Source organism: Amycolatopsis sp. cmx-8-4, assembly GCF_046548675.1.
Taxonomy (GTDB): Bacteria; Actinomycetota; Actinomycetes; order Mycobacteriales; family Pseudonocardiaceae; genus Amycolatopsis.
The window spans coordinates 1-57671 of sequence record NZ_JAEBDZ010000020.1 but is presented as its reverse complement, the minus strand read 5'-3'; the positions used below and the strand labels follow the sequence as shown (position 1 = coordinate 57671).

Sequence of the window (57671 nt, the reverse complement as noted above, 5' to 3'; positions counted from 1 at the left end):
GCCACGCCGAGCACCTCCGGGAGCACGGCATCGACGTCGTCGCGGACCTGCCGGTCGGCGACAACCTGCACGACCACATGTTCCACGCGCTGACCTTCCACGTGACGTCGAGCCGCAACTCCGGCACGCCGGCGTACTTCGCGCGCGGCCTGGTCAAGGAGCTGCTCCGGCCCGGGACGACCTTCCTCGCGAACTCGGTGTTCGAGGCGGTGGCGTTCCTCAAGACGTCCCAGGCCGACGCGGTTCCCGACCTCCAGCTGCACCTGCTGCCGTGGGCGTACGTCTCGCCCAACCAGGACGCGCCGATCCGGCACGACGTCGACAAGCGCACCGCGCTCACCGTGCTCACGACGCTGATCTACCCGAAGAGCCGCGGCACGCTGCGGCTGGCGTCGGCGGATCCCACCACGGCCCCGCTGATCGACCCCCAGTACCTCGCCGACCCGGCCGACCTCGAGGTGCTGGGCGAGGGTTCGGAGCTGGCGCGCGAGATCTTCGCGTCGAAGGCGTTCAACGGCGCGGTCAAGGAAGAGATCCACCCGGGCCCGGCGCTGAAGGGCCAGGCCCTGCGCGACGCCATCCTCAACCGCGCGACGTCGGTCTACCACGGCGTCGGCACCTGCCGGATGGGCGTCGACGAGCTCGCGGTCGTCGGCCCCGACCTCAAGGTCCGCGGCGTCGAGGCGCTGCGGGTCTGCGACGCCTCGATCATGCCGTCGATCACCGGCGGCAACACGAACGCCCCCAGCATCATGATCGGCGAGATGGGCGCGCACCTCGTCCTCTCCGGCAACGTCCTCTCCGGCAACTGACGGGAAGTGCGACCATGACCCTCACCCCGCTCGGGATCACCCGGCCGGCGTCGGCGACGGACGCGTTCCTGAAGGGGCTCGTGGCCCGCGTGCCGGGCACCTCCGGCGCGACCTGGAAACTCACCGAGGTCTACACCGGCGACACGCTCGTCGAGCTGCCGCAGTCGGCGCCGGCCGACATCGAGCGGGCGTTCGCCGTCGCGCGCGAGGCGCAGCGCGAGTGGGCCGCCACCCCGCTCAAGCAGCGGCTCGCGGTGTTCAAGCGGGCGCACACGCTCTTCGTCGACCAGGCGCGGATCGTCACCGACCTCATCCAGGCCGAGAGCGGCAAGAACCGCCGGATGGCGATCGAGGAGACCTGCGACCCGGCGATGGTGATGAGCCACTACCTCCGGCGGGCCGCCAAGCTGCTGGCGCCGACCAAGCGCGGCGGGCCGGTGCCGCTGCTGACGACGTCGACCGAGATCCGGCAGCCCAAGGGCGTCGTCGGCATCATCGCGCCGTGGAACTTCCCGTTCGCCACCGGCATTTCCGACGCCGTGCCGGCGTTGATGGCCGGCAACGCGGTCGTGCTGAAGCCCGACAACAAGACGGCCCTTTCGCCGCTCTACGGCATCCAGCTGCTGGAGGAGGCCGGCCTGCCGAAGGGGCTGTTCCAGGTGGTGTGCGGCGAGGGCCCGGACGTCGGCCCGACGCTCATCGACCACGCCGACTACGTGATGTTCACCGGCTCCACGGCCACCGGCCGGGTGATCGGCGAGCGGGCCGGGCGCAACCTCATCGGCTGCTGCCTCGAGCTCGGCGGCAAGAACCCGATGATCGTGCTCGACGACGCCGACCTCGCGGAAGCCGCGCAGGGCGCGATCTTCGGCGCGTTCGGCAACACCGGCCAGATCTGCATGCACATCGAGCGGATCTACCTGCCGGAGTCGCGCTACGCCGAGTTCACCAAGGCGTTCGTGGCCAAGACGCGCGTCCTGGATGTGCGCGCGGCCTACGACTTCGGCCCCGACATGGGCTCGCTGGTGTCCGTGGACCACATGCGCCGCGTCAAGGAGCACGTCGACGACGCCGTCGCGAAGGGCGCCACTGTGCTCTGCGGCGGCAAGCCGCGGCCCGACCTCGGCCCGGCGTTCTTCGAGCCGACGATCCTCGAAGGCGTCACGAAGGACATGCTCTGCGGCGTCACCGAAACCTTCGGACCCGTTGTGGCGCTGCACAAGTACGGCACGGTCGACGAGGCGGTGGCGCTCGCGAACGACACCGACTACGGCCTCAACGCCTCGGTCTGGGGCGGTGACCTCGACGCCGCCCGGGCCGTCGCCGCGCGCCTGGAATCGGGCAACGTCAACATCAACGACATCCTCGCCACCGCGTTCGCCGCCAAGGGAACGCCGTCCGGCGGGGTGAAGAACTCCGGCGTCGGCGCCCGCCACGGCGATCAGGGCCTGCTCAAGTACACCGACGTGCAGAACCTGGCCGTGCTCAAGAAGCAGGTCATGGGGCCGAAGCCGGGCCAGGATCACGAGAAGTACGTCGAGAGCATGCTTTCCGGGCTGAAGCTGATGCGCAAGCTGCGCATCAGGTAACTTCCGCGTTCTTGCGACGCCGGTAGTTCGCCGACTTCGTCTTGGTGCCACACGTCGTCATGCCGCACCAGCGGCGGCGGCCGGCGTGGGACGCGTCGAGGAACAGGCGGCTGCAGTCGGGGTGCGCGCATTCGCGGATCCGGTCGGCGTGCGGGCCGGCGAGCAGGTCGATGGCGTCGCGGGCGAGTGAGGACAACGCCTGGTCCAGGTCGCCGCGGTACTCGACCGCCGTGCCGGTCCACTGCGGTACCAGGGGCGGCCGGGCCGCGAAGTCGTTGAGCCGGGCGCGGTCATCCGCGCGATTCGCCGTGCGGCACAAGCGGTTGACGACCTCGCGGAGGTCGGCGGTCCGGCGCAGCCCGGCGTCGTCGACGGCGGCGGGGGAGTAGCCCGCCTCGGCCAGCCAGCGCGTGACGTCCCCGGGGGCCGTGAGCAGCTCGCGGGGGTGCTCGTGGTGACGGACCTGCAGGGTCGTCGTCAGGTCCAGGCAGGGCCGGCCGCTGAGGAAGGTGAACACATCACCATATTGACCGGTGACGCGCCTCTCTGACAAGGTGGCGTCACCAGTCAAGGGGGTGACGGGGGTGTGATGTCCGGCTTGACGCGCTACTTGACGGCGGCGGTGCTGGTCCGCGGGGCCGACAGCGGCGCCACGGTCGGGCTGGTCCTGCTCGCCGCCGACCAGCACCAGCCGGCGGCGGTGGGTGGCCTGCTCGTCGCCGCGCTCAACGCGCCGCACCTGCTGGGGCCGTGGCTGGCGGCCCGGCTGGACCGGACCCGCGAACCCCGGCGGCTGCTGGCGGCGTCCTACCTGGTTTACGGCGTGGCCCTGGCCGCCGGCGCGCTGGCGCTCGGCCGGACGTCGCTGGTCGTGACGGTGCTGGTGGTGGCCGTCGCCGGGTGTTGCGGGCCGCTGCTGACCGGCGGGCTGAGCAGCGTGCTCGACGACCTCGGCCCGAACCGGCGCCGGCAGGGCTGGGACGCGTTGTCCTACGGGATCGGCGGCACCCTCGGCCCCGCGGCGACGGCCGGGCTCGCCGGCGTGACCGGCCCGGTCGACGCGCTGCTCGGGCTGGCGACCGCGGCCCTGGTCGCCGCCGGCCTGGCACTGACGTTGCCACTCGGCACCGGACGGACGCCCCGCGAAGCCCTGGGCCTGCGCGCCGGGCTCGGGATCCTGGTGACGCGCCCGCCGCTGCGCCGCGTCACGGTGCTGACGCTGCTGGGCGCGGTCGAGCTGGGGGCGCTGCCGGTGGTCGCCGTCGCGTTCGGCCGGGACCTGCACGGCACGGCCACGGCGGGGGCCGCGCTGACCGTGGCCTACGGCGCGGGCAGCCTCCTGGGATCGGCGCTGGTGACGGTGTGGCCGTTGCGCGGGGAACCCGAGGTGCAGGCGGTCCGGCTGTTCGCCGCGATGGCCGTGGCGACGGCGGTGTGCGCGCTGGCCCCGGGCTACGGCCTCGCGGTCGCGGGATTCGCCGCGCTGGGCCTGGCGAACGCGACGTCCTTCACCGCGACGCTGGCCTCCCGCAGCGCCTACGCCCCGGCGGGCGCGCAGGCACAGGTGTTCGTGACGAGCGCCGGGCTGAAGGTCGCGATGGCGGCGGTGGGCGCCGCCCTCGCCGGCACCGCGAGCGGGCTCGGCGGCCGGGCCCTGCTGCTGGGCGCGGCGGCGATCACCGGCCTGGCCGTGCTCGCGGCCCTGGTGGACCGCAAGCTCACGGCCAGGCGGCTCGTCGTCACCGGTTCGACGGACTGACGGGGCCTGTCAGCCCTTGACGAGGGCCGCGACCGCGTCGGCCAGTGGCGTCGTCGGGCGGCCGATCAGGGTGCTCAAGTCGCCGCTGGTGGTGGTCAGTTCGCCGTCGCGGATGCCGCGGTCGGCGTCGGCCAGCATGTCGGCCACCGGGTCGGGCAGGCCCGCCGCGCCGAGGAGCTTCCGGTGCTCTTCCGACGGGACGTCCTGGTACGTCACGGGAGTTCCGGATGCTTCGGTGATCGCCGCGGCTAAGTCGGCGTAGCTCCACGCGTTGTCGCCCGCCAGCTCGTACGTCTTCCCGGTGTGGCCGTCCCCGGTCATGACGGCGACCGCCGCCTGCGCGTAGTCGAGCCGGGGGACGCCGCCGAGCCGGCCGTCGCCCGCGCTGCCGGCGAACGACCCGGTGGCGAGGGCCTGCTGAACCGTCGCCGCGTAGTTCTCGGTGTACCAGCCGTTGCGCAGGACGGTGAACGGGATGCCCGCCTCGTGGATCAGCCGCTCGGTAGCCTTGTGGTCGGGCGCGACGAAGATCTTCGTCGTGTCGGCGTACAGGACGCTCGTGTAGGCGAGGTGGCGCACGCCGGCCTCGCGGGCGGCGTCGATGACGGCCTGGTGCTGCGCGAGCCGCCGGCCGGGCGTGCTGCTGGAGATCAGCAGGACCTTCTCCGCACCCGCGAAGGCGGCCGCGAGGGTCTCGGGCCGGTCGTAGTCGGCCTCGCGGACCTGCACGCCGCGGGCGGCGAGGTCGTCGGCCTTCCGCGGGTCGCGCACGGCGGCGACGACCTGGCCGGGCGAGGTCTTCTCGAGCAGGCCGTCCACGACCAGGCGGCCGAGCTGTCCGGTGGCGCCGGTGACCACGATCATGCGTAACTCCTCAGGTCGGGTTGCTTACCTTGAGAGTGTACTAACTTTCAGGAAGTGCAAACCGATGGTGAGTACCGTCACTGGGGATTGTGCTGTCTGCCCGGTACCGTGGGGGCATGACGGAAGCGCCGGAGTGGGTGGACGAGCACGGGCAGGTGGTGTTCGACGTGTTCGCGCAGGCGTGCACGTCCCGGTCCACGCTCGAGCACATCACCGGGCGCTGGGGGATCCTCGCGATGGCCGCGCTCTACGACGGCACCTTCCGGTTCAACGCGCTGCGCCGCCGCGTCACCGGCGTCAGCGAGAAGATGCTGGCCCAGACCCTGCAGGCCCTGGAGCGCGACGGCTTCGTGCTGCGCGAGGCCCAGCCGACCATCCCGCCGAAGGTCGAGTACAGCCTCACCCCGCGCGGCCGGCGCACCGCGACGCTGCTGGTGAACCTGATCCACGACGTCGAAGGCCAGATGCCGGACGTGATGGCGGCGAACGAGGCCTACGACGCCCGCAAGGACGGCTGAGTCACTCGACCGGGTTTCTCCTCGCCCCGATCGGGTATGCCCCGCGGCGACGAGGCAGGAGATGATTACGTGCACGAGCGACGGAAACAACCCGAGGGTCCGACCGAGCTGTCGCGGCGGTCGTGGTGGGAGGTACTCAAACGCACCGTCAAGCAGTTCGGCCGGGACAACCTGACCGACTGGGCGGCCGCGCTGACCTACTACGGCGTGCTCTCGATCTTCCCCGGGCTGGTCGTCCTGACCTCGTTGCTGGGCCTGCTCGGCCCCGGCCCGACGCAGACCGTGATCGACAACATCAACCAGGTCGTGCCCGGCCAGGGGCGGGAAATCCTCGTCGGCGCGATCAAGGAGCTGTCCGGTTCGCGCGGCCTCGCCGGCCCGGTGGCGGTGCTCGGGCTGCTCGGCGCGCTGTGGTCGGCGTCCGGGTACGTCGGCGCGTTCATGCGGGCGGGCAACGCGATCTACGGCATGCCGGAGGGCCGTCCACTGTGGAAGGTCCTGCCGCTGCGGCTCGGGTTGACGATCGGCATCGTGGCACTGCTGGCCGCGTGCGCGCTGGGCGTCGTGGCGACGGGCACGATAGCGCGGCGGCTCGGCGACCTCGTCGGGCTCGGCCCGACCGGGGTGCAGGTGTGGGAGATCGCGAAGTGGCCGGTGATCGCGGTCCTGATCAGCCTGACGTTCGCGCTGCTGTACTGGGTGGGCCCCAACGTGCGGCAGCCGGGCTTCAAGTGGCTGACCCCGGGCGGGCTGCTGGCGGTCGTGCTGTGGGTGGCGGCGTCGGCGGGGTTCGCGTTGTACGTCGCGAACTTCGGTTCCTACAACAAGACCTACGGCTCGCTGGCCGGGATCATCGTGTTCCTGGTGTGGCTGTGGATCTCCAACCTCGCGGTGCTGCTCGGCGCCGAGCTGGACGCCGAGCTCGCCCGCGGCCGCGGCATCGAAGGCGGCCAGGAGAGCGAGGACGAGCCCTTCCTGCCGCCGCGCGACACGAAGGCGATGGACGCCGACGAGGTCGAGGACGTGACCGACGCCGAACGGGCGCGCTAGGGCTTGCGGCCCACGCCGGCGTAGACGTCGTCCGGTTCGGCGTCGCGGATGCCCGGTTCGGGGTGCCAGAGCGGGGCGCTCACCACACCCGGCTCGACCAGCTCCAGCCCGTCGAACAGGGCCGCGACCTCGCTGTAGGGGCGGAAGTACATCGGGTCCCGGCTGTGCCGCATCGCGTCCGCGACCGCCGCCATCTCGCGGGGCGCGTGGTCGGCGGTCAGGTGCGACAGCGCGACGAAGCTGCCCGTCGGCAGGGCCGCGCGGTAGTCGGCGACGATCTCGGCCGGGCGCAGGTCGTCCGGGACGAAGTGGAACACGGCCACCATGAGCAGCCCGATCGGCCGGTCGAAGTCCAGCAGCGCCCGCACGGCCGGGTCGGTCAGCACGGTCCGCGGGCGGCAGAGGTCGGCCTCGACGACGACGGCGTCGCGGTTGCCCTCGAGGATGAGCCGGCTGTGGGCGACGGCGACCTCGTCGTAGTCGACGTAGACCACCCGGCACGCGGGGTCCAGAGCCTGCGCGACCTCGTGCACGTTGCCGACCGTGGGGATGCCGGACCCCAGGTCGAGGAACTGCGTGACACCCCGGTCGATCATGTACCGCACGGCCCGGCGCAGGAAGGCCCGGTTGGACGCGGCCACCTGCCGGCCCGACGGCAGGACCGCCATCACCCGTTCGCCGACGACGCGGTCGGCGTCGAAGTTGTGGCTGCCGCCGAGCAGCCAGTCGTAGACCCGGGCCGCGCTGGGCAGCTTGATGTCGACACCCTCCGGGATCCGCTCGCCCACGGACACCGCGCACCTCGTTTCGCTCTCGTCCCCGGTGCGAAGGATACCCGGAAACCGGGCGGCCCCGGTGTCCGTCCACTGTGGACTCCACGTGCGCGGACGCCGAAATGTCCCTACCATCGGTGACAACGGAAGCGGGGGACGAAATGGACATCGGGGTCGGCACCTGGCTGGTCACCCTGGCCGTGATCCTCGGGCTGCTCGCGCTGGACCTGGTGCTCGCCGCGGTCCGGCCGCACAAGGTCGGGTTCCGCGAAGCAGTCGCGTGGTCGGTCGGCTACATCCTGGTCGCGGTGGTGTTCGGGGTGTGGCTGACGCTGGCCCACGGCGGTGAGTTCGGCACCGAGTACTTCGCCGGCTACATCGTCGAGAAGAGCCTGTCGGTCGACAACCTGTTCGTGTTCGTCATCATCATGACCACGTTCGCCGTCCCGGAGGAGCACCAGCACAAGGTGCTCACCTTCGGGATCGTGCTGGCCCTGGTCATGCGCGGGATCTTCATCGCCGTCGGCGCGACGCTGCTGTCGCTGTTCACCTTCATGTTCCTGCTGTTCGGCCTGCTGCTGATCTACACCGGCGTGCAGCTGTTCCGCCACCGCGACGAGGATCCCGACGTCGAGAACAACGTCGTGGTCCGCACCGCCCGCCGGGTGCTGCCGCTGTCGGACGACTACGACGGCGGCCGGCTGACGACCAGGGTGGCGGGCCGCCGGCTGGTGACCCCGCTCGTCGTGGTGCTCGTCGCCATCGGCGGCGTCGACCTGCTGTTCGCGCTGGACTCGATCCCGGCGGTCTTCGGCGTCACCGACGAGCCCTACATCGTGTTCGCCGCGAACGCCTTCGCGCTGCTGGGCCTGCGCGCGCTGTACTTCCTGGTCAAGGGCCTGCTCGACCGGCTCGTCTACCTCTCGACCGGGCTCTCGGTGATCCTCGCGTTCATCGGCGTGAAGCTGATCCTGCACTGGGCGCACGTCGACATCGACGAGGGTTTCCCGGAGATCCCCACCCCGCTCAGCCTCGGCGTGATCCTCGGCATCCTCGCCGTGGTCACGGTGGCGAGCCTGCTCAAGACCCGCCGGGACCCGGATGCGAAAGCGCACCCGGGTCCCGGCGGGGCTCGGATCCCGAACCCTGATCTTCAGCCGATCACGTGCGTGGTCCAGTTCTTCTCGTCCGGCCCGAGCAGGGTGACGCGGTCGAGCAGGCCCCGGGGGCCGCCGATCGCGTCCAGGCCCGCGGCCGCCGGGCGGTCGACCGTGACGCACGCCTTCAGGCCGTTCTTCGTGGTGCACACCGGGTTGCTCATCTTCGGCCCCGTCCCGCCCGGCGGTGCGACCTCGATCACCACGTCGGCGCCGTTGACCGAGTAGTAGAGCTGCAGCTTCCACGGCGTGCCGTCCTGGTCGGGCCGCCGCCAGAGCTGGCCGTCCGCGAGGTGGAAGCCCGCCGGCAGGCTGCTGATACGCAGGGGCAGCGGCACCGGCTTGTTCGCGAAGGTGACTTCGTCCGCGACGCGCACCAGCGACTGCCGCACGTCCGGGAAGTCGAGGTAGTACCCATGCAGCTCGGCCCAGCGGCCGTCCCCGGTCGGCCAGCGCAGGTAGGCGTCGCCGCCGTTGAGCGGGTCCTCGGCGGTGGTCGTGACCCAGTAGCCGGTCCGGTCGCCGATCCGGGCCGGGACGCTCACCGCGTGCCCGCCCATCCGGTTCAGCCGGTCGAGCGGCGGTTCCTTGTCGTAGACCGCCAGCCAGATCATCGGCGCCAGGTCGCCCCGGCCGATCGCCAGCGAGTAGTCGCCATGGGCGCCGACGCCGTATTCGACGCCGGTGAAGGCGCCGGGCAGCCAGCCGAAGCTCGCCCTGGCCACCAGGGGATCGTCGGTGGGAGCCGGCGCGACCGACACCACCGGCGGTGGCGGGGCGGCGACGGGTGCGTCCGGGGTAGGGGACCGGGTGAGCGTCACGGCGGTCAGGCCGCCGGCGAGCACGACCGCGGCGCACCCCGCGACCGCCGCGATCGTGCGGCGCCGTCGCCGGCGGGCGCCGTCCCGGCGGGCCCGGTCGAGGTCGAGCACCATCGGCGGGGCGGGCTCGTCGGTGAGTTCCTGCAGGCGCACGGCCAGTTCGTGGTCGGTCATGCGGTGACCTCCGGGAGGGTGAGGGACTCGGCGGGCAGCAGGCCGCGGAGCGCGTCCACGGCCCGGGCGGTCTGGCTCTTGACGGTGCCCGGGGAACAGCCGAGCGTCTTCGCGACGTCGCCCACCGGCAGGTCGCAGTAGTAGCGGAGCACGAGGGTCGCGCGCTGGCGCGGCGGCAGCCGGTCGATCGCGGCACGCAGGTCGAGCGCCGTCTCGACGTCGAAGCCGGCCGTGGGCGGCGGGTCGTGGTCGGCCGCGCGCAGGTCGACCAGCCGCCACCAGGACGTCCGCTGCTCGGCCAGGAAGGTGTTGACCAGCGTCCGGCGCGCGTAGCCGTCCAGGTTGCCGGCCCGGACGGCGCGAGGCCAGTGCGTGTACAGCTTGGTGACGGCGCTCTGGACCAGGTCGTCGGCCCGGTGCCAGTCCCCGCAGAGCAGGAAGGCGACTTTGCGCAGCCAGGGGGCCCGTGCCGTCACGTACTCGGTGAACCCGGCGTCTGCGGGCAAGGCGCCACCTCGTTTCGTCGTAGGGGGGGGCGGACACCTCTCTGATGCCGCCGGCCCGCCGAACGGTTGCACCGTGCGCGGATGTGGTGGCCGTCACGGGCGCTGCGCCGAACGGCCGCTACCCGCGGGCCGTCCGGCGGGGTTACAGTCCTCCGGCCGGTCATGGGGCTTTCTGGGGGGAATTCATGCGGGCTGCCGCGAGCACGTCACGTCCACTGTGGACATTCAGATCCCGCGTGGTGGCTTTGGCCGCCGGGATCTTCACGCTGGCCTCAACCGGCACCGGGGTCACCGCCGCCGCGGCGCCCGCTGCCCTCGACTCGCCGGCGTCGAGCTTTACCGCCGTGCAGCCGACCCGGTTCCTGGACACCGTGCGCGGTGTCGGCGTGCCGATCGGCACCGTCGGCCCGCACACGACGGTGACGGCGAGCGCGGGCACGCTGGCGCCCGCCGGCGCCACCGCGGTCGTGGTGAACCTGTGGGCGGAGAGCCCGACGGCCGACAGCGCGATCACGGTGTTCACCCACGGCCAGGCCCGGCCCGCACTGCCGAACCTGCTGGTCCAGGCGGGCAAGCGGCGCGCCAACCAGCTCACGGTCCAGGTCGGCGCCGACCGGATGCTGGACTTCTACAACGAGGCCGGCTCGACCCACCTGATCGCGAGCATCCTCGGCTACTACTCGACCACGGCGGAGTCGCGGTACACGCCGCTGAGCCCGTCGTGGCTGCCGCTGGGCACCCTCGGCGCCGGGGCGACGGCCAAGGTCGACCTGACCGGCAAGGTGCCCGCGACCGCCACCGCCGTGACCTTCGCCGTGAACCTGAGCACGCCGACCGCGGCCACCTACGTCAGCGCCTTCCCGCACAGCACGCCGCGCCCGACGATGGCCAGCGCGGCCGCCTACCCGGGCGGCACGGGGTCGAACCTGGTCACGGTCAAGATCGGCGCCGACCGCTCGATCGACCTGTACAACCTGGCCGGGACCGTGACGGTCGACGCGGTCGTGCTCGGCTTCTACGCCACCGATTTCGGCGCCCTGTTCACCCCGGTCGCCCCGGTCCGGATCCTGGACAGCCGCACCGGCCTGGGTCTCGAGAACGGCGTCGCGCGCAAGCTGGGCCCGAACAGCGATCTCGTGAACTGGTTGCAGCCGCCGATCCCGCCGGACGCGATCGCCGTCGCCATGAACCTGACCGGGTACGCGCCGACCGCGACGACGGCCATCACCGCGTGGGACTCCACCTCGACCGGCCAGCCGCAGCCGAGCGTGACCATTCCCGCCGGGCAGACGATCTCGGTGGCGACCGCGCCGGTCGTCTCCGCGCCGAGTTCGGCGCCGGCCTTCTCCCAGACCGACCGCTGGACCTACGTGCACAACCGCGCCGGCTCCCTCGACGTGTCGGCGGACCTGTTCGGCTACTTCACGGTGCCGCGGCCCGAGTGCACGTCCGGGTGCGTCTCGACGTGGGGCTACTACTCGTGGCGGCAGCACGAGGATCTCAGGATCCCGAGTCCGGTCAGCGGCCTGGACGGCGTCGTGGCCGTCGCCGGCCGGGCCGGCGCCGGGTACGCGCTGCGCGCCGACGGCACCGTCCGGGCCTGGGGCCCCAACCCGACGGGCGGGCTCGGCAACGGCTGGTGGGGCAGCGCCTCCTACGCCCCGGTCCCGGTGCTGGGCCTGACCTCCGTCACGGCCGTCGCGGCCGGCAACTTCAAGGGATACGCCTTGCGGGCCAACGGAACCGTGTGGCGCTGGGGGCAGGACGTCAACGCCCCGGTGGCGGTGTCCGGGCTGACCGGCGTCACCGCCATCGCCGCCACCGGCGACACCGCGTACGCCCTGAAGTCCGACGGCACGGTGTGGGCGTGGGGCAGCAACACCCGCGGCGAGCTGGGCAACGGTTCCACGGTGGCGAGTTCGGCCACCCCGGTGCGCGTGTCCGGCCTCACCGGCGTGACATCGCTCGGCGCGGGCGACGGCTACACCGGCTACGCCGTCAAGGCCGACGGCACCGTCTGGGCCTGGGGCGACAACACGAGCGGCCAGCTCGGCAACGGCGTCGCGTGCGCCGGGTGCCTCTCCCGCACCCCGGTTGCGGTGTCCGGGCTGACCGGCGTCAAGTCCGTGACCGGCGACTCGTCGGGAGCGATGGCCTTGCGCACCGACGGCACCGTCTTCTCCTGGGGTGGCAACGAACGCGGCCGGCTGGGCAACGGCGTCGACTGCCCGCCGGGCGGCACCGGTCCGAACTGCTCGGCGCCGGTGCCCGCCCCGGTCCACGACCTGACGGACGCCACGGCCATCGGGATGTTTTCCGGCGGTGGCTACGCCGTCCGCGCGGACGGCACGGTCTGGGGCTGGGGCAGCAACGAGTCCTCCGAGCTGGGCCTCAGCGTCGTGAGCTATCCCTTCTACACCACGGTTCCGGTCCAGGTGCCCGGCGTCGGCGGCGTCAAGGCCGTCGCCTCCGGGCTGGCCGTCGGCCGCTGACCCTGCTGGGAGTCGTCGTTGCCCTTACGGCGCCAGCCGCACCGTCACCGTCACGCCGCCTTTCGCGTCTTGGCGGGCGACCGCGTGGCCGGTGCGGCCGGTGCCGTCCAGCTCGACGGCGATCGGGCCGCCTTCGCCGGTGAAGTTGCGCCACCAGTTCTTCCTGCCCGGGATGCGGACGCCGATCTCGACCGCGTCGCCCGTGTGCCGGTAGCCCACCGGGATGGTGAACGTGCGGCCCGAGCGCCGTCCCGTGTACGTCACGATCGTCAGGTGCCGCCGCACCGCCGCGCCCCAGCGGCGTGACGAGCGCAGGGCCAGCACCCGGCGGTTGACCCCGCCGACCGCGCGTTCGACCAGCCGGCCGTTCGTCCTCATCGGACCTCCTCATTCCTTGTCCGCCACCGTAGCCGCGTAAGAGGAGAGACCTGTCCACTTGGCGTAAAGTGAGAAACATGAGTGCCGACCCTTCTCATCCGGCGCCGTTGCGGCGGGACGCCCGGCTCAACCGCGAGCGCATCGTCGAGGTGGCCCACGACCTCTTCGCGCGCCGGGGCCTCGACGTGCCGATGGCCGCCGTCGCCCGGCACGCCGGCGTCGGGATGGCCACGCTGTACCGCCGCTTCCCGACGAAGGAAGCACTGGTCGGCGAAGTGTTCTCGCACCAGTTCGACACGTGCGTCTCGGTCGTGGACGACGCGCTGGCCGACCCGGACCCGTGGCGGGGGTTCGTCACCCTCGTCGAGAAGGTGGGGGAGATGCAGGCGTGCGACCGCGGGTTCAGCGCGGCGGTCGCGACGGCGTTCCCGGCCGACGTCGCCGCGGAACGGGCGCTGGGCCGCGTCACCGAGCTGATCGACCGCGCGAAGGCGGCGGGCGAGCTGCGGGCCGACTTCGCGATCACCGATCTGGCGCTGGTGCTCATGGCCAACGACGGGGTGACGGCGGACTCCCCGGCGGCCACGCGCACGGCGTCGCGGCGGCTCGTCGCCTACCTGCTGAACTCGTTCCGGGCCGAGCACGCCGGGGTGCCGTTGCCGCCGCCGGCGCCCATGAGCGTCCTGCCGGTGTGAGCGTCGTCAGCGTCGTCAGGGCAGGTGGGCGGCGATGCCCGCGAGCACCCGCTCCAGGCCCGCCTCGAACCACCGGTCCCGGCGGTCGGCCGCGTGCGGCGTCTCGGCTTCGACCATCACCCGGGTGAACCGCGGGTACTGCCCGCCGTTCATGATCATCGGGCCGTACTCGCCTTCGCGTTCCATCCACTGCTCGTGGCTGAGCCCGGAGAGCCGCGCCGCCTCCTGGTCGCCCAGTTCGCTCAGCACGTGGCCCAGGACGAACGACGAGAGCGTGCCGAGGTTGGCGAGCAGCTCGTCGGTGTCGAGGTCGACGCCGTCGAACGCCGAGAACGTCAGCTCCGTCCACCACAGGCTGTGGGGGCCGTGGTTCGGCCGGCCCGAGGCCAGCGCGGGGTACCACGGGTGCCGCAGGGCCGTCGCGCGCATCGACCGGGCGATGGCGCGCAGGGCGTCCCGCCAGCCCCCAGGCAGCACGGTGCCGCGCAGCTCGCCGATCACCTCGTCGCCCATCAGCTGCAGGATGTCGTCCTTTTTGGACACGTACCGGTAGAGCGACGTGGTCCCGGTGCCCAGCTCGGCGGCGATCCGTCGCATCGAAACGGCGTCGAGTCCCTCGGCGTCGGCGATCCTGATGCCCGCGGCCGCGACGTCGCGGCGGGTGTGGGCCGGTTTCGGCCCGCGCGTCCCGTGTTCGGGGCGCAGCCAGAGCGGCGGGCGGTCGTTCGCCGGCAAGGAACCTCCTCGGATATTGCGAACACTGTACCCAGTTCGCTACGGTGGCGATACCGGGAACGATGTTGCCGGGTTCTCAAGGGGGAAAGATGGACTACGACGTGGTGGTCGCGGGCGCGGGCCCGGTCGGCCTGCTGCTGGCCTGCGAGCTGCGCCTGGGCGGCGCCCGGGTGCTGGTCGTCGAGCGCGAGACGGAGCCGCCGCGCTCGCGGTTCGGGTCGATGGGGGCCCGCGCGGTCAACGCGCCGTCGGTGCACGCGCTGCACCTGCGCGGCCTGCTGCCCGAAGTCGAACGCGCGGCCGCGATGTGGCTCGGCGGGGGCGCCGGGCTGCCCGAGTTCGAACCCGGGGACACGGGGGAGCGGCCGGACGTCTTCGTCGGCCACTTCGCCGGGATCGGCATCCGCATCGACCGGCTGCGCCCGCCCGGACCCGGCGAGGAGTTCCTCGGCGCCGGAGTGATCGCCCAGGGTGATCTGGAGGCGATCTTCGAGCGCCGGGCCGCGGAACTGGGCGTCGAGGTGCGGCGCGGGGTCTCGCTGACCGCGTTCGAGTCCGATGCGGACGGTGTGACCGTCCACATCGGACGTCCGATCCGGACCGGCTGGCTGGTCGGCGCCGACGGCGGCCGCAGCGCCGTGCGGCGGCTGGCCGGGATCGACTTCCCCGGCGTGGATCCGGTGTTCACCGGCCGTCAGGCCATCGTGGACCTGGACGACCCGGGCAAGCTGGTCGCGGACGGCTGGCAAGCGGGCGAGCACGGGTCCTATGTGGTCGGTGGCTGGGACGACGGCTCCGGCCCGCCGCGGGTGCACACCGTCGAGTACGAGGTCGTGCCCGACCGCGACGCGCCGGTGACGGCGGAAGAGATCCAGGCCAGCCTGCGGCGGGTGAGCGGCACCGACGTCCGGGTCACGCGGCTGCACGTCGCCACCCGCTACGCCGACACGACGCGTCAAGCTACGACGTACCGGAGTGGCCGGGTGCTGCTGTGCGGCGACGCGGCCCACGTGCACTCGCCGGCGGGCGGGCAGGGCATGAACCTGGGCCTCGGCGACGCGGTCAACCTGGGCTGGAAGCTCGCGCTCGTCGCGCGCGGCGTGGCCCCGGACGCGTTGCTGGACACCTACACCGCCGAGCGGCACCCGATCGGCGAGTGGGTGCAGCACTGGAGCATGGCGCAGACGGCGCTGAGCACCCAGCGCGGCCCGCGCGCGGACGCGTTGCGCGAGGTGCTGGCGGACCTGCTCGACACCCCGGACGGCGCCACGTACGTCGTCTCGAAGATCGGCGGCGGCTGGCAGCACTACGACCTGCCGGGCGACTTCCCGCTGATCGGCCACCGCGTGCCGGACCTGCCCCTGTCCGACGGAACGACGCTGGCACCCTGCTTCCGCTCCGGCCGCGCGGTCGTTCTGGACACCGGTACGGGCGCGGCAGAGGTGGCGGCGGAGTGGGAAAGCCGGGTCGAGCTGGTGACGGCGACCCCGCTGGCGTTCCCGGACCAGAAGCTGGCGGCCCTGATCCGCCCGGACGGCCACATGGCCTGGGCCGCCGTCGGCGCGGATCCGGAGGGACTCCGCGAAGCCCTGACAACGTGGCTGGGCCCACCCGCCTGACCACCCACCCGCCCCTCGGATCCCCGCCGCCGCAAGGAAGTCCGTGAATGGCACATCGAGGGACTCAGAGTCCCTCGATGTGCCATTCACGGACTTCGGCGACCCGGCCGGGAGGAGTCAGCGTCGCGGGGTGGCCAGCGTCGTCGGGCGGGAGCGGCCGCGCAGGGTGACCTCCTCGGTCGCCGACCACCGGCCCGCCTCGTCCTGCGTCGCCGACTCGACCGCCGTCCAGGACGCCACCAGGCGCCCCTCGACGTTCTTCGCCAGCTCCGTCAGCCGCGCCGCTTCGTTGATCGGGTCGCCGATCACCGTGTACTCGAAACGGCGTGGGTCCCCGACGTTCCCCGCGACCGCGTCGCCCGTGGCCACGCCGAGGCCCGCCGGGCAGTCCGGGACCTCCGTCGCCAGCCGGGCCGCGATCGCGCGGGCCGCCGCGAGTGCGCAGGTCGCGTGATCGGCCAGCGGCGTGGGCGCGCCGAAGATCGCCAGGACCGCGTCGCCGACGAACTTGTTCACCAGGCCGTGGTTGCGGTCCACCTCGTCGACCACCACGGCGAAGAACCGGTTGAGCAGGCCGACGACCTCCTCGGGCGGGCGGCTCGCGGCCAGCGCCGTCGAGCCCACCAGGTCGACGAACAGCACCGACACCGTGCGCACCGTCCCGCCCAGCTCCGTGGGCACCCGCATGGCCTCGACCGCGACCTCGTGCCCGACGTGCCGGCCGAACAGGTCCCGCATCCGCTCGCGTTCCCGCAGCCCGGCGGCCATCCCGTTGAACCCGGCCTGCAGCAGGCCCAGTTCGGTACCGTCGTAGACCGGGATCTCGCCGTCGAACTCGCCCGCCCGCACCCGGGCCAGCGCGTCCTGGACCGACCGGATCGGGTTCACCACCGCACGGGCGGTGAACACCGTGACCAGCAGGCCGAAGCACAGCACGACCAGCCCCAACGCGATCACCGACACGGCCAGCTTCGTGGTGGAGACGTCGCCGCGCACCCAGGCCAGCACCGCCGTGACCACCAGCCCGGCGACCGGTACTCCGGTGCCCAGGCACCAGAACAGCAGCATCCGCAGGTTGACGCCGCCGCTGACCGGCCGCGCCGGCGTCGTGCCCGCGAGCGCGCGGGCCGCGTACGGCCGCAGGGCGAACTCGCCGAACAGGTACGCGATCGCGCAGACCACCACACTCGCGAAGGCGACCACCAGGAACACGGTCAGCGCGACGTGCGGTTGCAGCAGCGCGGCCAGCCCGGCGAACACCACCGTCGCGACGCCCCACAGCACCGCCTGCATCATCGTGAGCCGCAGCGGGACGCGCAGGCTGGCGGCGCGCTCGGCGTCGGTCGGGCGACGGCCGTCGGCGGCCCAGCGCAGCGTCCGCAGCGCGCCCCGGGTGCCCCAGAGTGCGCCGACGACCACCGCGGACACGACGTAGGCGGGCACCGCGACCGCCGTCACCCGGACGAGGGCGCCGGACAGGCCCGGGGCGGGCATGAGCAGGGCCGCGAGGCCGACCACGACCAGCGCGCCGATGACGTTGGTGGCGATCAGCGTCCCGGTGAGCAGCAGCTGGACGCGCCGCCGCAACGTGGGGACGTCCTGGTCGAGGGGCCCGAGCAGCCCGGAGCCGAACGGCCCGGCTGGAGAGTCAGGGTGGAGAGTCACCGGTTCCTGCCGTTCGCCACACGATTGAGTGAACGACTGTACACCGGAATGTCATCGAGCCGGGCCAGGCGCGCCGGGCTCACACCAGGACGGTGACCAGCGCCGCCGCCAGCAGTCCGAGGTAGGCCACGGCGTGCGCGCGATCCGGGATGTCCGGGGACCACCGCCGCAGCAGCGTGATCGTCGGCAGGGACCCGGCCAGCAGGAGCGCCGCGGCGGCCGGGTCGATCGCCGCGGGCCCCGGCGCGGCCAGGTAGACGGCCGTCGCCGCGGCGGCCACCGGCAGGCTGAGCGGGTTGGCCAGCGCTGTCGCGTCGCTCATCGGCAGGCCGCGCCGGCGCAGCAGCGGCACCGTCAGAACGCTGCCGCCGACGCCCAGGAACCCCGCCACCGCCCCGATTCCGACGCCGCCGGCCGTGACGGTGGCCCGGCTCAACGCTGGGGCCGGCCGCCGCCGAGGAACCCGCGCCGCAGGACGCTGTCCAGGATGGTCAGGGCCAGGTACGCGGCGAACAGCGCGTGCAGCACGCCGTCCGGGACGCTCGTCGCGGCCAGCGCGCCGAGGCCCGCGCCGACGGCGATGAACGCGGCCAGCGGCCAGACGTACGCGCGCCGCAGCCGGCCGGCGCGCACGACCGTGATCGTCGCGCCGAGCGAGTTGACCAGCATCACCACCGCGGACGTCCCGACCGCGACGTGCATCGCGGCCGGGCCGGTCGCGGCCACGGCGTAGACCACCGGGACCGTCACGAACCCGCCGCCGAAACCGAAAAGCGCTGTGGTGACGCCGCTGAGGACGCCCAGTCCGAAGAGAAGCACGTACCGGAACGCTAGGCCGGACGCGGCTGGCGGTCATTCGATGATCGGCCATGTTCTTCCGAGTTCCGGCCACCTAGGCTCGACGGCGTGCGCAACACCCACATCGACACCGTGGACGACCTCGACCGCGACGTCGTCGCCATCGGCACCGACTACCCGCCCCGGCACGTGCTCCCCGAGCACCGCCACCGCCGGGCCCAGGTGCTCTACGGCGTCACCGGCTCGATGCGCGTCGAGACGGCCGACGGCGCGTGGACCGTCCCGCCGCACCGGGCCGTGCTGATCCCCGCCGGCACGCCGCACGCGGTCCGGATGACCGGCGTCAGCACACGCAGCCTGTACGTCGAACCCCGTGCGGTGCCGTGGTTCCCGGCCCGCTGCCGGGTCGTCGAGGTGACGCCGTTGCTGCGCGAGCTGCTGCGGGAGGCGGTCGACATCGAACCGCGCTACGCCGCCCGCGGGCGTGACGCCGTCCTGCTGCAGCTGGTCCTGCACGAACTGCGCCGGGCCGCGCCGCTGCCGCTCGACCTGCCGCTGCCGGCCGACCCGGAGCTGCGCCGGCTGTGCCAGGACTTCCTCGCCGCACCGCGCGTCGACGTCCGGCCGGCGGCCTGGGCGGCCCGGCTGCACGTCGCCGAGCGGACGCTGCACCGCCGGTTCCGCGCCGAGACCGGGCTCGGCCTCGCGCCGTGGCGGCGTCGTGCCTGCGTGCTGCACGCGTTGCCGCTGCTCGCGGCGGGTGCGCCGGTGGCCGAGGTGGCCACCGGCCTCGGCTACGCGGGCCCGGGCGCGTTCACCACGATGTTCCACCGCCTGCTCGGCGCGCCACCCAGCGAGTTCCGCGAACGCTGACTCCGAGGACGGGTGTGCACTGGAACATCTATGTGTTACGGTTGGTAACAGTAAACTGCGGTAACACCATGACGAGGAGGTCGGCATGACGAGCATCAGCGAACGCGAGCCGGAGATGTCGGACCGCGAGACCATCGCGCGCCGGCTGCTGGACTCGTCGGAGCAGCTCTCGTACGACCCCGTCAAGGAGGTCGACTGGGAGACGCCGCTCGACAGGGACTTCCACGGCGCCAGCCCCGAGTGGAGCACGCTCTACGGGACGTCGTACTGGGCCGAGATGACCCCGGCGCAGCAGCGTGAGCTGACCCGCCACGAGGCGGCGTCGGTGGCGAGCACCGGGATCTGGTTCGAGATGATCCTGCAGCAGATGATCCTGCGGGACTTCTACGCCAAGGACCCGACCGATCCCGCGTTCCAGTGGGCGCTGACCGAGATCGCCGACGAGTGCCGGCACTCGATCATGTTCGCCCGCGGCGCGGCGAAGCTGGGCGCGCCCGCTTACCGCCCGCGCCGGTTCGTCGTCGAGGCCGGCCGGATCTTCAAGGCCACCGCGACCGGCGAAGCCGCCTACGCGGCGATCCTCGTCGCCGAAGAGGTCCTCGACGTCATGCAGCGCGACTGGATGCGCGACGAGCGCGTCGTCCCGTTCGTCCGGACCATCAACAACATCCACGTCGTCGAAGAGTCGCGCCACATGAAGTTCGCGCGCGAGGAGACCCGTCAGCGGCTCGAGGGCGCCGGCTGGGTGCGGCGGCAGATCAACGCCCTGGTCGTCGCGATCGCGTCGTTCTTCATCGTCACCAGCATGGTGAACCACCAGGTGTACGAGAACGCCGGGCTCGACGGCGAGCGCGCCCGGCGCGAGGCGAAGGCCAACCAGCACCACAAGTCGATGCTGCGCTCGAGCTGCTCTGGGCTGATGGAGTTCCTCCACTCCGCCGGGCTGCTGACCAAGCCGGCGCTGTGGTTCTACAAGCGCGCGAACCTGATCTGACGGCCCCGGAGTCTACGAGATGGCCTTCGCGATCACGCAGACCTGCTGCGCCGACGCCTCCTGCGTGTCGGTCTGCCCGGTCAACTGCATCCACCCGACGCCGGACGAGCCGGACTTCGGCCGCACCGAGATGCTCTACGTCGACCCGGCCACCTGCATCGACTGCGGCGCCTGCGCCGACGCGTGCCCGGTCGACGCGATCTTCCCGGCCGGCGACCTCACCGGGCCGCTGCGGGCCTACGAGGAGATCAACGCCGAGTACTACGCGGGCCAGGACGTGCTGGCCGGGGCGAGCGCCGCGCCCAACTTCCACCGCTGGGCGCCCCCGGCGTTCACCCGGGTGCTCCCGAGCGACTTCGCGCCGCTGGACGTCGCGGTCGTCGGCAGTGGCCCGGCGGGTATGTACGCCGTCGAGGACCTGCTGCTGCACACCGACGCCCGGGTCACCCTGGTCGACCGCCTGCCGGTGGCCGGCGGCCTGATCCGCTTCGGCGTCGCGCCCGACCACCCGTCGACGAAGAAGATCGGCGAGACGTTCGCGCGGTTCCACGACCACCCGCGGCTGCGGCTGCGCCTCGGCACCGAAGTCGGCCGCGACGTCACCGCGGCGGAGCTGGCTTCGCGGCACGACGCGGTGGTCTACGCGGTCGGCGCCACAGCGGCCCGCCCCCTCGGCGTCCCAGGGGAGGAGCTGCCCGGCAGCCTGGCCGCGGCGACCGTCGTCGGCTGGTACAACGGCCACCCGGACATCGCGCCCGGCGCCGTCGACCTCTCGGCCGAGCGGGTGGCCGTCGTCGGCACCGGCAACGTCGCCCTCGACATCGCCCGCATCCTCACCGCCGACCCCGAGAGCCTGGTGGGCACGGAGATCGCCCCGGCCGCGCTGGCCCGGCTGCGGTCGAGCAAGGTGCGCGAGGTCGTGCTGCTCGCCCGCCACGGCCCGGTGACCGCCGCTTACACGCGGCCGGAGCTGCTGGCCCTCGCCGAACGCGCCGGCGTCGACCTCGTGGTCGATACGCACGACCCGCGCGTCGCGACGGCGATCGACCAAGGGGAAGGCAAGGCGGCGTTGCTGCGCGGCCTGCCGCGCGAGACCGTGGACTGGTCCACGCCGCCGCCGGACGACCGCCGCCGCGTCGTGCTGCGGTTCCACTCGGCGCCGCTCGCGTTCACCGGCGACACCGAGGTCCGGGGCGTGCGCGTCACCGGCGCCGGGGGTGACGTCGAGATCGGCGCGGGCCGGGTCGTCCGGGCCGCCGGGTTCCGCGGCACCGGCGTGCCGGGCCTGCCGTTCGACGAGGCGACGGGAACCGTGCCGAACGTCGAGGGCCGCGTCGAGGGCCACCCGGGCACCTACGTCGCGGGCTGGATCAAGCGGGGGCCGTCCGGCGGCATCGGGGCGAACCGGGCGTGCGCCCGCGAGACGGTCGGCGCCCTGCTCGAGGACGCCGTCGCCGGCCGGCTGCCGGTGCGCCGCCGCGTCCGGAAGCTCTTCAGCCGCGCCTGAGTGCCCGTTCGTCCACCACCCCGGTCGCCGCGGAGACCGGGGTGGTTTCGTCTTCGCGGCATCCCCCGGATGAGTGATGCGGTACCGCACCAAATCCGGTTCGGTACCGAAGAAATAAGAATGTCCACACCGGACAAGCCGCGTATTCGCGCACGGCTCCGGCGCGACTATTCCTCGCCGGTGGAATGAATCCGCGACTTTCGTAGGGGTTGCTCCCGCGCGCGCCGGGCGTTCGCGGGCAGACATTCGTGGCCGGAGGGGCAGCCACCCGGCGCCGCGGCCGGATTTCGGGGCCGTCTTGCTGGGTGGTGACCACGAATGTCCGGTTCTGCCCGACCGTTCGCGCCTGTGTGTCCTTAAGGGAACTGCGTCGCGCGCCCTTCGGAAATCATCCATACGATCATCGTGCTGTCTCCGTCAGGCTTTCACGTCTTCCGGCGTCGAGAGTGCCGGGCGGGGCGATGCCGGGGCCCGCGGAACTCCTTTGTGGACGGAGGCGGCCCGACCCCGTTGAGGCAGGGCAGAACAACGGATTCGAGGAGGCGAAAATGGCGGCTCAGAACGGCGCCAAGGTAGACACCGGGATCATGCGCCAAGGCGCTAGCACCATCACCGACACCGGCCAGGGCATCACGGGCGTGAACCGCCAGGTGGACTCCACGATGCAGGAGCTGCTGGGCACCTGGCGCTCGGACGCGGCCGTGGTCTTCCACGAGGCGATGGGCACGTTCGACCGCACCGTGCAGACGATCGTCGACCGGCTGAACACGCTTTCCCAGCACGTCACGACCGGCGCGAACGACTACGACCGCCAGGACGAGGACAACACCTCGAACGTGCGTCAGCAGGCGGCGACCATCGGCGGCCTCCCCGGCTTCTGACCGGACTCCCACATCGGAAAGGAAAACCCATGGCTCTGGGTCAGTTCACCATCAGCTTCGCGCAGATGGAAGCCACGGTCGGGCGCGCGCAGCAGCAGTCGCAGCAGATCACCGAGCTGCTCGACCAGATGAACCGCACCATCACCGCGCAGCGCGAGCACTGGCTCGGCAGCGCGGCCGACGAGTTCCAGTCGACCTACGAGTGGTGCCGCCAGCAGGCGCTGACGCTCCCGCAGTCGCTCGACGCCGCCGGCCGCACGCTGGCGACCGTCAACGAGGGCACGTCGAGCACCGAGAGCGCCAACGCGACGCGGTTCGCGCAGCGCTGAGGCTCCCGCGCTCCGGCCGGGGCCCGGCCAGTCAGCCGCCGCGCCCCGGCCGGTTCGTCCGAACGCGACAGACCGGAAAGGACTCCTCCCGCCATGGCTTTCGACCCGGTGGTCTTCGAAACCGCCCAGATCGCGAACCCGAACAACCAGCACAGCGACACCCCGCCGTCGACCGAGGGCGCGTTCAACAGCCCCGGCCATCAGGACCCGGGCGACCAGGGCAACGTCTACATCCCGGTCGGTGACGTCTCCACCGCGCCGCCGGTCCCGGGCGGCGCGGACCACCCCGGCAAGGGCGTCACCGCGGTGAACACCCAGGCGATGCACACGTTCGCGCAGAACCTGCGCACGCTCGCCGACGGCCCGCTGGCCAAGCTGCCGGGCCAGCTCGACACCGTGAACATCAAGCCGGGCGTGTTCGCCACCGCGCACGACAAGCTCATCCAGCCGATCGTCGGCGAGGGCGGCCTGCGCGACTCGACCCGCACCACCGTGCAGGACCTCATCACGGCGATGCACGACGCCGCGGACGCGGTCGACAAGGCGGCCAACGCCTACGACTCCGCCGACGAGGCCAACAAGATGACGACCGACGCCTACAACCAGTACTTCGGGCAGCTGAGCTCGGAGATCACCGGCGCGGGTTCCAAGCAACACTGATCGCGGGCGGGGTTCCGGCGGGCTGAGCCGAACCAGGGAACGGGCGAGCGAGGGACGATGGGCGACGACAACAACACCCACGGGTTCACCCAGGACGACAACGGCGTCTGGCCGGATTCCAGCAACACGCCGACGAACTCCACCGGCGACCCCGGCAAGGACTTCGACGGCCTGACCTGGAAGCAGATCGAAGCCGCCATCCTCGGCGGCGGATCGATGGCGCCCGGCCAGGACCAGGCCGACCAGGCCTACGGCAACGTCAACTGGCAGTCCCTGCAAGCCGCCGCCGGCGTGTTCCAGACGACGCAGATGAGCCTCGCCGTCGTAGCCGAGGCCATCCAGAAGCAGGTCGAGGCGCTCGCCGGCGAAGACGGCCCGTGGAAGGGCACCGCGGCGACGAACTTCAAGGGCATGATGAACGACATGGCCTCGAAGTTCCAAGGCCTCGTCCACCAGATCAGCGACGGCAGCAGCGGCGGCCGCAACATCCCGAACCAGCTGGCCAACTCGGCCGCGTACCTGCAGTGGGCGCAGAACACCTTGCGCTACATCGACTCCTACTACGCCCAGCAGGTCATCGCGCGCGGCAAGGTGCTCAACGACGGGCGCGCGTACATCTCGCAGTTCCCCGACGCCGTCGAGATGATGACGAACGACATGCGCCAGGTCGGCAACCAGCTGTCCGGCAAGTACCACTCGTTCTCCGTCGCCAGCTACACCGCGCCGCCGCCGGCGACCCCGCCGCCCGTGGACGTCCCGCCGCCGCCTCCGCCGCCCGAAGCCCCGCCGCCCCCGGACATCCCGCCTCCCGCGGACGCGCCGCCCCCGCCCGCCATCCCGCCGCCGCCCGGCGGTTCCGGTGGCGGCGGCGGTGGTGGCGACGTGCCGCCTCCCGAACTCCCGCCTCCGCCCGGCGACACGGGCGGTGGCGGTGGCGGCGGAAATCCGCCGCCGTTGTCCAGCGCCGAAATCCCGCCGCCACCCGGTGGGGACTCCGGCCTGGGCGGGGACGGCGGGGGCACACCCCCGCCGTTCCAGAACCTCGCCGTCGCGCCGCCGCCCGGCGCGGGCGGCACCGGTGGCCCCGGTGATCTCGGGGCCATCACCCCGCCTTCGCTCGACGGCCCGCCTGGGGACGCCGGCGCGGGCGGTGGCGCCCTGCCGCCGTTGACCTCGCCGAACCTGACCCCGCCGCCGTCCGGCGCGGGGGGCAAGGACGGCCCGAAGGCCGGCGGCCTCGGCGACATCAAGTCGCCCGCGCTCGACAGCCCGCCGGGCGACGTCGGCGCCGGTGGCCTGGGCGACATCAAGCCGCCGTCGTTCGACTCGGCACCGGGTGACGTCGGCGCCGGTGGTGGCGCGGGTGGTCTCAACGGCCTCGGCGACCTGAAGTCGCCGGCGCCGGGCAACCCGCCGGGTGCCGGCGGTCTCAACGGGCTGGGCGCGAACGCCCTCAACCCGGCCGACGTGCCGTCGTCCCTGCAGGATCCCAAGGCGGGTGGCGGTTTCACCTCGCCGATGGGTGGTGGCATGCCGATGATGCCGCCGGGTGGCATGGGCGGCGGGATGAACCCCGCCGGCGCGGAGCGCCCGGACTCGGCCGGCCTGCTCGGCGGCGTCGACAAGCCGTGGACCAGCAGCCTCCCGGACGGTCTCGGCGACCCCAGCGCACTGACCGACGCCCCGGCGTTGAAGTCGGCTTCGTGGTCGGCGCCTCCGGGTGACGTCGGCGGCGCGGGCGGCGTCGGCGATGTCGGCGGCGCGGGTGGCCTCGGCGACGTCGGTGCGAACGTTCCCGATCCGGGTGGCATCAAAGGTCTGGACCCGAGTCAGCTGCAGGCGCCCGGCGACCTTTCGTCGTCGAACGGTGGTCAGCAGCAGGGCATGCCGGGTGCGGGGATGCCGATGATGCCGCCGGGCGGCATGGGCGGCGGGATGAACCCCACCGGCGCGGAACGCCCCGATTCGGCGGGGCTGCTCGGCGGTGTCGACGCGCCTTGGGATTCGGCGCTGCCGGACGGCCTGGGCGACCCGAGTTCGTTCGGCGAGACCCCGGCGCTGCAGTCGGCTTCCTGGTCGGCGCCTCCGGGTGACGTCGGCGGCGCGGGCGGTGTCGGTGGCCTCGGCGACCTCGGTGCCGGCATTTCCGATCCGGGTGGCATCAAGGGCCTGGACCCCAGTCAGTTGCAGGCGCCGGGCGGTCTTTCGTCGTCGAATGGCGTTCAGCAGCAGGGAATGCCGGGTTCGGGGATGCCGATGATGCCGCCGGGTGGCACGGGTGGCGGCATGAACCCGACCGGCGCGGAGCGGCCGGATTCGGCCGGTCTGCTGGGTGGCGTGGACGCACCGTGGACGGCGGACGTGCCGGACGGTCTCGGCGACCCGAGTTCGTTCGGCGAGACTCCCGCGCTGCAGTCGGCTTCCTGGTCGGCGCCTCCGGGCGATGTCGGCGGTGCCGGTGACCTGGGCGGTGCCGGTGACCTCGGCGGGATCGGCGGCGCGGACGCGGTCGACCCGGGCGGCATCAAGGGCCTCGACGCGAGCCAGCTGCAGGCGCCGGGCGGCCTGTCGTCGGCGAATTCTCCGCAGCAGCAGGCATTCCCGGGTTCGGGCATGCCGATGATGCCGCCGGGCGGCATGGGCGGTGGCGCGAACCCGACGGGTGCCGAGCGCCCGGATTCGGCCGGTCTGCTCGGCGGTATCGACGCGCCGTGGACGCCGGACGCGCCCAGCGGCGTCGGCGACCCGACCTCCGTCGGCGAGACTCCGGCGTTGGGCGCGGCCTCGTGGTCGTCGCCGGTGACTCCGTCCGCCGGAACGCCGCTGACCCCGCCCGGAGGCGTGGGCGGCGGCGTCCCGGCCAGCGGCGAACGTCCCGATTCGGCGGGTCTGCTCGGCGGTGTCGAGAGCCCGTGGACCCCGGAGGTCACCGGTCACGGCGACCCGGTCACCGCCGGCGCCATGCCGATGATGCCGCCGCCGATGACCCCGCCCGACAACGGCGCCACCGCGGAACGTCCCGACTCCGCCGGTCTGCTCGGCGGCGACAGCTCGGCCTGGGCCACCGCCGGCACCCCGGGCGAACCCGACCCGGGCGCCGGCACCCCGCGCGGCTGGGCGACGGCCGTGCCGGTCAGTGGCTGGGGCACCGCGCCCGTCGGGAAGTCCATATCGGACGATCACGACGACGACGTGCGGATCTCCGTCGTGCGGCCCGTCGAGTCGAGCGAAGACACCTCCGCCTGGGACGTCGGCACCGCCGAGTTCCTGCCCGGCCTCCTCCCGTTCGAGGCGGTCGCGCCGGCGGGGGAGTCCGAAGTGGACGTCAGCACGGACCTCGTCGAACGCAGTGACGAGCCGTGGCGGCCCGCCGAAGACGAGCCGCGGGAAACGTACCGGCGGATCCGGGTCGGTGACGGCGAGTCCATTCCGGACGAGCTGCCGACCTGCGGTGACGGCCCGGCCCTCGACACCGAAGCCGAGGCGCCGGAACCGGAAGCCGAAGAAGGCGAAGAGGAAGAGGCCGAACGCACCATGGCGGACCTGCTGAGCCAGGACGACTCCGCGTGGGGCCGTCCCGCGAGCCGGCCTTCGGGGGTGCTGGAGTGAGCACGGAAACCGTCAAGCGCGGCCCGCGCGCGTCCGGCCCCGAGCTGCCCGAAGGCCAGGAAGAGCTGCAGGAGCCGCCGGTTCTCGCCGAACCGGCGGCGCGGGACTTCAACTCGCTGCTGATGATGCTGCCGATGGGCATCGGGTCGATGGTGATGGTGCTGTCGTTCTCCGGCGTCGGCGGCAGCTCGCCGATGACCTACGTCCTCGGCGGCGGCATGGGCCTGTCCATGATGGCCATGAGCGTCGGCCAGCTCACCCGCGCGGTGGGGGAGCGCAAGCGCAAGATGCGCGCCGAACGCCGGGACTACCTGCGCTACATCGCGCAGGTCCGCACCCGGGCGCGGGCGACGGCCGAGCAGCAGCGGCGGGCGGTGGCGTGGAACAACCCGTCGCCGGACTCGCTGTGGTCGCTGTCGATGGGACGGCGGCTGTGGGAGCGGCGCGTCAGCCACGACGACTTCGGCCGCGTCCGCATCGGCCTGGGCTCGCAGCAGTCGGCGCTCGAACTGGTCCCACCGGTGACGAAGCCGATCGAGGACCTCGAACCGCTGTCGGCGATCTCCCTGCGCCGCTTCACCGAGACCTACCGGTCGCTCTCGGGCATCCCGACGGCGGTCGGCCTGCGCAGCTTCACCAGCGTCGAGTTCGACGGCGACCCCGAGGCCGCCGCGAACCTGGTGCGGGCGATGCTGGCGCAGCTGGTCGTGTTCCACTCGCCGGACGAGCTGCGGATCGCCGTGCTCACCACCGAAGCCGCGCAGTCCCAGTGGGACTGGGTGAAGTGGCTGCCGCACAACCAGCACGCCACCCTGCGTGACCCGGCGGGCCCGCTGCGGCTGCTGGCCGCCGACCACGACGACCTGATGGACGTCCTCGGCCCGGACGTCGCCGACCGCGACGACCACGACAAGGCCGTCGGCCCGACCACGACCGAACCGTTCGTGGTGATCGTCGCGCACCTGGCGATGATCCCCGAGTCGTCGCGGCTGCTGGGCGCGGGCCTGCGCAACGTCGTGCTGCTGGACGTCACCGGCGCGCTTCCCGGTGGCCCCAAGGTCTTGCGGCTGACCACAAAGGACGATCGCGTCGAGTTCCCGGCCGGCACCGGCGTCGGCTCCGCGGTCCGCGACGAACTCTCGGTGACGCAGATCGAGGGCCTGGCCCGGCTGCTGTCGCCGAAGCGCACCAGCGGCACCCTGGAGATCACCGAGCAGCCCCTCGAGAGCGACTTCGGGCTGACCGCGCTGCTGGGCATCCGCGACGTCCACAGCTTCGACATCCCGGCGCAGTGGCGCCCGCGCGCGGTGCAGCGCGCGCGGATGTCGGTGCCGATCGGCGTCACCGAGGACGGCGAGATCGTCGAGCTGGACCTCAAGGAGTCCGCGCAGGGCGGCATGGGCCCGCACGGCATGCTCATCGGCGCCACGGGCTCGGGCAAGTCCGAGCTGCTGCGCACCCTGGTCCTCGGCCTGGCCGCGACGCATTCGTCGGAGATCCTCAACTTCGTCCTCGTCGACTTCAAGGGCGGCGCGACGTTCCTCGGCATGGACCGGCTGCCGCACACCTCGGCGATGATCACCAACCTGGCCGACGAGCTGCCGCTGGTCGACCGGATGCAGGACTCGCTCAACGGTGAGATGGTGCGCCGCCAGGAGCAGCTGCGCGCGAGCGGCCACCCGTCGCTGTTCGAGTACGAGAAGGCCCGCGCGGCCGGCGAGCAGCTGCCGCCGATGCCGACGCTCTTCCTGGTCGTCGACGAGTTCTCCGAGCTGCTGAGCGCGAAGCCGGAGTTCATGGAGCTGTTCGTCTCGGTCGGGCGGCTGGGGCGCAGCCTCGGCGTCCACCTGCTGCTCGCGTCGCAGCGGCTGGACGAAGGCCGCATCCACCGCGTCGAAGGCCACCTGTCGTACCGGATCGCGCTGCGGACGTTCTCCTCGATGGAGTCCCGCAGCGTCATCGGCGTCGGCAACGCCTACGAGCTGCCGTCCGAACCGGGCAACGGCTACCTCAAGATCGACACGACGAACCTGGTGCGCTTCAAGGCCGCCTACGTCTCGGGCCCGGTCCCGGCCGGCGGCGGTGACGGCGCGAGCGACGTCGCCCGCGCGGGTGCCGAAGTCGTCCCGTTCTTCACCCGGACCCGGCCGACCCGGTTCATCGTCCGCGACGACGAGCCGGACCCCACCGCCGAGAAGACCGCCCAGGAAGTCCTCGAAACCGCGCCGAGCGGGCCGACCCTGGCGGACGCGTTCGTCGAGCGGCTCACCGGCGCGGGCCCGGCGGCGCGTCAGGTGTGGCTGCCGCCGCTGGCCGAGTCGCCGAGCCTGGACGCGCTCCTGCCGGGCGTCCTGCCGGACGCCGTGCGCGGCATGAGCGTGCAGGACCCGGCCCAGCTGGGCCGGCTGCGGGTGCCGCTGGGCATGATCGACCGGCCGTTCGAGCAGGTCCGCGAGCTGCTGACGGCGGACCTGTCCGGCGCGGCCGGGCACGTCGCGGTCGTCGGCGGCCCGCAGACCGGCAAGTCGACGCTGCTGCGGACCCTGGTGCTGGCCCTGGCCATGACGCACACGCCGGCGGAGGTCCAGTTCTACGGGCTGGACTTCGGCGGCGGCGGGATCATGTCGATCAGCGGCCTGCCGCACGTCGGCTCGGTCGCCACCCGCCTCGAGCGCGACCGCGTCGTGCGGACCATCGAAGAGATCTCCCAGATCATGGAGCACCGCGAGAACATCTTCTCCGAACGCGGCGTCGAGTCGATGGACGTCTACCGCCAGTTGCGCCGCCGCGGCCAGGTCGAGGACGCCTTCGGTGACGTCTTCCTGGTCGTCGACGGCTGGTACTCGCTCAAGAACGACTACTCCGAGCTGGAGCAGAAGATCGGCGAGCTCGCCTCGCGCGGCCTGTCGTTCGGCATCCACGTCGTGATCGCGTCGACCCGCTGGTCGGAGATCCGGCCGTACCTGCGCGACCTGCTGCAGAGCCGGTTCGAGCTGCGCCTCGGCGACCCGATGGAGTCCGAGATCGGCTCCCGCAAGGCGAAGACCGTGCCGAGTCAGCCGGGCCGCGGCCTGACCCCGGACGGCCTGCACTTCCTCGCCGGCCTGCCCCGGATGGACGGCAGCGCCGCGACGGACGACCTCGCCGCGGCGACCAAGGCCGTCGCCGAAGAGGTGCACACGTTCTGGCCGGGCCGCCGCGCGCCGGCCGTGCGGCTGCTGCCCGCGACGTTGCCGCTGTCCGAGCTGCCCCGCCCCGACGGCGACCTGCGGCTGGCCCTGGGCCAGGACGAGAAGCGGCTGCTGCCGGTGTGGCACGACTTCCGCGCCACGCCGCACCTGCTGGTGTTCGGCGACAACGAGACCGGCAAGACCAACATGCTGCGGCTGGTGCTGCGCTCGGTGCTGGCGCGGTACGGGCCGGGCGAGGCGAAGATCGTGCTCGCCGACCCGAGCCGTCAGCTCGACGCCGAGGTCCCCGAGGCCTACCGCGTCGGCTACGCGACCACGACCGAGGCGCTGCAGGAACTCGCGACCCAGACCGGGGTTTCGCTCTCGCCGCGGGTGCCGGACCAGAGCGTCACCGCCGACCGGCTCAAGCGCCGCGACTGGTGGACCGGCCCCCGGCTGTTCCTCGTCGTCGACGACTACCAGCTGCTCACCGGCGGCATGGGCTCGCCGCTCGAGCCGCTGCTGTCGCTGCTCGCGCAGGGCGCTTACATCGGCATGCACCTGGTCGTCGCGCGCAGCACGTCGGGCGCGATGCGCGCGCTGAGCGACCCGGTGATCCGCCGGCTGTGGGAGCTGGGCAGTCCCGGCGTCGTCTTCTCCTACCCCAAGGAAGAAGGCAAGTTCCTCGGCGAGGCCGCGCCGCGCAAGCTGCCGGCCGGCCGCGCCCAGCTCGTCACCCGCCGCGGCGTGAAGCTCGTCCAGACCGGCTTCGTCCCCGGTCCCGACCAGCTCGTCGGCAGCACATTCGGCACTCTCGAAGGGAGCGGACGTTGACCGCCATGCAGCAGGGCGAGCTGTGCCGGGTCACCGTGCACGGCCCGCAGGGACGCGCCGACCTGGCCGTGCCGATGGGTGTCCCGGTGACGAGCCTGCTGCCGGTGCTGCTGCGGCACACCGGCGGCCACGAGGACCTCGGCGACTCGTGGGTGCTGCAGCGCCTCGGCGAGGCGCCGCTCGACCCGGCGGGCACGCCGGAGTCGCTCGACTGGAAGGAGGGGGAGGAGTTCCACCTCCGCCCCCGGCTGGACCCGTTGCCGGAACTGGACTTCGACGACATCGCCGACGGCATGGCCACCGCCGTCAGCCGCCAGGCCGGCCGCTGGAAGCCCGAGTTCAACCGGTTCCTGTTCCTCGGTTTCGCCATCGCCGGCCTGCTGGTGCTGGCCCGGGTGCTGCTCTACCCGGGCGCCCTGGGCCTGTCCGCCATCGGCTGCGCCGTCGTGGCACTGGGCCTGCTGGTCGCGGCCGTCGGCTCGGGCGTCCGGTCCGAAGACACGGCGCTGATCACGCTGCTCGGCCTGGGCGGCTGCGGGTTCGCGTTCGTGGCGGGCGCGGTCGCCGTCGCGGGCCTCGGGCCGGCGTTCGACCTGCAGACCGCGCCACTGCTGTCCGGCTGCCTCGCGTCCGGTTTGGCGGGCGGCCTGATGCTGGGCGGCCGGGCCGCGTGGGCGCCGGCCACGCCGTTCGTCCCGTTCGGCACGGTCGTGGCCACCTCCGCGGCCGGCGCGATCACCCTGTGGCTGCACTACGGCCCGGAGTTCTCGCCGGTGCAGTCGGCCGCGCTGGTCTCGGCCGTCCTCATCGGCCTGCTGGTGTTCGCGCCCCGGATCGGCATCCGGTTCGCGCGCATCCGCGGCCCGCAGCTGCCGCGCACGGCCGACGAACTGCAGTACGACATCGAGCCCGCGCCGGCGGAGAAGATGGTCGCACAGACCGCGTACGCCGATGGTTACCTCACGATCGCCTGCGTCACCTCGGCTGTTGTTTTCGCGTGCTCCTTCCCTTTCTTGGTCGGCCAAGGCCTGTTCCCCGGCATCCTCGCCGGCCTGCTCGCGGCGGCCGTGCTGATGCGCTCGCGCAGCCTGCTGGGCGCGTGGCAGCGAGTGCCGCTGGCCGTCGCCGGCGCGCTCGGGTTGGTGCTGCTGACGTTCTCGCTGATCGAACCGCTCACCCCGAACTGGCGCGGCGCGTCCGCGGCCGGGGTGGTGCTGGTGTTCTTCCTGCTGGTGCTGGCGATGCTGCGACCCCCGCCGCGGCGGCTGCTGCCGATCTGGGGCCACCTGGCCAACTGGCTGGAGACGTTGAGCGCCGTCGCGATCCTCCCGATCCTGCTGCAGCTGTTCGGGACGTACGCCTGGGCGATCGGACTGACGGCATGACGGCCTCACAGGCTTACGGAATGACGGTCATACCGTCTAACCGTATGTCTGTCTCACGGTCAGCCGGTCAGCCGGTCAGTCCGCCCGCCCGTCTGCCCGCCTGCCCGCCTGCCCGCCTGCCGGTCAGACCGTCAGTCCGTCAGTCCGTCAGTCCGTCAGCCCGTATGTCGGTCAGTCGGTCATACCGTCTGCCTGTCAGCCAGTGCGCCAGTCAGTCCGTCTGCCCCGCCAGTTCGTCTGGCGGCCTACCCGTCTACCCGTCTGTCGGTCTGCCGGTCTGGCCGTCTGCCGGAGTGTCAGCCTGACGGTATAACCGTATGACTGTATGACCGTATGTCAGAGCAACCGTACGACCGTAAGACTGCGAATGAGGTGATCGAGCATGGTGCAGACGCAAAAGGACCACGTCGAGGCGTATTCGTTCCTCATCGGGCGGATGACCTCGGCCCTCGTGCTCGGCGACGCGAGCCATCTCGACGTGCCCGCCAAGCGCACCTGGACCGGCCTGTTGGTCGGCGCGGCGCTGGCGGTGCTGATCGTGCTGGGGTTCTTCGTGTTCGGCCTGATCGCCCACCACACCGGGCACGCCGTCCAGGCGACGCCGCCCCCGGTCCGCCGAGCCTGAAAGGAGCGTCACCATGGATCTCTCGCTGGTGCGCCGCCGCGGCGGCCCGGAAACCGATCTGAACCGGCAGACGGTCGGCAACGCCCTGGTCGTCCACCCCGCCGCCGGGATGACGGAGGAGGCGCAGGCGCTCGCGCTGGGCGTCGCCGCCGACTCCGAGCACGACCTCGTCGTCGTCGACCTGCCGGTGGACTCGCCGATCTCCCTGTGGGAATCGGTGGCGAAGGCGCTGCCGCGGCGTCGTCGCGGAGTGCGTCTCGTCATCGGCGGGCGCTCGCGGGAGACCTCGGCCCTGGCGGGGCAGTGGCTGGCCGAGCGGATCGGCCGTCCGGTGCTGGCCCCGGACGGTTCGGTGATCCCGAGCGCGGGCGGCGCCCTGTTCGTCCACAGTGGACGCGGCAGCGGCTGGGTCCGCTTCCAGCCCGGCCGGCCGCCGAAGTGGGAGGCCAAGCGCTTCCCGCGTCCGTCCTGGGACTCGGGCGTCACGGCCGAACTGACGTCGACGAGCTCCCGCGGCGTGGCCGAGCCGCTGCCGGGCGGCCTCTGGATCCGCCCGGTCGGCTTCGACCGCCAGCTCGGCTACCACCGCTCCGCGTTGATCCGCGGGCTGCCGGCGCTGCCGGACACGATGACGATCGTCCTCGGCTGCCCGGGCTGCCCGCCCCTGACGATGGACGACGCGGCCCGCCTGTGGATGCGTCTGCCGGAACCGGTGCGCCACAAGGCCCGTTTCGTCCAGTACGGCCCGATGTCGGTGCCGTCCGGCACGACCCTGGGCCAGTCGCTCGCCGACCTGCTGGGCCGCGAAGTCGGGTTCTACAGTGGACTCCCGATCGGCACCCCGCACGACCTCGACGTCTGGACGGTGCTCTACGACGGCGGTCTCGGCTGGGCCACGTTCGCCCGCGAGCTGGCGTACGTCCCTCAGCAGCCGATGCCCCGGATGCTGGACCACCGCCTGCCGATCGAGGGTTTGAAGGAGATCGAGCCCGCCGTCTACTGGTACTCACCGGACGCGGTGCTGGAGGTCGTCCAGTCGGGCCTGCTGCTGCGCCCGCCATCGGCCGGTCCGATGGCCGAGGCACTGCGCGAGGTCACCTTGGACACGTCGGTCCACAACTTGACGTACGACGTCCCGGAGGAGGGCGCGGACGCGGTGGAGCGCATGCGCCTGCTGGCAGAGGACGTCCTGGTGAGGCTGGACGAGCACACCCGCCGCATCAGCCGCATCCTCCCCGCAGCGGCCCTGCTGGCGGAGCGGGCCCGAGCGACGATCCCGCGGCGTGCGATGGCGGAGATCGAAGCCCCTGCGTCGCCGACGACCCCTGCCGCCGCAGTCCCCCCGGCGGCGGCCCCGGCCCGAGTGGGCGGCACGTCCCCGGCGGAGGCCCCGCTGTTGACCATCTCGGAGCGCCTGGACCCGGGCGCGGTGATCGCGGCCTCGCTGACCCCGGTGACGATCACGACGGCAGCGCCGCCACGGACTCCGGCACTGGCTTCGGAGGAGCGAGCAACAGAGGCGGTCAAGGCCCCTTCGCGCGCTTCGGCCGGCCCGGAGATCGCCTCGCCCGCCGGCGCACCGGCGGTCTCTGCCGGTCCGACGACCATCTCTCCTGCTGCGGACAGGGATGCCACGGCAGTGTCCGGCGGCCCGGTCATCCTGCCGCCGCCCGCGGTCACTTCGACAGGTACGGCGACCCCGCCGCCCGCAGGCATGGACGCCCTGGCAACCGGCGCTGCCAAGCCCGGGTCGTTCACATCGCTTGGCCCGGCGACCCCGCCGCCCGCAGGCATGGACGCCCTGGCAACCGGCGCTGCCAAGCCCGGGTCGTTCACGTCGCGTGGTCCGGCGACCCCGCCGCCGGCGGTTCCGCCGATGGGCCTGAACGGTCCGGCGACCCGCGTTCCATGCGTTCCGGTCACTCCGCCCCCGGCAGTTCGGCCCGTCGGCGTGGATGGTCCAGCGATCAGCTCGGTCGCCCCGCCGCCTGCGGTTGCGCCCGCCGGCGTGACTGGTCCCGCGACTGGCGCTTCTCGTGGCCCGGCCACCCCGCCGCCCGCCGATGTGGATGGTCCGGAGTCCGACTCCGCCGCCACTGCGATCAACCCGCAGCCCGAAGCCCTGGCGGAGGTCGCCCGCCCGGCCGTCACCGACCCCGCGCCGCTCCCGCTCCCGGCGGTTCCGCCCGCTGGCCTACGCGAGTCCGCGGCCGGCTCCCTGGTCTCGGGTGGTCCCGCGACCCTGCCGCCGCCCGCGGTTCCGCCGGCGGGAGTCCCTGGTGGACCCGCCGCCACCGGCGGTCCCGCGACCCCGCCGCCGGCAGTTCCGCCCGCCGGAGTTCTCAGCACCTCGGTCGGCGAAACCGCCACCCCACCCGTCGGCGTCCTCAGTGGACCGGCCACTGGAACCGCCACCCCACCTGCCGCCACTCAGCGAGAAACCACCCAGCTCAGCCAGGAAGCGAACACTCCCCAGACCCCGCCGTCCGCGGCTTCGCCCCTCGAGGTCGCGGACGGCGGTACCAGCCACGCCCGGCTCCAGCCCACCCCCGCCGCCGAGGCGACCGCTCTGCTGCCCAAACGAGGCGTCGACAAGGAACGTGAGTGGCTTCGCAAGTCCCTCGGCGCCGAGTACGGCCTCATGTCCAACGCCGCCGCGCGGATCCTCTCCGAGCATCCCGGCTTCCAAGGTGCGCTCGCCGCGTCGCCGGCCGATGTGCTCACCGATGCCGTTGCCGTGCAGCTCTACCTCTCGGCCAAGGGCGCGGCCATCGACGCCGGGCTGCGGGCCGGGCGCAACGGGCCGCACGTGCCGATCGCGCGCTGCGTGGTCGCCGGGCTCGGGCGGCTGCCGTCGCACCGTGGGCCCACGAGTTTCGCCACCAGCCCGACCGCCGGGCAGTGGGCGCTCTACCGGAGCCGGAAAGTGGTCACCGAGTGGGGTTTCCTGCACGCCATGACCGCTCCGATGTCCACTTCGGACGGTGATACTGACATCCTCGTCTGGTCGGTCACCGCCCGCCGGACGAAGCTGCTGGAGCCGGCCGAGGGCGTCGTCAACCGTGCGCTCTTCGTACCCGGTACCAGCTTCAAGGTCCTCGAGATCACCGAGCCCACCGCCACCCAGCGCGGGCTCGTGCTGCTGCGGGAGCTGACCGTGAGCGAGGTGGACGAGACCGGCCGCGTCGCCGCCGACCGGATCTCGCTCGACGAACTGGCGCTCGAGTCGCTGCGGCGCGAACTCGAGGTGTGGGCCGAGACGGACGGCCGCGAACCGATCGCGGCGGCGGCCGCCGAGCGGTTCGGCGTCGTGCCGGGGCTGGTGTGAGGGAGAGGCGGAACTGATGAACCGACAGGTGCTCACGGTCGGCGGAGAAGGCGCCTACCCCACGATCGGCGCCGCGCTGGCGCAGGCTCAGAACGGCGCTACGATCACCGTCCACTCCGGACGCTACGAGGAGAACCTCGTCGTCGACCGCATGGTCTCGCTCGTCGCGGAAGGAGATGTCGAGATCGTCGCGCGCGAAGGCAGCGTGCTCGTGGCCAACGCCGAAGCCGTCCAGCTGCGCGGCTTCACCCTCACCGGGCAGGACGACAAGCTCGTCGCGGTCGACGTCGTGCGCGGCGAGGCCGCGCTCGACGGCTGCCGCGTCACCGGCGCCTCCTGGGCGACGCTCCTCGCGCGCCTCCAGGGTTCCCTCGCCCTGCGCGGCTGCGCCGTCAGCAGCACCGCCGGCGCCGGGATCGTCGTCGCGTCGCCGGCGCAGAGCACCATCGAGGACACCGAAATCACCGGCACCGCCTCGTCGGGCGTCGTCGTCGCCGAGGTCGGGTCGGTCGTGCTGCGCCGGTGCGCGGTGCGGCAGCCGAAGGGCAACGGCGTCTGCGTGAACGGCGAGGCCGTCGCGGTCGTCGAGCAGTGCGAGATCACCGGCGCCGAGAAGCCCGCGATGGTCGTCGAGCAGCAGGGCCGCGCCACCATCACCGGCCTGACCGTGCGCGACAGCGCGAACGTCGACCTGTACCTGACCAGTGAAGGCCGGGTGTCCGTTGTGGACTCCCGGTTCCTGTCGGCGCCGATGCAGGCCGTGCACGTCGCCGCGTCGGCCGCGCCGGTGCTGCGTGAATGCGTCTTCGCCGGCGCGGAACGCAACGCCGTCCAGGTCACCGGCAACGCGTCGCCGCACTTCGTGGACTGCACGTTCGAGGACTCGCCCGTCGTGATCTTGGCCGACGGCGAGGCGACGCCGAACTTCGAGCGCGCGACGATCCGGGGCGCGACCCGGACCGGCGTGCTCGTCACCGCCGACGCGAAGGTCCGGATCGCCGGGCTGCGGCTGGCCGGTCACGGCATTGTCCTTTCCGGACAGTCGCGATTGGACCTCACCGACGCGTCCGTCGAAACCGGACGCGAGATCGCCGTCGAGGTCACCGAATCGTCCTGGCTGACCGGGACCGACCTCCACGTGCGGGGGAGCGGTGTCCGGGTCACCGGCACGGCCGAGCTGCAGGACTGCGAGATCGCCGACGAAATCGTGGTCAAGGCCGGCGCCACGCTCACCGCGTCGCGCTGCCGCGTGCACAACGGCGTTTCGTCCGACGACGGTGCGAACGTGACGCTCACCGAGTGCGAAGTGGACGGTGTGGCGAGCGAACCCGTCCGGGAGCCGCCGCAAGCGGAGACCGTCGAACCGAGCACGAGCGACGCCGCGGGCGAGGTGCTCGACGGCCCGCTCGGCGAGCTGGAGTCGCTGGTCGGCCTGGCCGGGGTGAAGAAGGAGGTCACCGGCCTGATCAACCTCATCCGGATGTCCCAGATGCGGGAGCGGATGGGGCTGCCGATGCCGCCGATGAGCCGGCACCTGGTCTTCGCGGGCCCTCCCGGTACCGGTAAGACGACGGTCGCGCGGCTCTACGGCACCGTCCTGGCCGAGCTGGGCATCCTGTCCAAGGGCCACATGGTCGAGGTCGCGCGGCAGGACCTCGTCGGCCAGTACATCGGCTCGACGGCGATCAAGACCACCGAGGTCGTCGAGAAGGCCATCGGCGGCGTCCTGTTCATCGACGAGGCGTACACGCTGTCGGCGGGCTCCGGTGGCTCCGGGCCGGACTTCGGCCAGGAGGCCATCGACGCGCTGATGAAGATCATGGAGGACCAGCGCGACTCGCTCGTCGTGATCGTCGCGGGCTACTCCGAGCAGATGGACGTCTTCCTCGAGTCCAACCCCGGTCTGGCGTCGCGGTTCACCCGGACCATCGAGTTCCCGAACTACAGCGTCGACGAGCTGGTCACCATCACCACCGGCCTGACCCGCAAGCACTACTACGAGCTGACCGACGACGCCATGACGACGCTGCGCGAGTACTTCGAGCGGGTGCCGAAGAACTCGACGTTCGGCAACGGCCGCGTCGCGCGGAAGCTGTTCGAGGCCATGGTGAACAACCAGGCGTCGCGCCTGGCGCTGCAGCCGCCGTCCAAGGATTCCGAGCTCAACCGGCTGACGGCCGAGGACCTGCACGCCGAGCTGGCGAACCTGCCCGCGGCAGCCCAGGCGGCGGTGTCGGTGGGCACCGATCCGGCCGCCGCCGTCGGCGCGGCGACCAGCGTGCACCGGCTGCGCAAGCTCGTCGGCCAGAAAGCGGTGCGGGAGCACGCCGAGCGCCTGCTGGTCCGGCTCGGCGGGCTCAAGCACGGCCGTCAGCCGCTCGGCCAGGAGGCCAACGTCGTGCTCAGCGGCGAGCGCGGCTCGGGCCGGGCGGAGTTCGCCCGGCTGTACGCGCGGGGACTCGCCGAACTGGGCCTGGTCGGCGTCGGGCAGCTCGTCCGGCGCTCGGTCGCGGAGGACCTGCTGCCGCGCTGGCCGGGACAGGCCGAACACCTGATCCGCACCGCGCTGGACGACGCGAGCGGCGGTGTCCTCGTGCTCGACCTGGACGGTGAGTGGGAGTCCACTGTGCACACTCCGGGCCACGAAGTCCTTGAAGCGCTGGCGGAAGCGGTCGGACGACGGCCCGCCGATCCGGTCGTCGTGCTGACCGGCGAACCGCGTCGCGTCCGGACGCTGGCCGGGCTGGTGCCGTCGCTGCGCGACCGGTTCCCGGCGGTCTGGGAGCTGGGAAAGTACACAGTGGACGAACTCGGCGAGATCGCCGTGCGGCTGCTGGTCCGCGGTGGCCACGAAGTGCCGGATGCCGTCCGTGACGCGCTGGCGCACGAGCTGGCGGCGGCGTCGGAACGCACGGTGCACGCCGCACACGAACTCGCCCGCACGCTGTCGGCCACGGCGGCGTCCCGCACGCTGGCCGCCGCGGACCTGCGCGGCGTCCGCCCGCCGGACGTCGGACCACTGGCCCTCGGGCAGGGACTGGCCTCGGTCGGCTGAAGGAGGAGTCATGGCATCGCCCTACGAGAAGATGCTGGAGGACGCGCTCGGCGCGTACCAGCGGCAGCGCGAGAACCTCACCGCGGCCAAGGAGCGGATCGACGAGGCCACCGGCACGGCGACGTCCGCACGCCGCGAGGTGACCGCGACCGTCGGGCGCACCGGCGAGGTCACCGAGCTGACGTTCCCGACCAGCGCGTACAAGCGGATGGCGCCGGCCGAGCTGGCCGGGGTGATCGTCCGGACCATCGCGCAGGCGCGGCAGCAGGCGATCGACGCGTCGGCCGAAGAGCTCGCGCCGATGCTGCCGCCGGGGTTCTCCGCGCGGGACCTGATGGCCGGGAAGGTCGACGTCGAAGCGTTGTTCGCCGCCCGCGTGCCGGGTTTCGAAGGAGGGAACGAGGATGACTGATCAGTTCTTCGTGGACGCCGACGGGCTCGACACCGGCCGCAACGGCTACCGCGAGAAGGCGACCGAGCTGGAGGCGCTGACGCAGCGCATCCAGGCGCTCGGCAGCTCCGGGCGCGTCTCCGAGGCTGCGGGCCACGACAAGAACGGCAACGCCTTCGCCCAAACACACATGAAGGCGGTGGCGGAGATCCGCGACGGCGTCCGGCTGTGGGCGAAGGCCGTCGACGGCACGTCGGACGCGATCCACGACATGGCCGGCTCGTTCCGCGAAGCCGACCAGGGCGCGTTCGACATGGCGCGCGACCTGCAGAAGAACTTCCTGCAGCTGCAGGAAGACGTCTCGAAGCCGCCGACGGCCTGAGTCTCCGGAGCCCGCGATGAGCCTGATGGTGGATCCCAGCCTGAACTGGATCTTCTACATCATCGCGGGTGACGCCTGGCCGCAGGGCGACGAGGACAAACTGCGCGAGCTGGCCGCGGAGTGGGACCAGGTCGCGCGCGACATCGCGGCGGCGGGCCAGGGTTTCAACCAGCTGTCGCAGCACGTGACGGCGAACGTCGGTGGCGACGTCCAGCAGAACTTCTCGGAGTTCTCGCGCAACCTGAGCACGTTGGGCGCGGACTACGTCCAGCGCGCGCGGGCGCAGGCGGCGTCGCTGCGCGAGCAGGCGCTGAACGTCGAGAACGCCAAGTACGGCATGCTGATCTCGATCGCCGTGACGGCCGCGGAAGTGCTGTGGGCGTTGACGAACCCGTTCACGGCGCCGCTGGTCCCGGAGATCATGGCGGCCGGCCGGACCGCGGTGGTCACGGTGCAGCGCACGCTCGTCCAGCGTCTGACGAGCCTGCTGGCCCGCATCGCCCGCGAGGCGGCGCAGGAGGCGGCCGAAGAAGTCGCGGAAGACATGCTGGCGCAGTTCATCCAGATCGCGCAAGGCAACCGCAACGGGTTCGACTGGAAGTCGATCGGCCAGTCGGCGGCCCTCGGCGCGGTCGGCGGCGCATTCGCGCACGTGGCGGGCAACGGTCTCGGCAAGGTCGACGGCAAGTTCGGCACGAAGTTCTCGAAGAACGTCTGGGGCGAGGCGGGAACCGAGGCCGCGACGGAGGTGGTGGTCGGCCTCACCGGAGCGGCGGCCTTCGGCGGCGACCTGGACAGCCTGGGCTGGGGCGCGCTGAACGGCGGCTTGAGCGGCGCGGCGACGCACGGGGCGCACCACGCCGGGGAGTCGTTGCACGACAAGCTGACCGGGGGCGGCCCTGGGGCTGACGGGGCTGGGCCCAAGGACGTCGGGGACGTGGGGTTCGACAAGGGGAACATCGGGCCGATCGACGCGCCGCCGGCGCCGGGTTCCGATTCCGGCGCTGGGTCCGGTTCCGGAAGCGGCGGTCCGGGTTCGGCTGGTCCTGGTTCAGGTGGAGTGGGTGCCGGGACGGGGGTTCCGGGTTCGGGCGGGGCGGGTTCCGGGACGGGTGGATCGGGTTCGGGTGGGATGGGTTCCGGGTCTGGGGGCCCGGGAGCCGGTGCCGGGAACGGCGCGGGTTCGGCCGGTGCCGGTGACCCCGCTCCTGGAGGGGCGGGTGCCGGAACCGGCGGGCCCGGTTCGGGCGCGCCTGGTACCGGCGGACCGGGGACTGGTTCGGCCGGGACGGGTGCGCCTCCTGCGGGCGGCACGGGAGCCGATACCGGTTCTGACGGGCCGGGGTCGAGTGGAGCCGGTACGTCCGGTCTCGGCGGAGCCGATGGCGGTTCGGGTGGGTCCGATTCCGGGGCAGGTACGGGTGCGACTGTCGGCTCCGGCACGTCGGCTCATGGCGGAGCGGGCCCCGGTGCCGGTTCGGTCGGGTCGAACGGGCCGGGTTCCGGCCCAGGCACGGCGGCTCCTGGTGTCTCCGGTGCAGGTAGCGGGGCGCCGGGCACCGGAGGTGCCGGTGTCGGCACGGGCGGGGCCGGCGCGGGTTCCGGTCTGTCCGGTGCTGGTGGCGTTGGTGCCGGTTCTGGTTCCGGTGAGCCCGGTTCGACCGGCACCGGTTCCGGTCTGTCCGGCGCTGGTGGGACGGGTGCCGGCCCTGGACAGGTCGGTTCGGGCGGGGTCGGCTTGGGTTCCGGTCAGCTCGGTTCGACCGGCGCGGGTTCTGGTCAGTCCGCGAGTGGGGCTGGTGCCGACCCCGGTCGGGCCGGTTCGGGCGGGACCGGCTCCGGTCCAGGTGCGTCCGGTTCGGCCGGGGTTGGGCAAGGTGCGAACGGTTCCGGCGTCGCCTCGAGTGGTTCGGGTGTGGGAACCGGAACGGGCTCGACGGGCATCGGTGCCGCGGCGAGCGGTCCTGGGCCGTCCGGTGGTGCGGGCGCGTCCGATTCCGGCACCTCGACGGGCGGCCCCGGTTCGACGGGAGTGGTGGGCTCCGGCACGGGCGTCTCCTCGGCGCCCGGTGGTCCCGGCCCGGGCACGGAAGGTGCGGTCGAGCAGGGTGCGACCGCACCTTCCGCCGGTCCCGCCAACCCCGGCAACGGTTCAGGACCCGCCCCCACCGGGAGCCGAGGACTCGGCGCCGGCCCCAGTCCGGCGAACCAAGGGCCCGGTACGACGGGCACCGGCTCGGCCGGCCACGCAACTGGTGTCGGCCAGAGCACGGGTACCAGCACGAATGGCCCGGTGAACCCGGTCACGGGCGCCAGTTCGGGCACCACATCCGGTCTGGGCCCGAACGGCTCCAGTGTGGTGACGCCCGTCGAAGCTCCGGGCGGCGCCGGCACCGGCTCGCCTGACCAGAACGGCACTTCGAGCTCGGCACCGACGACTGCCGTCAACCCGGGTACGACGGCGCCAGGTACGTCCGCCGGCACCGGAGCTAGCCCGTCGGGATCCGGCACCTCCGCGACCCCCGCCGCCGGCAACCCGGGTGTGACCGGTCCGGGTGCGAACGGCGCAGGCATGAACCCGGCTGCCGCCGGCGACACGAACTTCGGCGCTCCCGGTACCGGTCCGGGTACCCGTGGCGCCGGTACGAACTCGGCTGCCGCCGGCAGCACGAATTCCAGCGCTCCCGGTACCTATGGCACCGGTACGAACCCGTCCGCCACGGGCAGCCCGGGGAGCACTGCTCCCAGCACGACTCCAAACCCGCCGGGAGCCGGCTCGCCTGGGGTGAACGACACCGCAGGCGGCAATCCCGCACCCGGTTCTTCGAACGGGCGTCAGAACACGACCGAAAGTGGGCTGCCGGGCTTCACCCGGCCGGGTCCGGCGGGCCACACACAGCCGGACACGCATGCCTCCACTCCCGCGCCGCCGTCGGTGGCGGGAAGCGTCGGCGGGGTGGCCGCGGCAGGCTCGCCGTCGCTGAGCCACACACCTGGCCCGCACCAGCTGAACACCGAACCCGCGGCCGACGCCCACCCGACACCCGATACCGGAACTGCCAAGTTCGGACCCGGGTCTGGGACGGCCGGGACCAGTCCCGAGTCGGCTACGGGGACGGGGCCGGCCAAGGGCAGCGCCGACCCGTCGACCGGTCCTGGAACGGTGACGGCCGATGCGCGCCCGACTGCGGGCGCCGGGCCGGTCGAGGCTGGTCCGCAGTCGGGCCTCGGGATCGGGTCGGTCAAGTCCGGTCTTGAGACGGTCGGCGGGACTGGGCCGACCACAGGTGGTCCTCAGCCGGTGACCGGCACAGCGCCGGGCAAGGCCGGTTCTCAGCCGATCACTGGGGTCGGGCAGACCACGAGCGGTGCCGGCAAGGGGACGGCCCGCTCGGTTGCGCCGGCCTCGCCGATCAAGACCGACTCTCTGCCCGGCTTTGTCGCGGCTGACGAGGGTGCGGCTTCGGTACTCGCCACCGAGGATGGCGCGAAGCCTGGGGTCACCCCGGCTTCGACCGGTACGACGAGCGATCCGGGGTCGACGAACGCCGCCACGACGCGTGACGTGCCCATCGACCACCAGAGCCCGGCCCAAGCGCCACCCAAGGTCCGTAGTAGACAGTCCACATCGGATATGACGAAGGTAGCCGACACGAGTCGCCGGGCCACCGCGCCGCCCGCGCGGCTGGTCTCCGAACGCTTCGATCCCGCCAAGTCCATCTCGCGGCAGTTCGAGGGTGACGGGCTCAAGGGCGGCGAACTCGACGGCGCCATCACGCAGATCCGTTATGACGTCCGCCGCTACGAGAGCCGGAACGGCGAGTGGGTCCGGGACTTCACCGTTCCGCTCGACCTGACCTCGAACTCCGGCTCGGTGACGCCAGAGGCTCGCGCCCAGCTCGCGAAGGGCCTCCAGAAACACCTCGACGCCACGATCAACCAGGGCAATCACCTCCCCGGCGGCGACAAGCTGCACGTCACCGTCGATGTCCGGACTCCACAAGGGACAGTCGATGACGGCTGGCGGACCGACCACAGTCGTGGCGTTCCCGTCGATATTCACGACTCCGCAGTGGATGGCGAACGACCCACTGATCAGACGCACTGGGACGTCCGCGACGCCGAGACCGGCCTCACCCATGAGGTCATGCACTACCTCGGTCTCGGTGAGGGTTACCACGACGACCAGCTGCTGTTCCATCGCGACGACCAGCCCGGCGTGATGGGGCCGGACGCCTGGACCGACTCGACGCTCACCGAGCAGAACCTCGCCAAGATCCAGGAGATCTCGGACACCGCGCCGATACGCGACCACCACCTCGGCGACCCCGGCGTCACGCCCACCCCGCGTTCCGATCCCCCGTCAGGGCACACGAAGCAGCCGTCGAACCACCACAGTCCGGCCAAGGCGCCCGTCACGGTCAACACGGTGACCGTCGACGACCCGCATCCCGGGCAGGTGCTCGACCGCCGGGTCCTGCCGCCGCCGCAGCACACCGTTCTCGGCGTGCACGGCATGGATCCCGTGTTCGTCGGCGGGGATACGCCGCACGACAACTTCCGTGAGGCCGTCGCCGCCAGCCTGTCCGACAACGCGCCCAACGAGCACGCCCGGATCACCGCGGCTCTCGATGGCAACCGGACCGAGACCGGCTTCGACGCGCTCGCCGAAGCCGCCGACGTTCACGTCCACGTGCTCGACATCCAGGGAAACTGGACCAGTCACGGCCCGGAGACCGGTCGTCCGATCCACATCGTCAAGACCACTGTGGACGGTAAACCGACCTACCTCGGCACCAGAGAGAACGTCCACATCGGACGTCCACATGTGAGCTATCCCGGCTCGACCGTGCTGCGCACGGAAGAAGGCCGCAAGGTCGTGCACCGCGGCGAGTTCGAGATCGAGACGGTCAAGGGACAGCACCACGTTCGCCTCTACACCGCGATCCTGACGCCGGCCGCGCGCGGCTCGGAGTTCAAGGACGTACACCAGGACGCCGACGGCCACGTCCACCCGTTCAGCGGTGACGGCAAAGAGGGCTCGAAGATCTTCTGGGTCGGCGGCGGGCGTCCGCTGCGGGCTCTGCAGTGGACGGCGAAGTACGAGCACGACGTCAACCGCAAACCCGGGATGCAGCCGGTCCTGCGGTCGTTCCTCGTGCCGCTCGACACGTTCACGAAGGTCAGCGAGCAGGCCACCGTCGAGGCGCAGTCGCAGGGCAACAGCCTGTCGATGAACGTCGACCAGAACGGCGACACGAACCAGTTCGGCCTGCGCGGCAAGGATTTCGACGCGCTCCAGCAGCAAGCGCTCAAGGGTTCGCTCGTCACGTACACCCCGGGCGGGCACGACCGGCAGATGCCCGACGTCGCGGGCCGGCAGGAGGATCTCGCCGACCTGTACCACCGGCTCGGCATCAGCCCGGACTTCGACTCCGCCGCCCTCGGCCGCGAGAACGACCCGTGGTTCAGCTGGACGCCGGACGGCCGCAAGTACTTCCGCAACGACCCCGCCGCGCTGCGCGGTCTCGCCCGGACGCTCGGAAACCACTACCACACCTGGAAGAACTCGCCCGACCTGTTCTTCAGCCCGGCCGGCGACAGCATTCCGGACGTCACCGGGCACGCGAGCCCGGACAGCAAGGCGCGCCGCACCGAGGACATGAACGTCTTCCTCACCACCCACGGCCCCGGGCGCGCCACCGTCGGGCAGCTGTCCGACGGGATCGGCGCCGCGATCGACACGGCCGTCCGGCAGCACGCTCCCGACGGCGTCCCGGTGGGCTCCAAGGAGCTGAGGGACGCCGTTCTCGGCGAGGTCAAGGACAGCCTGAAGCTGCCGAACCAGGTCCTGGCCGAGGCCATGGGCGACGCCCGGCGCGACACCCTCGACAACATCCGCGCCGCGATGACCACCGACCCGCAGGTGGCGGCGAAGGCCGCGGACGTCGTCACCAAGGCCGCCACCGACCGGCTGACCGGTGAAATCGGCGACACCGGGACGTTCGGACCGGACGTCGCGAAGATCGTCCACCAGACCGTCCGCGAGCACTTCGACGCGCTCAAGGGTGCCCGGGGCACCCAGCTCGACGGCCTCAAGCAGGGCAAACGCGGCTACCTCAGCGGCCCGCGCGCCGAGGCGTTCACCAAGGGGATCGCCGACGACCTCGGCAAGAACGCCGATCTCAAGAAGCTGCTCGCCAAGCCGGGCGTCACCATCGCGCCGGACGTCTTCGCCGCGCAGCTCAAGGCCCAGGTCGTCCCGAAGGCGATGCACCCGGTCACGAAGACGTCGCTGGTCGGCCTCGACGCCGACGCCCTGCGCGCCCACTTCCAGGCCAAGCAGAACGACGTCGCCGACGCCCTCGCCAAAGAACTCGGCCGCAAGAACGCGGGCAAGCTCGCCGACCCCGGCTTCCGGAAGAACCTCGCGAACGCCGTCGGTCCGGAGGTCCGCAACCCGGACCTGCTGCGGAACGCCCGGTTCGACCCCGTCACCCACGAAGACGCCGACGCCTTCATGGACCGGCTGCCCGACTTCGCGACCCAGGCCGAGATCGGCTCGGCCATCGCGACCGACGAACGCCGGATCAAGGCCGACTTCGACACCCGCGAAACCGACCTGACCGACCACGGCATCGAGGGCACGCCGTTCGCGAACGAGTTCGGCCGCTGGCAGGCCGAGCACACCCGCGGCTACACCCAGAAGCACGACCCGGCCGTGTTCGCCCGGCACCAGACCGCGGGCCGCAACCTGACCTCGACGATCGCGGACGCGCTGGCGGACCCGAAACCGGAGTCGGCCAGGAAGATCGTCGACCAGCTGGTGTCCGATGTGGACACGGGCGGCACGCTGGCGCGCAAGTTCGCCGAGACCGTCAAGCCGCAGGCCGACGGCCGCCCGGACCGCGCGCCGGGCCAGGCGAAGCCGAACACCTTCGGCGAGCACGCCCAGATGGTGCTCAACCAGTACCTCACCCTCACCCAAGGGCAGCCGGACGCCGGCCGGTTCGTGTCGCGGGACGCGATCGCGAAGGCGATCCTGTTCCACGACGCGGACAAGGTGAACTCCAAGAACCAGTACGGCGACGCCCAGGTCAGCCACGACCGCGAGCCGGAACACCGCGGCGCGGTCCAGCACATGAACCGCCACGAAGGGCTCTGGGCGTCCCCACGCGACTTCGAGATCGCGCGTGCGTTCGTCGACTCCGACCCGTTCGGCTTCTACTTCCGCGACATGGGTGTGTCCGCGAAGGACGTTCACGACTTCGTCAAGGCGCTCGCCCACAAGGCCAAGACACCGGACGGCCGCACGCCGAACGCGTCCGACGTGCGCGACCTGTTCCGCGAGTTCCACCAGTACTACCAGGCGGACTTCTCCTCCTACAGCCTGCAAGCGAAGTTCGTCAACGACACCACCGGCGAGGTCCAGGACGGCTACGACAAGCTGACCGGCCTGGCCGTCGAGGGCGGCGGTCACGTCCGGGTCCCCGGCGAGCACCGGTTCGCCTACTCGAACGACCCCCGCGACGGCGGGAAGACGCCGTACGAGCAGAAGTACCAGGAACTGGCGAAGCTGTTCGACGACGCGGTGCACGACGGCACCGTGCTGGTCGGGGACACCGATCCCGGCCCCGACGGCACCGACCGCGACTCGGCCCACGGCGTCCGTGCCGTCCACGACACGAACCCGCAGGCCAAGCCGACCGTGCTGGCCCGCGTCAAGCCGCGGGAGTTCAGCGAGAACGAGACGCGCGCGATCGACGACGCCCTGAAGCACTACGCCCCGATCCTCGGCGACCGCCGGGCGAACTCGAGCCGTGCGCACGCCGAGCAGGAGGTCCGGCACTTCGCCGCGGTGTCGTTCGGCGTCGAACGCGGCCAGATCGCGCCGACGGCCCGCGCGGAGTACCTCGCCTCGCACGGGACCGTGAACCTCTACGCGATGGGCGTGATCAACAGGGAGTTCGGCGGCGGCCACCGCGGCATCGAGGGCACGGTCACCCACGAACTCGCCCACGGCCTGCTCTCCTACGCCCTCGACGACTACGGCAAGCACGTCGGCAGCTGGAACCCGGACGGCTCGCCGCGCCGCGAGCCCGGCGGCGAACCGTCGGCCGACCCGAAGATCCGCGACGACGTCGCCGACTTCAAGGCCGCCCTCAAGTCCCACTTGCTGGACCCGGACGGCTTCGCGACGCGCTCGCCGCGTCGCTCGGAGTTCGTGAGCCGGCTGGCCCAAGCTCACCCTGACGTCTTCACCCGGCTCGAGAACGAGCTGTCCGGCAAGGCCGCCGAGCGGATCTTCAAGGAAGTGAAGGGAAGCCAGGCGGAGTTCAACGTCCACACCGGACACTGGGACGCCGACGGCTACCCGGCGTTCGCCGGCGAACGCCCGATCAGCAAGTACGGCGCGACCAACGTCCACGAGGACATGGCCGAGACGGCCAAGTACTACTTCATGGACCCGGATCACCTGCGGCAGCACGCGCCGCAGCGGGCCGAGTTCTTCGACCGGCTGATCGCCGGCTGGGACCCGGCGCACCGCGACGACGTCCTGGTCGACGACGCGCCCGACACCCGGCCGCTCCGGGCCCGGCTGCCGGAGTACGCGCGCGACGGCCGCGCGCTCGGCGCTCTGGCCCCGGTCGACGTCCGGGGCGCCGACGAGGTCGGCACGCGGATCGAGCAGCTGCTGAGCCCGCTGGCCGACGGCCGCCCCGAGGGCGTCGACGCCATCACCGGCTCCCTCAAGGGCGGCGGGTTCGAGTCGTTCCTCGGCGCGGGCAAGGCGTCGATGGTGCGGGTGGGGGAGAAGTGGTTCGAGGTCCGCGTCCAGGCCGAGCCGGACCTGGCCTCGGTCGCCGCGGACCAGATCACCGACGCGACGCCCGCGGCCGGCGACGTCACGAACAAGCACGAGGTCACCCACGGCGACCCGAACGCCGACACCACGACGGGCAGTGTCGGGACGTCGGTGTTCTGGCTGTTCCCGGCCGGGCCCTACGCCTCGGTCGGCGCGTCGGCGCAGCTCGCGTCGCCCGCCGTCGAGCACACCTCGACCAGCACCGGCACCGAGCAGCGGGTCATCCGCTCGGCCGGCGACCTGCGGAACGCCGACGTCCCGGTGAAGTACCGGATCACCGTCACCACCCAGACCGGCGGGCAGACCGGGTCCGAAGTGGACGGCAGCGTCCGGCTCCTGGTGCCCACCGATCTCGCCGGCCTGGAAACCCACGACCACCAGGACGCCGCCCCGCGCGACGACTGGGCCGAGCGCGTAGAATTCCTCGCGCCGGAGGCGGTGCTCCTCGACGAGCAGGCGTTCTTCGACCAGGTCAGCGGCAAGCTGCACCCGTCGGTGACCAAGTTCGGCGCGCCGGGCCGCACGGCGCTGCGCGAGTTCGTCAGCGGTGGCGGCCTGCGGCAGGTGCTCGGCACCGCGCTGTCCGGCTCACCCGTGGTGTCGAACGACCTGGCCAGCCCGCACGGCAGCTACCGCGAGGCCGTCGAGCTGCGGGCGAAGCCGACCGGCGTCGAGCTGCTCGGCACCGTGCCCGGCGACTCCGAGGTGAAGCTCACGGACTCCTCCGTCACCGGTGGGAGCACGTCGGCGGCGTCGAAGTCCGGCGGCGACGTCAACGGGATCTTCGGCGGCGGGGCCTACATCCCCGGGGCCGTCGGCGGGGTCGCCGGGGTCAGCGCGAGCGCGTCGGCCAAGGTCACGCAGACGTCGCAGAGCGGCACGAGTGTCACCACCAAGACCAACCTGAACGCCAAGGGCGACATCGGGCTGTACAAGGTGACTGTGGACTTGGCGGTGACGACGTCGAGCGGCGAGACCGCCACCGTGCCGGCCACCGCGTATGTCCGAATGGGACTGCCGGAGGCGAAGGCGCAAGGCCTGCCGGTGCCCGACGGCACGCGCGACAAGGTCACGCCGGGAGAGAAGCGGTTCGAGCCGCCGTACCTCGCCGCGGCCGCGGCGGCCGGGCACGTCCGCGCGGGCACCTTCACCCCGGCGACGAAGGTCCAGGCCCAGATCGAGAACACCCTGCGCGAACGCCCGGGCTTCGCGAAGTTCCTGCCGCGCTTCGACAAGCTCCAGCGCGACGTCTCGAAGGGCTCCGGCGCCGGCACCGCCGAACGGCTGGGCAACCTCCGCAAGATCACCGCGAACTTCTCGCCGGCCGCGCTACGGTCCAAGATGGACGATCTGCTCGGCCCGGGCGTGTCGACGCAGCTCAAGCGGCGCGGCCTGTTCACCGACGAGTACCTGAGTGTCACGGTCAAGGCGAAGCTGTCGCCGGGCCGCCACCTCGGTCAGGCCACCGGCCGGTCGGTGAAGGGCAGCACCGCGACGTCGCCCACCCTGAGCAGCAGCACGACGACCGAGAAGGGTTGGAGCGTCGGGCTCGAAGGCCGGATGATGATCCCGAAGACGACGCCGCTGACGTCGCTCGGCATCAGCCCGACCGTCACGCCGGTGCAGTACTCCGACACCACGACCTGGAAGAACTCCGGCGGCCCCACCGCTACGACCACCACCGGTATCGGCGGCAGCCCGGACGCGCAGGTGTTCGAGCACGACGTCGAGTTCGAGGTCGAGATCACCAGCCACACCCGGCACCGCCCATGGGTGAAGAAGCTGACGCCGGGATCGCCGTTCCGCCAGACGCCGCGAGTGTCCACAGTGGCCAAGACCGGTGACGGCCTGCCGAAGATCTCCGGTCAGGTCGACCTCTGGGTCAGCGACGGCTCGGCGCCGAAGGCGGATCCGGCGCGGTTCGCGCCCGGCAAACCCACGGCCGTCGACCTGGAGACCGCGCCCAAGCTCGACGCCCTGCTCGGGGCCGACCGGCCGCCCGCGCCGAAGTTCCTGCACGTCGAAGCCGTCGCGAACACCGAAGCCCTGCGGGACGAAGCCGTTCGGCAGCTTGAGCGGGCCGCGGGCGGCGACGGCGTCCTCGGCCTGCCCGGCGGCGAGGCCCGCAAGCGGATCGACCGGATGTTCTCGCCGCAGACGTTCCGCTCCGGCCTCCCGCGGTTCCTCCGACAGGGCGCGCGCTCGGGCGGGTTCCGCTACGAACGCCGCGTCGCCGACCGCGTCGGCGGCCTCGGGATGAACGTCGAGCTGAGCAACCCGAAGCTCGTCATGACGTCCGAGGCGGGCGGCAGCGATACGACGTTCGCCGGCGGCACCAAGGCGGGGTACGAGAAGTCCCGGAAGCAGGCCGTCGAGGCGAACGTCCAGTTCGGCATGACCATCCGGGCCGACGGCAGCGACCCGCACGGCCAGGGCCAGCTGTACACCTCGGCCAAGTGGAGCCCGTGGAGCCGCACGAAGGGCACCTCGGCCGAGCTGAGCGCGAGCGTGGACCACGTCCGCCGCGCGCCGTCCGACAGCCGGACCGTGCTGGTCCAGTACGACGCCGACGTGCGGCTCGTCGCCGAGACACGCCAGGAGAGCGTGGTCAATGGCGGCAAGTCCCGCGCCGGGGCCGACGTCAAGCTGCCGGGCGCGGTGTTTGTCCGGATGACCGAGGACCAGGCCCGCGAGCAGGGCCTGCTCCCGGCGCTCGAGCCGCGCACCCCGGCGCCCGGCACGCTCACCGCGCCCGCCCTGGTCGGCGGTACGTCGAGTGCGCTGGGCGCGGCCGTCGTCGAGGACGCGCCGGACCTCAGTGGACTCATCCGTGACGCGCGCGCGACCCTCGGCAAGACCGGCGCCCGGCTGCTGCCGAAGTCCGTGCTCGACGACTCGATGAACAACCTGCAGCGGATGCTGGACGCCGCGTCGCCGGAGAGCGTGACGTCCCTTGTGGACGGTGCGCTCGACGGCGGCGTGCCGCTCGTCCTGCACGACCCCGGCGTCGTCACCACCGACACCTACCAGGTGCTGCTCAAGGCCCGCGTCACCGAGACCGGGTTCCTGGACGTCGCGCACGACGGCAGCGAGATCGACCACGCCGTCAGCGCGACCGCGACGGCCAAGGAGAACGCGGGCCGCGGTTCGTCCTACGGCGGCCAGTTCCGCGGCGCCGGACGCGGCCTCTTCGCCGACAGTCACGCGAAGGTCAGCGGGTACGACGGTGTCTACAAGGGAGTGTCCGGGACCCGCACCAAGACCGACCAGACGACCGCCACCGATACCAAGACGACATCGAAGACGGCGTCCTCGAGCGGGCCCGCGGTGCGGTACCGCGCGAAGGTGACGTTCGACCTGGTCGTCACACGCGGCGACAGGACGTTCCCGGTCACCTCGCAGGACACCGACCTCGTCGTCCGGGCCGCCGCCGACGACCAGAAGATCACCACCGGGACCGCGCTGAAGGACCACAACGCGGCGGCGACGAACGTCAAGACCTTCACCGACGCAGACCTGAAGACCTGGCAGGACGGCGGGCACGGCGCGCTGCCGGCGTCGGCGACGACCGAGGGCCTGCGCGGCGCCGCCGAGGTGCGCGCGGCCGCCCGGCAGGCCCTGCGGACCGCCGGCGCGCGTGACGGCCTGATCGGCAACACCACCCTCGCGTCCGCCGTCACCAACGAGATGCTCCAGGCGAACCTGCCCGACCTGGTCAAGGGCCCGCTCGACGTCCCCGAGCTGCACGAAGCCGCCGTGCTGCGCAACGGCCACGGCACGGTCAAGATCTACGCGCGGGTCGTCAACCCGAAGCTCGCCGGGCTGAGCGACAGCGTGAAGCTGGAGCACTCGGCGACCGAGACGGCGACCTTCACCGGCGAGGCCAAGGCCTCGTCCAGCTCCGAGCAGCAGCACAACCTCGGCGGCGGCGGGGTCACCGACCCCGGGCAGAACGCGCACTCGTGGGGCGGCCTCGACACCCGCTCGCCCGACGCGAGCACCGACCCGGCGTCGTCGACGTCCGCCGGCGACCGGTCGGTGACCGGCAAGCCGAAGGGCCGGACCGCGCTGGTCGGCTTCGACGTCGAGTACCGCGTGGTCGCCGACCTCGGCGGCGGGCGGACCGCGGCGGTCGAGGTGAAGGTGCCGTCGTCGGCCCTGGTGCGGATGACCGACGCCGACGTCGAAGCGTTCCTGAACGCGAAGCTGCCGGACACGCTGAGCCGGGCCCAGGACGCGGTGAAGGACGCCGCCGAGGCGTGGCGCACCGCCGAAGAGGCCGTCGACCAGGCGCAACGCGGTGCCGACGACCGCTGGCTCGACCAGCGCGAAGGCGCGCGGAAACTCACCGAAGACGGCCCGGCGCTCGGCGTCGACACCTCGACCGACGCCGTCCAGGCCCTGCGGGACGCGCTGGCCGCGGCGGAGACCGACGCCCGTGACGCCGGGGCGCGGCTGCGCGCGGGCAACGCGGAGATCTCGCGCCTCAACGACGTCGCCGACCAGGCGCTCACCCTGGCTGGGGCAGCCGAACCCGACTCTGGCGAGCAGCGGGCTTTCCTCGCCACGCGCGGGAAGGCCCTGGAGGACGCGGCCGCCATCCGGGCCGCGCAGCCGGAGCTGACCCGGGTTCGCGGTGCGGCGCAGGACCGGGCCGAACGGCTCGCCGCCGTGCTCGACGAGCACCGCAACGACCGCGCCGACCAGATCGCCCGCCGGGACGCGGCTCTCGACGAGGTCGCCGAAGCCCGCCGTCGGGCCGATGAAGCCCGGCAGGCGTGGTGGGACGCCAAGCGGGAACTGGACCGGCAGGTCGACGCGTTCGATCCGTCCACTGTGGACGCCGTGCTGGCGCAGGACACCGTCACCGGCGTCGATACCGGCACCGGCCTGCCGTACGACTTCGACGTCTCGCAGATCGAGGCCCGCCCGGTCACCGACCGCTCCGGCCGGGTGGTCGCGGTGTCGTTCCTGCCCGCCGCCGAGCACACCGCGGACATCGAACGCGACTGGGCGGACGACCACTCCGACACCGTCGGCTCCCTGCCCGCAGGCGCCACGCCGGAGCGGACCGCGCCGCTGCTGCGTGACGCCCGGGAGAACGGCGCGAAGCCCGACCTCGACGGACGCGCGTTCGGCGAGTGGGCGTCGCAGAGCCCCGCGCCGTGGGACCCGGGCACGCTGTTCGTCATGGCCCACGGCCGGCCGCAGTCGGTGAAGCTCACGCTGCTCGGCGGGCGGACCGTGCGCGTCGACGGCGCGTCGTTCGCGAAGATCCTCGCCGCGTCGAAGCCGTTCGCGCAGGCGGCCGGGTCCGCGCGGCCGTCGATCACGCTCATCGCGTGCGGCACCGGCAAGCTCGACGGCCCGGGCGGCGTCGCCCACGACTTCCAGCGGGCGCTGTCCGAGCTGGGCGGCCCGCTGCAGGTGCACGCGCCGACCGAGCCGGCGCTGTTCGGCCGCCCGTCGGCGACCCTGGGCCAGGCGACCGGCGCCACCCGCGGCTTCACGACCGTGACCGACGGCGGGCACTTCGCGACCTTCGGCGAGCGGTTCAGGGGAGAACTGGCCGACCAGCCGGGGACGACGGTCGAGTTCGACGCGCCTGCCGCGACGCCGCTGCTGGACGCGTCCGGCGAGGTCCGCGGGGTCAGTTTCCTCGAGCCGGACGAGGCGGCGAAGGTGCAGGCTTGGCTGTCGCAGACCACGGGCGAGAACCTGATCGTGGAGGCCGCGCCGGACGAGATGCGCGAGTTCGCGTCGGGCGCGCAGCCGTCGCTGCGCGGTCGCGGGCCGGGCGAGGGCGGCGTGCTGGTCCGCGCGCCGTGGGCCGACGAACTCGCGCGGGGGAAGACGTTCCTCGTCACCGGGCACGGAGAAGAGACCCGCGCCAAGGTCTTCGCTCGGGTCGACGGCGAGCGTCGCGCGGTGTTCGTCGACGGGGCCACTCTGGCCCGGCTGGTGACGTCTTCTTTCAGTTCCGCGCGACCGGAATCGGTGACGCTCTTCCCGTGCGCGGCCGGCCGCCGTCCCGGTCCGGGTGGGGTGGCTTTCGACTTCCACGCGGCTTCCGGCCTGCCGGTGCACGCGGCCACGGACTCGGTGCTCGCCAACCGCCGTGGTGACGACGAGCCGTCGGCGCCGCTGTTCGGCGCCTCCGACGACGCGTTCACGGCCGTCGTCCGCGGCGGGCACTGGACGACGTTCGGGAAGCCCGTCGACACCGCGGCGGTCGTCGAGGAGCTGGCCGAGGCGCTGGGCAGGGACTGGCAGTACGCGCGTCCGGAGCCCGGCTCGGGACTGGTGCCGCTGGCCGATCGCGCCCGGACTCTCAAGGTGGTGCGGGAAGCCGTCGCGACGACCCTGGCGCTGCGCGACCCCGCGCCGGTGCTGGCGCAGCACGAGCAGCCCGACGTCGTCCGCGCGGTCGTCGACCGGCATCTCGGGCACCGGGACACCGGCCTGGCCGCGGGTGCGCGGGAACTCGCGCGGGCGGTGCTCGTGGCCGACACCGGCGACGGTCCGTTGCCCGCCATCAGCGTCACCGGAACCGGCGCCGGTTCAGTCGCGAAGGCCCTGGCCGGACACCTCGGCGAGGCCCTCGCGCACGACGTCCTGGCTCGCGTCCCGGTGAAGATCCGTGGCGGCGACGGCGGGCACGTCGAGATCTCCTTCGCCTCGACGCGGCTGCGGATCGACCCGGCGGTCGGGGAGATCGTCGGGCGACTCCGGACGGATCTGCCGGTGTTGCGTTTGGACAGTGTCGCGGACGCCGTCGAGTCGCACGAGAATCCCGGTCTACTGTGGACGTCGGTGCTGGCCCAGGTCGCGGCGTCGCCGGAGTTCGCTGCGGTCGCGCACGTCGTCGACCGGCGGTTCGATCCGGCGTCCGGGAAGTGGCGGCCGGTCGGACCGTCCATTCGGGACTTCTTCCCGAGTGTGGGCAAGGGTGAGTGGCGGGACGGCTTGGTGTACCGGCCTCTGACTTCGGTTGACTCCAGTGTGGACACAGCTCGTGCGCTCGCCGAGTCTATTGTGGAGCGGCTCGGCGACGGCTTGCCCGCGCCTGCTGTTCCGGACGCGCTGATGGCTGATGTCCAAAGTGAACTGATCGCGTTGACTCCGCCGGGTGCGGCGCCTTTCGTGATCGATGGCGCCTTGAGTCCGGCCGACGCCGCGGCCGTGGCCGGGCTGGCCGAGGAGTTCGCGTTGCTGCAGCTGCACGGCGTCACGGACACCGTCGCCGGCCGGGACGACGTCCTGGAGATCGCGGCCCGGGTGGCCGGCGGCCTGGACGTCGGCGCCGCCGCGGACGCCATCGACGCCCTCGCCCGGCACGGAGCGTTGCGGCCGGAACTGGTGGCCGTCGCGATGGACGCCGTCCTGGCGTCGCCGGACGTCGAGACGCGGGCCGGCGCGGTCGCGGCGGTGATCCGGGAGCCAGCCGAGGGGGATCTGCCGATCGGGGTCATGCGCGAAGCGGTGCGCGGCGCGGTGGACGCCCCCGAGCCCACACGGCGCGCGTTGTGGTTGATGCGGCGGTTCCGGGTCACGAACCTCGCGTGGCTCTACCGGTGGCGGATCGCGGAGGGCGTGCGACGCTATCAGGAACAGGAGAAGGCGGCGTCGGAACGATCGGCCCGGTTGACGGCCGCGGTGGGAGGGGTGCGTGATGACGGCTGAGAAGTGGGTGCTGCTGGTCGACCCGGCGTGGCCCCCGGAGCCGTCGGCGCCCGACCGGTCCCACGTGGTCGGCGGCTGGCCGGTCTCGGCGGACGGCTCGATCGGCGACTTCGAGCCGAACCCGGAGTACGTGCCGTCGGGCCCCGACAGCCCGGCGGACCCGCTGGACGCGGTCTTGCGGCTGCTGGCGGTGGGCGACGCGGAGTTCGCGCAGGTGGCGTCGGTGTTCCGCCAGGTCAAGACGGCGGTGGCGCTGGACGCGTCGGGCGCGCCCCTGACGGCACCGTCGCCCGACGGCGTCCCGTGCCTGCTGGTGGCGACGGCGCCCGCCCACCGCCACCGGGTCCGGACGGCGGGCTGGCGAGCGGTGGACGCGGGGGAGCTGGCGGCGCTGCTGGCGGACCGCCCGGGCACGGACCTGCTGCTCAACCCGGGCGCGGTCGGCTGCACCCGCCTGCCGGCGGAGACGGTCCAGGACCTCACCTCGCGCCCGTAACGCTTGAAGTCCGTGAATGGCACATCGAGGGACTCAGAGTCCCTCGATGTGCCATTCACGGACTTGGCGGCGGCCTAGTGTGTCGCGTCGTAAATTCGTGAGTTAAGTGGGTAGTATGGGGATATGTCGAGAACCGGGCGTCCGAAGGCTGAGCTGGTGTTGGCTGATGTCGAGCGTGAGCAGTTGATTCGCTGGTCG

Annotated in this window: 36 protein-coding genes and 1 pseudogene (1 of these 37 running past the window's edge); 25 read left to right on the top strand and 12 right to left on the bottom strand. The window is 72.5% G+C overall.

The genetic code is table 11. From position 1 onward, the window contains the following. Window positions 1–812: the end of a GMC family oxidoreductase gene (locus tag ACLJQZ_RS33755; RefSeq protein ID WP_410623887.1), read on the top strand. It extends 832 nt beyond the left edge of the window; 812 of the gene's 1644 nt are visible here — the last part of the coding sequence; the start codon falls outside the window, past its left edge; it ends in the stop codon at window positions 810–812. A gap of 14 nt (window positions 813–826) precedes the next feature. Further along, window positions 827–2401 (top strand): succinic semialdehyde dehydrogenase, encoded by a 1575-nt coding sequence (locus ACLJQZ_RS33750; protein ID WP_410623886.1) that lies wholly within the window; start codon window positions 827–829, stop codon window positions 2399–2401. On the opposite strand, the gene ACLJQZ_RS33745 is transcribed toward ACLJQZ_RS33750, so the two are convergent. Further along, a complete protein-coding gene (locus ACLJQZ_RS33745; protein WP_410623884.1) occupies window positions 2394–2918 on the bottom strand; it encodes a CGNR zinc finger domain-containing protein in 525 nt (174 codons plus the stop codon). The genes ACLJQZ_RS33750 and ACLJQZ_RS33745 overlap by 8 nt on opposite strands. A 72-nt stretch (window positions 2919–2990) precedes the next feature. On the opposite strand from ACLJQZ_RS33745, the gene ACLJQZ_RS33740 reads away from it, so the two are divergent. Continuing rightward, the gene (locus ACLJQZ_RS33740; protein WP_410623882.1) at window positions 2991–4160 is read left to right on the top strand and encodes an MFS transporter; all 1170 of its coding nucleotides are present in this window, start codon (window positions 2991–2993) and stop codon (window positions 4158–4160) included. A 9-nt stretch (window positions 4161–4169) separates the two neighbouring features. Here ACLJQZ_RS33740 and ACLJQZ_RS33735 read toward each other — a convergent pair whose 3' ends face one another. Further along, window positions 4170–5024: an SDR family oxidoreductase gene (locus ACLJQZ_RS33735; RefSeq protein WP_410623880.1), complete on the bottom strand. Its 855-nt coding sequence runs from the start codon at window positions 5022–5024 to the stop codon at window positions 4170–4172. Window positions 5025–5140: 116 nt separating this feature from the next. On the opposite strand from ACLJQZ_RS33735, the gene ACLJQZ_RS33730 reads away from it, so the two are divergent. Both ACLJQZ_RS33730 and ACLJQZ_RS33725 read left to right on the top strand, forming a co-directional pair. After that, window positions 5141–5542, top strand: a complete 402-nt coding sequence (locus ACLJQZ_RS33730; protein ID WP_247050403.1) for a winged helix-turn-helix transcriptional regulator — start codon at window positions 5141–5143, stop codon at window positions 5540–5542. A 36-nt stretch (window positions 5543–5578) separates the two neighbouring features. Continuing rightward, a complete protein-coding gene (locus tag ACLJQZ_RS33725) occupies window positions 5579–6592 on the top strand; it encodes a YihY/virulence factor BrkB family protein (protein WP_410623878.1) in 1014 nt (337 codons plus the stop codon). Here the strand turns inward: ACLJQZ_RS33725 and ACLJQZ_RS33720 are convergent. Then, a complete protein-coding gene (locus ACLJQZ_RS33720) occupies window positions 6589–7380 on the bottom strand; it encodes an SAM-dependent methyltransferase (protein WP_410623876.1) in 792 nt (263 codons plus the stop codon). The two genes, ACLJQZ_RS33725 and ACLJQZ_RS33720, sit on opposite strands and share 4 nt — an antisense overlap. Before the next feature lie 146 nt (window positions 7381–7526). Between ACLJQZ_RS33720 and ACLJQZ_RS33715 the strand changes: the two are divergent. Continuing rightward, window positions 7527–8486 (top strand): annotated as a pseudogene (locus ACLJQZ_RS33715) (TerC/Alx family metal homeostasis membrane protein); the annotation flags it as partial. A 32-nt stretch (window positions 8487–8518) separates the two neighbouring features. Here ACLJQZ_RS33715 and ACLJQZ_RS33710 read toward each other — a convergent pair. Both ACLJQZ_RS33710 and ACLJQZ_RS33705 read right to left on the bottom strand, forming a co-directional pair. Then, entirely contained in the window at window positions 8519–9517 is a 999-nt protein-coding gene (locus ACLJQZ_RS33710) for a hypothetical protein (RefSeq protein WP_410623874.1), read from the bottom strand. Beyond that, window positions 9514–10023 (bottom strand): SigE family RNA polymerase sigma factor, encoded by a 510-nt coding sequence (locus ACLJQZ_RS33705; RefSeq protein WP_410623872.1) that lies wholly within the window; start codon window positions 10021–10023, stop codon window positions 9514–9516. The genes ACLJQZ_RS33710 and ACLJQZ_RS33705 overlap by 4 nt, the downstream gene beginning before the upstream one ends. A 236-nt stretch (window positions 10024–10259) precedes the next feature. On the opposite strand from ACLJQZ_RS33705, the gene ACLJQZ_RS33700 reads away from it, so the two are divergent. Beyond that, window positions 10260–12515 carry an RCC1 domain-containing protein gene (locus ACLJQZ_RS33700; protein WP_410623871.1) on the top strand — a complete coding sequence of 752 codons (2256 nt, stop codon included), beginning with the start codon at window positions 10260–10262 and terminating at the stop codon, window positions 12513–12515. A gap of 24 nt (window positions 12516–12539) precedes the next feature. Here ACLJQZ_RS33700 and ACLJQZ_RS33695 read toward each other — a convergent pair whose 3' ends face one another. Next, window positions 12540–12893 (bottom strand): hypothetical protein, encoded by a 354-nt coding sequence (locus tag ACLJQZ_RS33695; RefSeq protein ID WP_410623869.1) that lies wholly within the window; start codon window positions 12891–12893, stop codon window positions 12540–12542. A gap of 77 nt (window positions 12894–12970) precedes the next feature. Here ACLJQZ_RS33695 and ACLJQZ_RS33690 point away from each other — a divergent pair, with 77 nt between their 5' ends. Then, window positions 12971–13588 carry a TetR/AcrR family transcriptional regulator gene (locus ACLJQZ_RS33690; protein WP_410623868.1) on the top strand — a complete coding sequence of 206 codons (618 nt, stop codon included), beginning with the start codon at window positions 12971–12973 and terminating at the stop codon, window positions 13586–13588. Between the two features lie 15 nt (window positions 13589–13603). Here ACLJQZ_RS33690 and ACLJQZ_RS33685 read toward each other — a convergent pair whose 3' ends face one another. Continuing rightward, window positions 13604–14323: a TetR/AcrR family transcriptional regulator gene (locus tag ACLJQZ_RS33685; protein WP_410623866.1), complete on the bottom strand. Its 720-nt coding sequence runs from the start codon at window positions 14321–14323 to the stop codon at window positions 13604–13606. A gap of 89 nt (window positions 14324–14412) precedes the next feature. Between ACLJQZ_RS33685 and ACLJQZ_RS33680 the strand changes: the two genes are divergently transcribed. After that, window positions 14413–15942, top strand: coding sequence for an FAD-dependent monooxygenase (locus ACLJQZ_RS33680; protein ID WP_410623864.1), 1530 nt, complete (start codon window positions 14413–14415; stop codon window positions 15940–15942). A gap of 117 nt (window positions 15943–16059) precedes the next feature. Here the strand turns inward: ACLJQZ_RS33680 and ACLJQZ_RS33675 are convergent, their stop codons facing one another. The 3 genes from ACLJQZ_RS33675 to ACLJQZ_RS33665 all read right to left on the bottom strand — a co-directional run bounded on the left by ACLJQZ_RS33675 (window position 16060) and on the right by ACLJQZ_RS33665 (window position 18426). Continuing rightward, window positions 16060–17607: an adenylate/guanylate cyclase domain-containing protein gene (locus ACLJQZ_RS33675; protein WP_410623862.1), complete on the bottom strand. Its 1548-nt coding sequence runs from the start codon at window positions 17605–17607 to the stop codon at window positions 16060–16062. Between the two features lie 79 nt (window positions 17608–17686). Then, the gene (locus ACLJQZ_RS33670) at window positions 17687–18043 is read right to left on the bottom strand and encodes a TSUP family transporter (protein WP_410623860.1); all 357 of its coding nucleotides are present in this window, start codon (window positions 18041–18043) and stop codon (window positions 17687–17689) included. Next, window positions 18040–18426 carry a TSUP family transporter gene (locus ACLJQZ_RS33665; protein WP_410623859.1) on the bottom strand — a complete coding sequence of 129 codons (387 nt, stop codon included), beginning with the start codon at window positions 18424–18426 and terminating at the stop codon, window positions 18040–18042. Before ACLJQZ_RS33665 ends, ACLJQZ_RS33670 begins: the two co-directional genes overlap by 4 nt. Window positions 18427–18513: 87 nt before the next feature. Here ACLJQZ_RS33665 and ACLJQZ_RS33660 point away from each other — a divergent pair, with 87 nt between their 5' ends. From ACLJQZ_RS33660 to ACLJQZ_RS33595, 14 genes are all read left to right on the top strand, one after another. Then, window positions 18514–19278: an AraC family transcriptional regulator gene (locus tag ACLJQZ_RS33660; RefSeq protein WP_410623858.1), complete on the top strand. Its 765-nt coding sequence runs from the start codon at window positions 18514–18516 to the stop codon at window positions 19276–19278. An 85-nt stretch (window positions 19279–19363) separates the two neighbouring features. Beyond that, on the top strand, window positions 19364–20272 hold the full coding sequence (locus tag ACLJQZ_RS33655) for an AurF N-oxygenase family protein (protein WP_410623856.1): 909 nt from the start codon (window positions 19364–19366) through the stop codon (window positions 20270–20272). Between the two features lie 19 nt (window positions 20273–20291). Beyond that, the gene (locus ACLJQZ_RS33650) at window positions 20292–21779 is read left to right on the top strand and encodes an FAD-dependent oxidoreductase (RefSeq protein WP_410623854.1); all 1488 of its coding nucleotides are present in this window, start codon (window positions 20292–20294) and stop codon (window positions 21777–21779) included. Between the two features lie 548 nt (window positions 21780–22327). Continuing rightward, entirely contained in the window at window positions 22328–22660 is a 333-nt protein-coding gene (locus ACLJQZ_RS33645; RefSeq protein WP_247050426.1) for a WXG100 family type VII secretion target, read from the top strand. A gap of 29 nt (window positions 22661–22689) precedes the next feature. Further along, window positions 22690–22989: a WXG100 family type VII secretion target gene (locus ACLJQZ_RS33640; RefSeq protein ID WP_247050428.1), complete on the top strand. Its 300-nt coding sequence runs from the start codon at window positions 22690–22692 to the stop codon at window positions 22987–22989. Between the two features lie 93 nt (window positions 22990–23082). Beyond that, window positions 23083–23649 carry a hypothetical protein gene (locus ACLJQZ_RS33635; RefSeq protein ID WP_328456882.1) on the top strand — a complete coding sequence of 189 codons (567 nt, stop codon included), beginning with the start codon at window positions 23083–23085 and terminating at the stop codon, window positions 23647–23649. A 57-nt stretch (window positions 23650–23706) separates the two neighbouring features. Then, complete coding sequence (locus ACLJQZ_RS33630; RefSeq protein WP_410623852.1) at window positions 23707–27258, top strand: WXG100 family type VII secretion target; 3552 nt, start codon at window positions 23707–23709, stop codon at window positions 27256–27258. After that, on the top strand, window positions 27255–31262 hold the full coding sequence (eccCa, locus tag ACLJQZ_RS33625) for a type VII secretion protein EccCa (protein ID WP_410623850.1): 4008 nt from the start codon (window positions 27255–27257) through the stop codon (window positions 31260–31262). Before ACLJQZ_RS33630 ends, eccCa begins: the two co-directional genes overlap by 4 nt. Window positions 31263–31267: 5 nt before the next feature. After that, window positions 31268–32647 carry a type VII secretion integral membrane protein EccD gene (eccD, locus tag ACLJQZ_RS33620; RefSeq protein ID WP_410624082.1) on the top strand — a complete coding sequence of 460 codons (1380 nt, stop codon included), beginning with the start codon at window positions 31268–31270 and terminating at the stop codon, window positions 32645–32647. Window positions 32648–33029: 382 nt separating this feature from the next. Then, a complete protein-coding gene (locus ACLJQZ_RS33615) occupies window positions 33030–33272 on the top strand; it encodes a type VII secretion protein EccB (protein WP_247050436.1) in 243 nt (80 codons plus the stop codon). A gap of 13 nt (window positions 33273–33285) precedes the next feature. Next, window positions 33286–36600 (top strand): hypothetical protein, encoded by a 3315-nt coding sequence (locus ACLJQZ_RS33610; RefSeq protein ID WP_410623849.1) that lies wholly within the window; start codon window positions 33286–33288, stop codon window positions 36598–36600. 16 nt (window positions 36601–36616) lie between these two features. After that, window positions 36617–39655, top strand: a complete 3039-nt coding sequence (locus tag ACLJQZ_RS33605) for a right-handed parallel beta-helix repeat-containing protein (RefSeq protein ID WP_410623847.1) — start codon at window positions 36617–36619, stop codon at window positions 39653–39655. A gap of 10 nt (window positions 39656–39665) precedes the next feature. Then, window positions 39666–40067: a YbaB/EbfC family nucleoid-associated protein gene (locus ACLJQZ_RS33600; protein WP_410623845.1), complete on the top strand. Its 402-nt coding sequence runs from the start codon at window positions 39666–39668 to the stop codon at window positions 40065–40067. After that, window positions 40060–40428 (top strand): hypothetical protein, encoded by a 369-nt coding sequence (locus tag ACLJQZ_RS33595; RefSeq protein WP_410623843.1) that lies wholly within the window; start codon window positions 40060–40062, stop codon window positions 40426–40428. Before ACLJQZ_RS33600 ends, ACLJQZ_RS33595 begins: the two co-directional genes overlap by 8 nt. Before the next feature lie 54 nt (window positions 40429–40482). On the opposite strand, the gene ACLJQZ_RS33590 is transcribed toward ACLJQZ_RS33595, so the two are convergent. Continuing rightward, complete coding sequence (locus tag ACLJQZ_RS33590) at window positions 40483–40668, bottom strand: hypothetical protein (RefSeq protein ID WP_410623841.1); 186 nt, start codon at window positions 40666–40668, stop codon at window positions 40483–40485. Window positions 40669–40689: 21 nt separating this feature from the next. Then, window positions 40690–40974 carry a hypothetical protein gene (locus ACLJQZ_RS33585; protein WP_410623840.1) on the bottom strand — a complete coding sequence of 95 codons (285 nt, stop codon included), beginning with the start codon at window positions 40972–40974 and terminating at the stop codon, window positions 40690–40692. A gap of 3088 nt (window positions 40975–44062) precedes the next feature. Here ACLJQZ_RS33585 and ACLJQZ_RS33580 point away from each other — a divergent pair. Together ACLJQZ_RS33580 and ACLJQZ_RS33575 are read left to right on the top strand one after the other, a co-directional pair. Continuing rightward, window positions 44063–56977: a hypothetical protein gene (locus ACLJQZ_RS33580; protein WP_410623839.1), complete on the top strand. Its 12915-nt coding sequence runs from the start codon at window positions 44063–44065 to the stop codon at window positions 56975–56977. Then, window positions 56967–57473, top strand: coding sequence for a type VII secretion system-associated protein (locus tag ACLJQZ_RS33575; RefSeq protein ID WP_410623838.1), 507 nt, complete (start codon window positions 56967–56969; stop codon window positions 57471–57473). The genes ACLJQZ_RS33580 and ACLJQZ_RS33575 overlap by 11 nt, the downstream gene beginning before the upstream one ends. Window positions 57474–57671 lie beyond the last annotated feature (198 nt).

Excerpts from the sequence above, each read along its gene's own strand:
- ACLJQZ_RS33750 (WP_410623886.1), top strand. The coding sequence starts at position 827 with ATGACCCTCACCCCGCTCGGGATCACCCGGCCGGCGTCGGCGACGGAC.
- ACLJQZ_RS33740 (WP_410623882.1), top strand. The coding sequence starts at position 2,991 with ATGTCCGGCTTGACGCGCTACTTGACGGCGGCGGTGCTGGTCCGCGGG.
- ACLJQZ_RS33735 (WP_410623880.1), bottom strand. The coding sequence starts at position 5,024 with ATGATCGTGGTCACCGGCGCCACCGGACAGCTCGGCCGCCTGGTCGTG.
- ACLJQZ_RS33730 (WP_247050403.1), top strand. The coding sequence starts at position 5,141 with ATGACGGAAGCGCCGGAGTGGGTGGACGAGCACGGGCAGGTGGTGTTC.
- ACLJQZ_RS33725 (WP_410623878.1), top strand. The coding sequence starts at position 5,579 with ATGCCCCGCGGCGACGAGGCAGGAGATGATTACGTGCACGAGCGACGG.
- ACLJQZ_RS33710 (WP_410623874.1), bottom strand. The coding sequence starts at position 9,517 with ATGACCGACCACGAACTGGCCGTGCGCCTGCAGGAACTCACCGACGAG.
- ACLJQZ_RS33695 (WP_410623869.1), bottom strand. The coding sequence starts at position 12,893 with ATGAGGACGAACGGCCGGCTGGTCGAACGCGCGGTCGGCGGGGTCAAC.
- ACLJQZ_RS33690 (WP_410623868.1), top strand. The coding sequence starts at position 12,971 with ATGAGTGCCGACCCTTCTCATCCGGCGCCGTTGCGGCGGGACGCCCGG.
- ACLJQZ_RS33680 (WP_410623864.1), top strand. The coding sequence starts at position 14,413 with ATGGACTACGACGTGGTGGTCGCGGGCGCGGGCCCGGTCGGCCTGCTG.
- ACLJQZ_RS33655 (WP_410623856.1), top strand. The coding sequence starts at position 19,364 with ATGACGAGCATCAGCGAACGCGAGCCGGAGATGTCGGACCGCGAGACC.
- ACLJQZ_RS33650 (WP_410623854.1), top strand. The coding sequence starts at position 20,292 with ATGGCCTTCGCGATCACGCAGACCTGCTGCGCCGACGCCTCCTGCGTG.
- ACLJQZ_RS33645 (WP_247050426.1), top strand. The coding sequence starts at position 22,328 with ATGGCGGCTCAGAACGGCGCCAAGGTAGACACCGGGATCATGCGCCAA.
- ACLJQZ_RS33640 (WP_247050428.1), top strand. The coding sequence starts at position 22,690 with ATGGCTCTGGGTCAGTTCACCATCAGCTTCGCGCAGATGGAAGCCACG.
- ACLJQZ_RS33635 (WP_328456882.1), top strand. The coding sequence starts at position 23,083 with ATGGCTTTCGACCCGGTGGTCTTCGAAACCGCCCAGATCGCGAACCCG.
- ACLJQZ_RS33630 (WP_410623852.1), top strand. The coding sequence starts at position 23,707 with ATGGGCGACGACAACAACACCCACGGGTTCACCCAGGACGACAACGGC.
- eccD (WP_410624082.1), top strand. The coding sequence starts at position 31,268 with ATGCAGCAGGGCGAGCTGTGCCGGGTCACCGTGCACGGCCCGCAGGGA.
- ACLJQZ_RS33615 (WP_247050436.1), top strand. The coding sequence starts at position 33,030 with ATGGTGCAGACGCAAAAGGACCACGTCGAGGCGTATTCGTTCCTCATC.
- ACLJQZ_RS33610 (WP_410623849.1), top strand. The coding sequence starts at position 33,286 with ATGGATCTCTCGCTGGTGCGCCGCCGCGGCGGCCCGGAAACCGATCTG.
- ACLJQZ_RS33605 (WP_410623847.1), top strand. The coding sequence starts at position 36,617 with ATGAACCGACAGGTGCTCACGGTCGGCGGAGAAGGCGCCTACCCCACG.
- ACLJQZ_RS33600 (WP_410623845.1), top strand. The coding sequence starts at position 39,666 with ATGGCATCGCCCTACGAGAAGATGCTGGAGGACGCGCTCGGCGCGTAC.
- ACLJQZ_RS33595 (WP_410623843.1), top strand. The coding sequence starts at position 40,060 with ATGACTGATCAGTTCTTCGTGGACGCCGACGGGCTCGACACCGGCCGC.
- ACLJQZ_RS33585 (WP_410623840.1), bottom strand. The coding sequence starts at position 40,974 with ATGTCTTCCGCGACTTCTTCGGCCGCCTCCTGCGCCGCCTCGCGGGCG.
- ACLJQZ_RS33580 (WP_410623839.1), top strand. The coding sequence starts at position 44,063 with ATGACGAAGGTAGCCGACACGAGTCGCCGGGCCACCGCGCCGCCCGCG.
- ACLJQZ_RS33575 (WP_410623838.1), top strand. The coding sequence starts at position 56,967 with ATGACGGCTGAGAAGTGGGTGCTGCTGGTCGACCCGGCGTGGCCCCCG.